General features: G+C 57.6%; 54 protein-coding genes and 1 tRNA gene (2 of these 55 running past the window's edge). 24 read left to right on the top strand and 31 right to left on the bottom strand.

Features of this window, described 5'->3' with window-relative positions; genetic code table 11:
* The 9 genes from J5276_RS07430 to J5276_RS07390 all read left to right on the top strand — a co-directional run.
* A protein-coding gene (locus tag J5276_RS07430) for a 4-oxalomesaconate tautomerase (protein ID WP_112155085.1) crosses the window boundary here: on the top strand, window positions 1–607 show its 3' portion. Its footprint begins 476 nt before the window's first position; the window shows 607 of its 1083 coding nt (coding positions 477–1083); its start codon lies off the left edge, out of view; the stop codon is at window positions 605–607.
* 48 nt (window positions 608–655) lie between these two features.
* Window positions 656–1657, top strand: a complete 1002-nt coding sequence (locus tag J5276_RS07425; RefSeq protein ID WP_025593410.1) for an ABC transporter substrate-binding protein — start codon at window positions 656–658, stop codon at window positions 1655–1657.
* Window positions 1658–1720: 63 nt separating this feature from the next.
* Window positions 1721–2488 carry an ABC transporter ATP-binding protein gene (locus tag J5276_RS07420; protein ID WP_034502326.1) on the top strand — a complete coding sequence of 256 codons (768 nt, stop codon included), beginning with the start codon at window positions 1721–1723 and terminating at the stop codon, window positions 2486–2488.
* Window positions 2475–3251, top strand: coding sequence for an ABC transporter permease (locus J5276_RS07415; protein WP_003515221.1), 777 nt, complete (start codon window positions 2475–2477; stop codon window positions 3249–3251). The genes J5276_RS07420 and J5276_RS07415 overlap by 14 nt, the downstream gene beginning before the upstream one ends.
* Before the next feature lie 232 nt (window positions 3252–3483).
* Window positions 3484–4593 carry a PAS domain-containing protein gene (locus tag J5276_RS07410; protein WP_111783072.1) on the top strand — a complete coding sequence of 370 codons (1110 nt, stop codon included), beginning with the start codon at window positions 3484–3486 and terminating at the stop codon, window positions 4591–4593.
* A gap of 11 nt (window positions 4594–4604) precedes the next feature.
* Window positions 4605–5030: a response regulator gene (locus J5276_RS07405; RefSeq protein WP_003515224.1), complete on the top strand. Its 426-nt coding sequence runs from the start codon at window positions 4605–4607 to the stop codon at window positions 5028–5030.
* A 33-nt stretch (window positions 5031–5063) separates the two neighbouring features.
* Window positions 5064–7376 (top strand): GAF domain-containing protein, encoded by a 2313-nt coding sequence (locus J5276_RS07400; RefSeq protein ID WP_065702556.1) that lies wholly within the window; start codon window positions 5064–5066, stop codon window positions 7374–7376.
* Entirely contained in the window at window positions 7373–7756 is a 384-nt protein-coding gene (locus tag J5276_RS07395; RefSeq protein WP_025593416.1) for a response regulator, read from the top strand. Before J5276_RS07400 ends, J5276_RS07395 begins: the two co-directional genes overlap by 4 nt.
* A gap of 224 nt (window positions 7757–7980) precedes the next feature.
* Window positions 7981–9141: a glucoamylase family protein gene (locus J5276_RS07390; protein WP_112155084.1), complete on the top strand. Its 1161-nt coding sequence runs from the start codon at window positions 7981–7983 to the stop codon at window positions 9139–9141.
* 160 nt (window positions 9142–9301) lie between these two features.
* Here J5276_RS07390 and J5276_RS07385 read toward each other — a convergent pair whose 3' ends face one another.
* The 12 genes from J5276_RS07385 to J5276_RS07330 all read right to left on the bottom strand — a co-directional run bounded on the left by J5276_RS07385 (window position 9302) and on the right by J5276_RS07330 (window position 21758).
* Complete coding sequence (locus J5276_RS07385; protein WP_112155083.1) at window positions 9302–9697, bottom strand: cytochrome c family protein; 396 nt, start codon at window positions 9695–9697, stop codon at window positions 9302–9304.
* Between the two features lie 68 nt (window positions 9698–9765).
* Entirely contained in the window at window positions 9766–10326 is a 561-nt protein-coding gene (locus tag J5276_RS07380) for a gluconate 2-dehydrogenase subunit 3 family protein (RefSeq protein WP_112155082.1), read from the bottom strand.
* A complete protein-coding gene (locus J5276_RS07375; RefSeq protein ID WP_003515231.1) occupies window positions 10326–12011 on the bottom strand; it encodes a GMC oxidoreductase in 1686 nt (561 codons plus the stop codon). Before J5276_RS07375 ends, J5276_RS07380 begins: the two co-directional genes overlap by 1 nt.
* A 153-nt stretch (window positions 12012–12164) precedes the next feature.
* A complete protein-coding gene (locus tag J5276_RS07370) occupies window positions 12165–13019 on the bottom strand; it encodes a sugar phosphate isomerase/epimerase (RefSeq protein ID WP_162632918.1) in 855 nt (284 codons plus the stop codon).
* A gap of 128 nt (window positions 13020–13147) precedes the next feature.
* Complete coding sequence (locus J5276_RS07365) at window positions 13148–14317, bottom strand: Gfo/Idh/MocA family protein (RefSeq protein ID WP_112155080.1); 1170 nt, start codon at window positions 14315–14317, stop codon at window positions 13148–13150.
* A gap of 11 nt (window positions 14318–14328) precedes the next feature.
* The gene (locus J5276_RS07360) at window positions 14329–15378 is read right to left on the bottom strand and encodes a sugar phosphate isomerase/epimerase (RefSeq protein WP_112155079.1); all 1050 of its coding nucleotides are present in this window, start codon (window positions 15376–15378) and stop codon (window positions 14329–14331) included.
* Between the two features lie 33 nt (window positions 15379–15411).
* A complete protein-coding gene (locus J5276_RS07355) occupies window positions 15412–16434 on the bottom strand; it encodes a LacI family DNA-binding transcriptional regulator (RefSeq protein WP_003515235.1) in 1023 nt (340 codons plus the stop codon).
* Window positions 16435–16437: 3 nt separating this feature from the next.
* On the bottom strand, window positions 16438–17406 hold the full coding sequence (locus J5276_RS07350) for an ABC transporter permease (protein WP_013636086.1): 969 nt from the start codon (window positions 17404–17406) through the stop codon (window positions 16438–16440).
* Between the two features lies 1 nt (window position 17407).
* A complete protein-coding gene (locus tag J5276_RS07345) occupies window positions 17408–18352 on the bottom strand; it encodes an ABC transporter permease (protein WP_111783067.1) in 945 nt (314 codons plus the stop codon).
* The gene (locus tag J5276_RS07340) at window positions 18349–19842 is read right to left on the bottom strand and encodes a sugar ABC transporter ATP-binding protein (protein ID WP_111783066.1); all 1494 of its coding nucleotides are present in this window, start codon (window positions 19840–19842) and stop codon (window positions 18349–18351) included. Before J5276_RS07340 ends, J5276_RS07345 begins: the two co-directional genes overlap by 4 nt.
* A gap of 119 nt (window positions 19843–19961) precedes the next feature.
* Entirely contained in the window at window positions 19962–20984 is a 1023-nt protein-coding gene (locus J5276_RS07335; RefSeq protein ID WP_111783065.1) for a substrate-binding domain-containing protein, read from the bottom strand.
* Between the two features lie 300 nt (window positions 20985–21284).
* A complete protein-coding gene (locus tag J5276_RS07330) occupies window positions 21285–21758 on the bottom strand; it encodes a ribonuclease H (protein WP_111783064.1) in 474 nt (157 codons plus the stop codon).
* Window positions 21759–21876: 118 nt separating this feature from the next.
* Here J5276_RS07330 and J5276_RS07325 point away from each other — a divergent pair, with 118 nt between their 5' ends.
* Window positions 21877–22257: an RDD family protein gene (locus tag J5276_RS07325; RefSeq protein ID WP_013636091.1), complete on the top strand. Its 381-nt coding sequence runs from the start codon at window positions 21877–21879 to the stop codon at window positions 22255–22257.
* A gap of 65 nt (window positions 22258–22322) precedes the next feature.
* On the opposite strand, the gene J5276_RS07320 is transcribed toward J5276_RS07325, so the two are convergent.
* The 9 genes from J5276_RS07320 to J5276_RS07280 form a co-directional block, all read right to left on the bottom strand.
* Window positions 22323–23096, bottom strand: coding sequence for a class I SAM-dependent methyltransferase (locus tag J5276_RS07320; RefSeq protein WP_112155078.1), 774 nt, complete (start codon window positions 23094–23096; stop codon window positions 22323–22325).
* Window positions 23097–23273: 177 nt separating this feature from the next.
* Window positions 23274–25055: a chloride channel protein gene (locus tag J5276_RS07315; RefSeq protein WP_013636093.1), complete on the bottom strand. Its 1782-nt coding sequence runs from the start codon at window positions 25053–25055 to the stop codon at window positions 23274–23276.
* Between the two features lie 21 nt (window positions 25056–25076).
* A complete protein-coding gene (locus J5276_RS07310; RefSeq protein ID WP_112155076.1) occupies window positions 25077–25907 on the bottom strand; it encodes an MBL fold metallo-hydrolase in 831 nt (276 codons plus the stop codon).
* A gap of 2 nt (window positions 25908–25909) precedes the next feature.
* Window positions 25910–26692, bottom strand: a complete 783-nt coding sequence (locus tag J5276_RS07305; RefSeq protein WP_112155119.1) for a TatD family hydrolase — start codon at window positions 26690–26692, stop codon at window positions 25910–25912.
* A gap of 11 nt (window positions 26693–26703) precedes the next feature.
* Window positions 26704–28254 carry a methionine--tRNA ligase gene (gene metG, locus J5276_RS07300; protein WP_003515246.1) on the bottom strand — a complete coding sequence of 517 codons (1551 nt, stop codon included), beginning with the start codon at window positions 28252–28254 and terminating at the stop codon, window positions 26704–26706.
* A 104-nt stretch (window positions 28255–28358) separates the two neighbouring features.
* Window positions 28359–29384, bottom strand: a complete 1026-nt coding sequence (locus J5276_RS07295; protein ID WP_038490997.1) for a DNA polymerase III subunit delta' — start codon at window positions 29382–29384, stop codon at window positions 28359–28361.
* Window positions 29377–30051, bottom strand: a complete 675-nt coding sequence (gene tmk, locus J5276_RS07290; protein WP_003515249.1) for a dTMP kinase — start codon at window positions 30049–30051, stop codon at window positions 29377–29379. Before tmk ends, J5276_RS07295 begins: the two co-directional genes overlap by 8 nt.
* A 137-nt stretch (window positions 30052–30188) precedes the next feature.
* Window positions 30189–31361, bottom strand: a complete 1173-nt coding sequence (locus tag J5276_RS07285; RefSeq protein WP_003515250.1) for a D-alanyl-D-alanine carboxypeptidase family protein — start codon at window positions 31359–31361, stop codon at window positions 30189–30191.
* A gap of 76 nt (window positions 31362–31437) precedes the next feature.
* Window positions 31438–32526: a septal ring lytic transglycosylase RlpA family protein gene (locus tag J5276_RS07280; RefSeq protein ID WP_025593441.1), complete on the bottom strand. Its 1089-nt coding sequence runs from the start codon at window positions 32524–32526 to the stop codon at window positions 31438–31440.
* Window positions 32527–32845: 319 nt separating this feature from the next.
* Between J5276_RS07280 and J5276_RS07275 the strand changes: the two genes are divergently transcribed.
* On the top strand, window positions 32846–33184 hold the full coding sequence (locus J5276_RS07275) for a hypothetical protein (RefSeq protein ID WP_003515252.1): 339 nt from the start codon (window positions 32846–32848) through the stop codon (window positions 33182–33184).
* Window positions 33185–33317: 133 nt separating this feature from the next.
* On the opposite strand, the gene J5276_RS07270 is transcribed toward J5276_RS07275, so the two are convergent.
* The 3 genes from J5276_RS07270 to J5276_RS07260 form a co-directional block, all read right to left on the bottom strand.
* Window positions 33318–33407 (bottom strand) — tRNA-Ser (locus J5276_RS07270).
* A 583-nt stretch (window positions 33408–33990) separates the two neighbouring features.
* Complete coding sequence (locus J5276_RS07265) at window positions 33991–34218, bottom strand: hypothetical protein (RefSeq protein ID WP_025593443.1); 228 nt, start codon at window positions 34216–34218, stop codon at window positions 33991–33993.
* 15 nt (window positions 34219–34233) lie between these two features.
* A complete protein-coding gene (locus tag J5276_RS07260) occupies window positions 34234–34497 on the bottom strand; it encodes a hypothetical protein (RefSeq protein ID WP_003515255.1) in 264 nt (87 codons plus the stop codon).
* 137 nt (window positions 34498–34634) lie between these two features.
* Between J5276_RS07260 and J5276_RS07255 the strand changes: the two genes are divergently transcribed.
* The 3 genes from J5276_RS07255 (at window position 34635) to J5276_RS07245 (ending at window position 37353) form a co-directional block, all read left to right on the top strand.
* A complete protein-coding gene (locus tag J5276_RS07255; RefSeq protein WP_065658526.1) occupies window positions 34635–35345 on the top strand; it encodes a hypothetical protein in 711 nt (236 codons plus the stop codon).
* 148 nt (window positions 35346–35493) lie between these two features.
* Window positions 35494–37008 carry a D-alanyl-D-alanine carboxypeptidase family protein gene (locus J5276_RS07250; RefSeq protein ID WP_112155036.1) on the top strand — a complete coding sequence of 505 codons (1515 nt, stop codon included), beginning with the start codon at window positions 35494–35496 and terminating at the stop codon, window positions 37006–37008.
* Window positions 37009–37092: 84 nt separating this feature from the next.
* The gene (locus J5276_RS07245) at window positions 37093–37353 is read left to right on the top strand and encodes a hypothetical protein (RefSeq protein WP_003515258.1); all 261 of its coding nucleotides are present in this window, start codon (window positions 37093–37095) and stop codon (window positions 37351–37353) included.
* Between the two features lie 93 nt (window positions 37354–37446).
* Here the strand turns inward: J5276_RS07245 and gyrA are convergent, their stop codons facing one another.
* On the bottom strand, window positions 37447–40239 hold the full coding sequence (gene gyrA / locus J5276_RS07240; RefSeq protein ID WP_025593447.1) for a DNA gyrase subunit A: 2793 nt from the start codon (window positions 40237–40239) through the stop codon (window positions 37447–37449).
* A 217-nt stretch (window positions 40240–40456) separates the two neighbouring features.
* Between gyrA and J5276_RS07235 the strand changes: the two genes are divergently transcribed.
* Window positions 40457–41086, top strand: a complete 630-nt coding sequence (locus J5276_RS07235; protein WP_003515260.1) for a MarC family protein — start codon at window positions 40457–40459, stop codon at window positions 41084–41086.
* Between the two features lie 123 nt (window positions 41087–41209).
* Window positions 41210–42358, top strand: a complete 1149-nt coding sequence (locus J5276_RS07230) for an HPP family protein (RefSeq protein WP_112155035.1) — start codon at window positions 41210–41212, stop codon at window positions 42356–42358.
* 66 nt (window positions 42359–42424) lie between these two features.
* Here J5276_RS07230 and J5276_RS07225 read toward each other — a convergent pair whose 3' ends face one another.
* Window positions 42425–43000 (bottom strand): single-stranded DNA-binding protein, encoded by a 576-nt coding sequence (locus J5276_RS07225; RefSeq protein ID WP_003515262.1) that lies wholly within the window; start codon window positions 42998–43000, stop codon window positions 42425–42427.
* Window positions 43001–43265: 265 nt separating this feature from the next.
* On the opposite strand from J5276_RS07225, the gene uvrA reads away from it, so the two are divergent.
* A complete protein-coding gene (uvrA, locus tag J5276_RS07220) occupies window positions 43266–46187 on the top strand; it encodes an excinuclease ABC subunit UvrA (RefSeq protein ID WP_111783058.1) in 2922 nt (973 codons plus the stop codon).
* Between the two features lie 56 nt (window positions 46188–46243).
* On the top strand, window positions 46244–47044 hold the full coding sequence (locus J5276_RS07215; protein WP_112155034.1) for a DUF72 domain-containing protein: 801 nt from the start codon (window positions 46244–46246) through the stop codon (window positions 47042–47044).
* Between the two features lie 5 nt (window positions 47045–47049).
* On the opposite strand, the gene dusA is transcribed toward J5276_RS07215, so the two are convergent.
* Window positions 47050–48066 (bottom strand): tRNA dihydrouridine(20/20a) synthase DusA, encoded by a 1017-nt coding sequence (gene dusA, locus J5276_RS07210; RefSeq protein ID WP_112155033.1) that lies wholly within the window; start codon window positions 48064–48066, stop codon window positions 47050–47052.
* A 560-nt stretch (window positions 48067–48626) separates the two neighbouring features.
* On the opposite strand from dusA, the gene J5276_RS07205 reads away from it, so the two are divergent.
* From J5276_RS07205 to J5276_RS07190, 4 genes are all read left to right on the top strand, one after another.
* A complete protein-coding gene (locus J5276_RS07205) occupies window positions 48627–49883 on the top strand; it encodes a TylF/MycF/NovP-related O-methyltransferase (protein ID WP_236761502.1) in 1257 nt (418 codons plus the stop codon).
* A 370-nt stretch (window positions 49884–50253) separates the two neighbouring features.
* Window positions 50254–50748, top strand: coding sequence for a ferritin-like domain-containing protein (locus tag J5276_RS07200; protein WP_003515270.1), 495 nt, complete (start codon window positions 50254–50256; stop codon window positions 50746–50748).
* A 347-nt stretch (window positions 50749–51095) separates the two neighbouring features.
* Window positions 51096–51785 carry a fumarylacetoacetate hydrolase family protein gene (locus tag J5276_RS07195; RefSeq protein WP_003515271.1) on the top strand — a complete coding sequence of 230 codons (690 nt, stop codon included), beginning with the start codon at window positions 51096–51098 and terminating at the stop codon, window positions 51783–51785.
* Window positions 51786–51822: 37 nt separating this feature from the next.
* Window positions 51823–52356, top strand: a complete 534-nt coding sequence (locus J5276_RS07190; RefSeq protein ID WP_112155032.1) for a gamma carbonic anhydrase family protein — start codon at window positions 51823–51825, stop codon at window positions 52354–52356.
* A 40-nt stretch (window positions 52357–52396) separates the two neighbouring features.
* Here the strand turns inward: J5276_RS07190 and zur are convergent, their stop codons facing one another.
* Genes zur through znuC form a run of 3 tightly spaced genes read right to left on the bottom strand, consistent with a single transcriptional unit; the run spans window position 52397 to window position 54526 of the window.
* Window positions 52397–52801 (bottom strand): zinc uptake transcriptional repressor Zur, encoded by a 405-nt coding sequence (gene zur / locus J5276_RS07185; RefSeq protein WP_025593459.1) that lies wholly within the window; start codon window positions 52799–52801, stop codon window positions 52397–52399.
* A complete protein-coding gene (gene znuB, locus J5276_RS07180; protein WP_013636161.1) occupies window positions 52798–53616 on the bottom strand; it encodes a zinc ABC transporter permease subunit ZnuB in 819 nt (272 codons plus the stop codon). Before znuB ends, zur begins: the two co-directional genes overlap by 4 nt.
* Complete coding sequence (gene znuC / locus J5276_RS07175; protein ID WP_174011370.1) at window positions 53609–54526, bottom strand: zinc ABC transporter ATP-binding protein ZnuC; 918 nt, start codon at window positions 54524–54526, stop codon at window positions 53609–53611. Before znuC ends, znuB begins: the two co-directional genes overlap by 8 nt.
* Window positions 54527–54630: 104 nt before the next feature.
* Between znuC and znuA the strand changes: the two genes are divergently transcribed.
* A complete protein-coding gene (gene znuA, locus J5276_RS07170) occupies window positions 54631–55617 on the top strand; it encodes a zinc ABC transporter substrate-binding protein ZnuA (protein WP_112155030.1) in 987 nt (328 codons plus the stop codon).
* Window positions 55618–55638: 21 nt separating this feature from the next.
* Here znuA and J5276_RS07165 read toward each other — a convergent pair whose 3' ends face one another.
* The gene (locus J5276_RS07165; protein ID WP_019566256.1) at window positions 55639–56691 is read right to left on the bottom strand and encodes a LacI family transcriptional regulator; all 1053 of its coding nucleotides are present in this window, start codon (window positions 56689–56691) and stop codon (window positions 55639–55641) included.
* A gap of 499 nt (window positions 56692–57190) precedes the next feature.
* Here J5276_RS07165 and J5276_RS07160 point away from each other — a divergent pair, with 499 nt between their 5' ends.
* Window positions 57191–57671, top strand: the 5' end (the start) of a protein-coding gene (locus J5276_RS07160) for a glycoside hydrolase family 2 protein (protein WP_112155113.1). 1985 nt of this gene lie beyond the right edge of the window; only the first 481 of its 2466 coding nucleotides appear in the window; it begins with the start codon at window positions 57191–57193; the stop codon falls past the right edge of the window.

The raw sequence follows: 57671 nt of genomic DNA, 5'->3' as shown, positions 1-57671 counted from the left end.
TGCACCGATCGCCCTGACTTTCGTGGATGCGGCGGGTGCAAAAACCGGAAAACTGTTGCCGACCGGAAACCCTGTCGACACGGTTGAGGGAATAGATGTGACAGCGATAGACTGCGCAATTCCGATGGTCCTCATGCGTGCGGGAGACCTCGGCGTCACCGGATATGAAGATCCGCAGACGCTGACTTCCAATAGCGATCTCATCGAACGATTGACCCGCATACGCATTCAGGCAGGCAAATTGATGGGGATGGGGGATGTAACGGATATGGTCATACCAAAACCCGTGATCGTAGCGCCGGCACGCAAGGGAGGCACTCTGTCTGTCCGGTACTTCATGCCCAATGAGTGCCACCCTGCCCTGGCAACGACCGGCGCCGTTGGCATAGCAACCGCAGCGATCACGGAAGGCTCCGTGGCATTTGAACAAGCGGGAAATCGATCTGTTCCGACCCAGATCTGCATCGAGCATCCCGCCGGTCGGCTGGACGTGCAACTTGAGATGCGGAACGGAACAATAACAGCCGGGCTTGTGAGAACGGCCCGCAGACTTTTCGAAGGCTTTGCCTTCGCCAAGCCAAACGCTGCGATTGAAGACGCAGCCTAGACAAAGCCATACTGGCTCAAAACATAGCAAAACTGGGAGGAGACCCTCATGCGTAAATACTTGCTTGCAACAGCGGCGCTCTGTGCGCTGGCAGCGTCGGCAAATGCAGAATCCGTCAGAATGAGTGTTGGTTCGTACAACCTCAACAACCTGCCTTTTCCGGTGGCGGCCAGCCTCGGCTTCTACAAGGACGAGGGCCTTGAGGTGACGACCGAGAACTTTGCCCAAGGCGGTTCGAAAGTCCTGCAGGCGCTCGTCGCAGGGTCCACGGATGTAGCCGTCGGTTTCTACGATCACACGATCCAGATGCAGTCCCAGAACAAGCACGTGGTTGGCTTCGTTCAGCTTGCCCGCAATTCCGGGCTGGTTCTCGCAGGAAAGAACGATACAGACTTCGATCCGACAAAACCTGAAACCATCAAGGGCAAAAAGGTCGGGATCACCTCGCCCGGGTCTTCGTCCGATTTCTTCATTCGTTATTACATGAAGCAGCACAATCTGAGCGACAACGACATCGCCATCATCGGCGTTGGCTCTGGCGCCGCTGCTGTTGCCGCTCTGCAGCAGGGCAAGATTGACCTGTTGGTCAATTACGATCCGGCTGCGACGATCGTGGTTGAGCGTGGTCTTGGCAAGATCTTGATCGATGCCCGCAGCGATCAGGGCGCCAAGGACGTCTACGGCGGGATCTACCCCACCTCCGTCTTGTATGCGACGCAAGAATACATCGATGCACATCCCGAGGTGATCCAGAAGGTTACCAATGCCACGGTAAAGGCGCTGCATTGGATGAAGGAGCATTCGGCCGAGGAAATCGTTGCAAAGCTTCCCGATGATTTCGTGTCCGGCGACAAGCAGACCTACATCAAGGCGGTCGAAGCCGCCAAGGCGATCTTCTCCGAAGATGGAACCTTCAACCAGGCCGATCTGGAAACCCCGTTGGCGGTTTTGAAAAGCTTCAACGACGCAGTCGCGAAGGCCACGATCGATCTCAACACGACCTACACCAACAAGTTCGTCGAGGCTGCGGCTTCGAAGGGCGTAAACTGAGGGTCTTCAATGTCTTTGCCAATTAGAAAGTTAGAACCCGTGGCGGAACTCAATCTTCAGCCAATGGTGGCAATCGAGAACGTAACAATGGCCTTTGGCGCTTTCGTTGCGGTCCAGGATGTGAACCTGAAAGTTGGAGATGGTGAGTTTCTCTCGATTGTCGGCCCAACCGGATGCGGCAAGTCCACCATTCTCAATGCCATCGCGGGTTTGCTGAAACCGGCGCAGGGAAAGGTCTCCATCGATGGTTCGGCCGTGCAGGGCGTGCAGAACAACATTGGATATCTCTTCCAGCAGGATGCGCTGCTTCCCTGGAAAACGGCCTATCAGAATGTCGAGCTTGGCCTGCTGTTCCGCGGCGTATCCGAACATGAGCGCCGTACCAAAGTTCTGGCCTGGCTGGAAAAAGTTGGCCTGAAGGGGTTTGAAGAGCGCTTTCCGCATCAACTTTCAGGCGGACAGCGCAAACGTGTCCAGATGGCGCAGGCGCTTATCACCGAGCCGAAGGTCATCCTGATGGACGAGCCCTTCTCCGCACTCGACATTCACACGCGCCACCTCATGCAGAATGAACTCCTGAGATTGTGGCAAGAGGATCGCCGTGCAGTGGTCATGATCACGCACGATCTCGAAGAGGCGATTGCACTCGGGGACCGGGTTGTCGTCCTTGCGGCCGGCCCCAAGAGCCGGGTTATCGAGAGCTTCCCGGTTGATCTGGAACGGCCCCGCAACGTGGCCGAAATCAAGCTCGATCCGAAATTCATGACCCTATATCGCGATATATGGGCGTCTTTGCGCGGCGAAGTGGAGAAAAGCTATGCAAGCCGTTAATGTTCGCATCATCCAGATCGTGCTTCTGGTCGTGCTCCTGGGTGGGTGGCAACTCGGGGTAAGCTCCGGGGCGATCGACCGCTTCTTCTTCCCGGCACCCATCGACATCGTCAAGCAGGTCATCACCTGGGTTGCCGATGCCGGCTTTTACAAACATGTCGGTATCACCTTGAGTGAAACGGTTCTCGGTTACCTCATCGGTACAGGTCTCGGCGTCGGCGCCGGTGTCTGGCTGGGCCTCAGTCCCTTTGTGGCCCGTGTGTTGGACCCGTTCATCAAGGCCGTGAATGCCATCCCGCGTGTGGTCCTCGCGCCAATTTTCGTCCTTTGGCTGGGGCTTGGCCTCTGGTCAAAGGTCGCTCTTGCGGTCACCCTCGTCTTCTTCGTGACGTTCTTCAACGCCATGCAAGGTGTTCGCGAAGTAAACCCCGTCGTGCTTTCCAACACGCGCATTCTCGGTGCAAAGCGCTCTGATCTCTTGCGTCATGTTTATTTTCCGGCGGCAGCCAGCTGGATTCTGTCGTCGCTGCGCACATCCGTCGGATTTGCGGTGGTTGGCGCGATCATCGGCGAATATCTCGGGTCTTCCGCAGGCCTCGGTTACCTGATCGCCCGTTCGGAAGGTAACTTCGACGCGGTCGGCGTTTTCGCCGGTATCATCATTCTCGCCATTTTTGTTCTCGTCATCGATCTCATTCTCGATGTCGCCGAGAGAAAGCTGATCACCTGGAGGCCGAACGCGGGCGAAGAACGGCCTGCTTGAGGTTTCGACCCAGTCTCATATCAAGCGGGGCGGCCAGTTGGTCGCCCCGTTTTTGTTCTACTGACGTCATCAGGCCGATCTCTCGGCTATCGGACGCCGGCAGACCTGCTCACGGACAATATGCAAAAAGATGGTGGATCCCCTACCCTGTAAAACAGGAATAATTCACTTTGTCGTTGGAACCAAATTCCCATTCAAACATTTTAGGGGACCGTTACCTTCAGGACCTTGCATGAAAGATAATGATCTCCTCCGGCAGGATGCTCAAGACGCTGGAGAGCGTCTAGTATCTGGCCACGCTTCTGAAGATCCGTTTGCGGCAGCCTTCAAGGCCACCCGCATGCCCATGATCATCACAAATCCACTCCTCAACGACAATCCAATCATCTTCTGCAATGCTGCTTTCAGCAGATTGACCGGCTATTCCGCCGAAGAGCTGGTTGGTCAAAATTGTCGTCTGCTCCAGGGTCCAGACACAGATCCTGGCTCAGTTACGAAGCTGCGTGAGGCAATCGCAGCCGAGCAGGATTTGGCGATCGACATCCTTAATTATCGCAAAGACGGATCAGAGTTTTGGAATGCTCTCTTCGTTAGTCCTGTTCGCGATGCTGCCGGAACCGTCATCTATTTTTTCGCCTCGCAACTCGACTTCACCGATATCAAGAGCAAGGAAGCCGAACTCGCTCGCGCCCGCCACATCGCGGAGGGAGAGGTGGCGCTGCGAACGGCGGATTTGACTGAGGCATTGCGGGCAAAAACAACCCTCGTCCACGAAGTTGATCATCGCGTAAAAAACAACCTCCTGACAATCGCCTCAATCGTGAAGCTTCAGGCGCGGATGACTGACAATGATGTTGTCGAGCGCACATTGATGTCTGTGCTGAACAGGGTCGAAGCACTCAGCACCGTCCAGCGCAAGCTTCTGAACGATGAAGATGTAGGGCATTTCGATGTCGCAGATTTTGCCAATACATTGATGCTCGACAAGATCGGAGCCTTGAAGCGAACCGACATCATCCTCACCACCGATCTTCATGAGGTGGTGGTTCCGGCGACCAAGGCCTCCCCCCTTGCCTTGATCATCAACGAACTCATCGGCGACGCCATTCGCAGAGGATTGAAGGACCGTGGCGGGCAATTGCACCTGGAGGTCAAGCGCCTCAACGGCCACTTCCTTGTCAGGGTTGCCGATACCGTCACGCCGGGCGAAGTGGACAAGGAAGAAGCAGCCTTTAGCAAAAAGATGCTGGAAGCATGCGTAAAACAATTGCGTGCTACGATAGTTCGGACGGTTGAAGGTAGCCTCTCGGATGTTCGTGTCACGCTTTCTGTAAAAGACTGAAAGGATCTCCTGTGAAAATCTTGATCGTAGAGGACGAAGCTCTGCTGGCGATGGAACTTGAAAGCGAAGTGGAAGATGCCGGACACGAGATTGTGGGGATCGCTGCCGACAGCAAGGAAGCTATCGAGCTTGCCAACAAAGCACTGCCGCAATTCGCATTTGTAGACATTCAATTGCTGGATGGTCCAACGGGCATAGAAGTCGGCCGATATCTTTCTTCGAGCTCCATCCCCTATGTTTTTGTTTCGGGTAACCTGAAGAGAATACCTGAGGACTTTGCAGGCGCACTTGGAGCGATCGAGAAACCCTACACGATGAACGGTTTGCAAAATGCCTTGCAGTTCATTGAAGGCATCGTTATTGGCGCAGAGCGCTCCGCTACCCCTCCTCCCAGCCTTGTTGTTTCGCCCAAACTGCTTGCCGCCTTGTCGGCTTGACCAACGCCGCCCCTGTGCGGATAAGGATTGACCTTGAATTCACCGTCGGAACGCATTGACGCAGTTCGAAACTCTGGGCTGCTTGATGTCCAGAGCCCACCCGAATTCCAGGATATTATCGAGGTCGTCAAAACCGGCCTGAAATGCCCAGTGGCTTTGATCTCCATTCTGGACGAGCACCGGCAGGTTTTCATCGCTCATGTCGGGTTGCCACCCAAATGGGCTGAAGCAGCGGAAACGCCACTCACGCATTCATTCTGTCAGCATGTGGTTCGCGACAGACAGCCTTTGATTATCGGGGATGCGACGGTTCATGATCTCGTTAGAAATAATCTGGCCATAACCGATCTGGGCGTGATCTCCTACATGGGAGTGCCTGTAACACTCCCTGATGGCATGGTGATCGGCGCGCTCGCAGCAATCGATGGCGAACCACGCACATGGACGGAAAGCGAGCTGCAGTTACTGAACCAGATCGGAAGGGTCGCCTCGAACCAGATTGCGACCTTCCTTTCCGAGCGGCGCTGGGGTGCGCTTTTCCAGCAATTGGAGGAAGGCATCGTCGTAGGCTCGGTGATCCGTGACGTCGACGGAACGATTGTCGATTGGCGGTACGAGACGGTCAATCCCGCATGGAGCACTCTTCTTGGATTACCAGGCGATGATGTGCCTGGTCGAACCATGCGCGAACTCTTTCCAGAATTCGAGAATGAGTGGGTTTCCGATGTGGTGGAGGCCGTCGAGACCCAACAAAGCAAGCGTTTCACCCGCAAGATCGGATCGATGGACCGGTGGTTTGACGGCTATGTTCAAGCCACTGGTGAAGACACGTTCGTCATCATGTTCGTTGAAGTCACTGACCGTATGCAAGCCCAGGAGGCTTTGCGTGACAGCGAAACGAAGCTTCGCCTGATCGTCGAAGGCGCTAAAGACTATATTATCATGACGATCGATGAAGACCAGCGCATTACAAGCTGGTTCGGTGGAGCGCAGGAGACATTTGGCTGGTCGGAAGCCGAGATGCTCGGACGGCCGTTTGAGTCGATTTTTACTGAGGAGGACCGGGCAGCCGGCGTTCCTGCGGCTGAAGTGAGCAGAGCCACGTCCGAAGGGGTTGCACCCGACCGCCGATGGCACCTCGCTGCCGATGGCTCCAGCATCTTTCTGGACGGCACGATCCGGCCGATGTCCAACCATTCGTCGCCCAAGGTCCCGGGTTATATCAAGGTCGCACGCAACGCCACCGCTCAAAAACTGTCGGAGGACAGGCAGCTTGCATTCCTGGAACTCGGCGAAAAGATCCGCGAGCTGGATACTGTTGCGGAAGTGGCATTTGCCGCCGCGGAGATTTTGGCACGGAGTCTGAGAGGCGCGACGCGGGCGGGCTACGGCATCGTTGACCCTATCGCCGAGACGGTGCAGATGCTTCCCGACTGGTGTGCGGAGGGAATGTTCACCGTCGCGGGGCTCCATCATTTCAGGAATTACGGATCCTACATCCAGGATTTGAAGCGCGGCGAGACGGTCATCATACCCGATGTGGCGACAGATCCGAGAACCTCCGCTTCAGCCGAGCTTCTACACTCATTAGGCATCTCCGTCCTCGTGAATGTGCCAATCATCGAAAGAGGTGCATTCGCGGGGGTCATGTTCGTACACTACGACAAGCCGCATGAATTCTCGTCCGAGGAGCGTGATTTTGTGCGTGCGATAGCGGACCGGACGCGTGAGGCGATCTCCAGGATTCGGGCCGAGCAGGAACAGCAGGTTCTCAATCACGAGATCAGCCACCGGCTCAAAAACACGATGGCCATGGTTCAGGCGATTGCGACACAGACGCTTCGCCCCGTCACCGACAGAGCCCCTGTCGAAGCCTTCACGAGCAGATTGCGCGCGCTTTCCAATGCGCATGAGGTTCTCCTGAACCAGGACTGGTCGTCGGCGCGCATGGTGGCAGTGATCGATTCCGTGCTTCGCCAACTTTCTCTTCCCGAGCGATACCGCATATCGGGCACCGACATGGAAATCGGGCCCAGGACTGCGCTGTCGCTGGCTCTCCTGATGCACGAGCTTGGCACAAACGCCTTGAAATATGGAGCCTGGTCTTCTGATGCCGGAACCGTCGTTATTTCATGGACGATAGAAGATGCAGGCGGCGAGAACGCGCTCGTTCTGGAATGGAAGGAGCAGGACGGCCCGCCGGTGACCGCTCCATCGGGTAAAGGTTTCGGATCTAAGCTCATACAGCTTGGTCTGATGGGTACAGGCGGTGTCGAGGTCAATTTTGATCCTGACGGCCTGCGGGTAACGATGCAGGGACTGGTTTCCCATTTGAGACAGTCATGATGACCGTGACCTCGAATGCTGCCGATGTGGCAACCATACTCGTCGTCGAGGATGAGCCGCTGCTACGCCTTGCCGCCGTGGATCTGGTTGAAACCGCAGGATACACAGCGCTTGCTGCGGCAGATGCTACGGAGGCGGTCAATATCCTTGAGGCACGCGCAGACATACGAATTGTCTTCACTGATATCGATATGCCACGCGGCGTCGACGGCCTGCAACTGGCAGCCATTGTTCGTGACAGGTGGCCGCCTATCAAAGTTATCCTGGTTTCCGGCCATCTCGAAGATCCCGGTCATATGATCGCGGCAGATACGGCTTTCTTTACGAAACCCTACTGCGAAGAGCAGATCGTGGAGACGATAAGGCAGATGCTGCGGTAGCCGAGAATTTTTGCGGCTACCGGGATTCACCGCTCCGCTTGAAATTTGGAGATGGTGACAGAGTCGGATAAGGCTTGGCAGTCGATCTGCCGACTGATTGCCGCTGGTCCCTGAGGTTGGAATTGACGGATAAATTACCTGCTGAACTTGATGGTTTGCATCGCAATACCTTTGAATATTTCTGGTCCGGGAGCCATCCGGAGAGTGGCCTACCGCGGGATCGTATGCGATCCGATGGTGTTGCGATCCATGAGATCGCATCGGTCTCCGGGATCGGGTTTGGTTTTCTTTCGCTCATCGTTGGTGTACGCCGTTCTTGGATAACCGAACAGGAAGCCATCGCCCGGGCGAGCCGGATGTTGAGATCGCTGGCAAGTGTGAAGCGTTTTCATGGCGCCTTCCCTCACTTCATCGATGCGTCCAGCGGAAGAACGATACCCTTCGCGAAATTCGACGACGGCGGAGATCTCGTTGAAACCGCTCTTCTGGTTCAGGCGCTGATCTGCGTCAGACAGTTTTTTGGCGCGCAGACGTCCTCCGAAATCGATTTACGCCGGTCCATAAATGAAATCGTCGAGACGGTGGAATGGGGCTGGTTTACCAGGGGAAAGCCCGGGCCGCTGTTCTGGCATTGGAGCCGTCGGTATGCCTGGGCGAAAAACTTGCCGATTGTGGGCTGGAACGAGGCCCTCGTCTGTTATGTGCTCGCGGCGGGTTCAACGACGCATGCAATCAGCGCCGAGTCTTATCATTCCGGATGGGCAAGCGATGGCGAAATCCGGAACGGATCGATGTATCTCGGTGTTCGGCTGCCGCTTGGCCAGCCGTATGGAGGACCGCTTTTCCTGTCGCACTATTCCTTCTGCACACTCGATCCGCGCGGTCTCGGCGATGTTTATTGTCACGACTATCTGGAGCAGGTTCACGCGCATTGCATGATCAATTACCGCTACTGCCGCACGCGTTACCCAAGTGAGGCCGGGTGGGGTCTGTCTGCGTGTGATGGGCCAAAGGGTTATGTCGTAAATTCTCCGACCGACGATGACGGCATCATTGCGACAACGGCAGCCCTCTCGAGCATGCCCTTCTTTTCTCATCGGTCACGCGAGGCGGCTTTGCGTTTTCTGCAATGGAACAATGGTGCACTCATCGGCCGCTTTGGCCTCATGGATTCATTCCAGCCCTCAACCGGCTGGGTGTCCGGAACGCATCTTGCGATCAATCAAGGGCCTGTTGTTGCGATGATGGAAAACTATCGCAGCGGCCTGATCTGGGATTTATTCATGAACGCGCCGGAGGTGAAAAAAGGCTTGGCCGAACTGGGCTTCCATCAGGACAGGTCGTTCGAAAAGTCGAGCCTGCAGGAAGGACGGACCGACCCCTGAGAACCGGTGTTTGAGTAGCGCAAATGCATCCTTGAAGACAACGCCGGAAGGCCTTGGCAATTCCTTGGCAAGGCCTTCGGCGCGCAGGATATACTAGGGTAAAGTCGTGGTCATCGTCTCAAAACTGCAGGAGTTTTGATGTTCGATAAACGGCGTGCTGTCATTCGGCTGGTTTCGAAGACGCGCTTTCGATGTAGGCGATAAGATTATCCAGTTCTTCCGGTTTGCTGATGCCCGCCAAGGCCATCTTGTTTCCGGGGATTTTCTTCTTGGGAGCGCTGAGAAAGTCTCGCAGTTCCTCCGGTGTCCACGCCAGCCCTTCCCCGCCTGCTTTTTTCATCGCATTCGAGTAATTATAGTCCGGATCGCCGCCCGCAGTGCGGCCGATGATCCCGTTAAGCTGCGGGCCGACCTTGTTTTTCGCGCCCTCGCCGATGGCGTGACAGGCGGAACAGCGCTTGAAGGCCGCCTCCCCCTTGGCAACATCGCCCTCTGAAAAAGCGGGAACGGCGCTTGCCGCCAGCATTGCCGCCGTGATGATCATTCTCTTGCGCATCGTGTCATCCTTGTTCTGCCGTATGAACGCGCCCGCCTGCGAATGCAGGCGGGCGGCTTGTTCTCAATTCAGGTCGTGCCCCAGGCGGGCGTACCCTTCTTGTAGGGAACGCAGGTCTCAAAGCCGCCGGGGATTTCGTCGTAAACGAGAACCTCGGTGGCGCCGATCTTCGAGGTGAAGAAACCGAGCAGCGTCAGCTGCTTGACGAGTGTGAAGGGATGCGGTGCGGTCGGTGTCTGTTTCGTCCGGGCCTGTTTGTCCAGCGCAGAAATCAGCGTCTGCCGCTCCTGCGACGTCAGCTCCAGAAACGCCTTCTTGTATTCCGTCCGGCTGCGGTTTTCGATGTCAGCCATCGCGGAGAGGAAGAGTTTCCGCTGTTCGCCCGTGTAACAATCGGCCGCATAGACTGCCATGAATGCGCCAACGGCAGCGTCCTTCGCACCCGGGGTGGATGTGCGAGGGATAATCGTTTCAGCCACCTCGTCCAGAAGCCGGATTTCCTCCGGGCTGAACGCGTGGACGTCGCCGGCAGGCTTGGCGGCGTTTTCCGCCGCAGTGACCACGTCAGCGCCGATCAGCGGAAGACCGGAGGCAATGGCTATCAGTTTCAGCAGTTCACGTCTGTTCATCACAGGTTCCCCTTCTTGCGTTCGGAAACGGCAAATTCCGCGGCACGCGCCGTCAGCGCCATGTAGGTGAGCGACGGGTTGACGCAGGAGGCCGAAGTCATGCAAGCACCGTCAGTGACAAAGACGTTCGGCGCATCCCAGACCTGGTTGTTGCCATTAAGCACGGAAGTTTTGGGGTCGCGTCCCATGCGGGCCGTACCCATTTCATGGATGCCCATGCCCGGCGCATAGCTGCCCCTCGACGGTTTGACGTTCTTGATGCCGACCGCTTCGAACATCTCGACTGCGTCATTGACCATGTCTTCGCGCATATCGAGTTCGTTCTGCTTCATCTCGACATTCATCGACAGGACTGGCAGGCCCCATTTGTCCTTCTTGTCGTGGTCAAGCTTCACGCGGTTCTCGTGATAAGGCAGCATTTCACCGAAGGCAGTCATGCCGATAGTCCAGGCGCCCGGCTGGGTCAGCGCTTCCTTGTAGTCGGCTCCGATGTTGAGTTCGGCGATTTCCCGCTCCCAGCGCGAACGGCTGGCGGATCCCTGATAACCGAAACCACGCAGATAGTTCCGCTTGTCGTCGCCGGTGTTACGGAAACGGGGAATATAGAATCCCGCCGGGCGGCGGCCCTTGAAATAAAACTCTTCGAAACCTTCCACCTCGCCGGTGGCGCCCATGCGGAAATGGTGGTCCATCACATTGTGGCCGAGTTCGCCCGAGCTGCTGCCGAGCCCTCCCTCCCACACGTCAGTGGCCGAGTTCATCAGAACCCAGGTCGAGTTGAGCGTCGAAGCGTTGAGGAAGATCACATCGGCGGTGTATTCATAGGTCAGGTTCGTTTCGGCATCGATGATCTCGACACCGCGAGCCTTCTTCTTGTCCTTGTCGTAAAGGATTTCCTTGACGATGGAGAAAGGCCGGAGCGTAAGATTTCCGGTGGCGACTGCCGCCGGCAGGGTCGATGACTGCGTGCTGAAATAGCCCCCGAAAGGACAGCCCAACCGGCACTTGTTGCGGAACTGGCAGCGCGTGCGCTCCTGATCGGGAAGTTCCTGGGTGATGTTGGCGCAGCGCGAATTGATGAGGTGGCGTGTGCCTTTAAAGGCGGTTTTCAACCGGCGTGCCACATCCTCTTCAACGCAATTCAGCGGAATAGGCGGCAGGAATTCACCATCAGGAAGAATGTCCAGCCCCTCGCGGCTGCCGGAAATGCCGGCGAAACGCTCGACATAATCATACCAGGGAGCAATGTCTTGATAACGGATCGGCCAGTCAACGGCGATCCCTTCTTTGGCATTGGCCTCGAAATCGGTCTGCGACCAGCGGTAGGTCTGGCGTCCCCACAGCAGCGAACGGCCGCCGACGTGATAACCACGGAACCAGTCGAAACGCTTTTCTTCGACATAGGGCGTTTCCTGCTCGTCGGCCCACATGCCGAGCGTGGCCTCTTCCAGCAGATAGTCGCGGCTGAGAACCGGATACTTCGCCTTCATCTCCTGCGTGGCGCGGTTGCGATGGGGATAGTCCCAGGCTTCCTTGTCGGCATTCTGATAGTCGGTAATGTGCTCGATGTTTCTGCCGCGCTCCAGCAGCAGAACCTTCAGGCCTTTTTCCGTGAGTTCCTTTGCAGCCCAGCCTCCACTTATGCCTGAACCGACAACAATCGCATCATAATGATTGTCCGCCATGATAACTCCTCCGATTGGTACTTGGGTAAAAAGTCGACGAGACAATGCGCTCCCCGTCGCAACGCGGCGGAAACTTCATCATGCGTCTGTCGAACCTTATGCGCCCCGGCGAAACCGGCCGCCGAGGTGCGGTTCTGGTTTTACTGGCAGTGTTTACTGAATCGTCGGCAAGTGCTCGCTCAGGAACGCGTTGCCCTTGGTCACGACCGCTTCGGCATCGAGCGGAAGGTCGTGTTCAAGGATGAACCATTGTGCGCCGGCATTTTTGGCCGCCGGCAGGATCGTCTTCCAGTCGAGAACGCCGGTGCCAATCGTTGCAAAGCCGCGCTCGTTTTCGGCCGTGCCGGCCGGTGCATTGTCCTTGGCGTGGATTGCGAAAACCCGACCGTTCAGAGTGCCGAGGAACTCAGCCGGATCATTGCCGCTGCGCGCCACCCAGGCGACGTCGAGTTCGCTCTGCAGTTTCGGACCTGCGGCATCGAGCAGCAGTTCAAGCGCCGTCTTGCCGTCGAACTTGACCATTTCAAAATCATGGTTGTGATAGGCCATGGAGAGGCCAGCCGCGGAAAGCTTGTCGGCATATCCGCCAAGTTCCTTGCCGAAGGCTGTCCAGCCTGCGGCGTCCTTAGGGCGGTCTTCGGGCTTGAGGAACGGCACGGTCACGACCGGATTGCCGACAGCCTTCTGCTCGGTGATGACCTCGTCGAGGTTGCCGCGAAGCTTGTCGATCGGCACATGCGAGGAAATGACCTTGATCTTGTGCTTTTCCAGAAGCGCGTTCAGCTCGCTGGAGGTGACCTTCTGCATATCCACCGTTTCCACGGCGGAAACGCCCGCGCGGTTGAGGATGGCAAGCTGCTCCTCAAGCGTTCCGGCGTTGCGCAGTGTGTACATCTGCGCGGCAATCGGCAGCGTCTTGCTGTCATCGGCAAAAACCGGATTTGCGATACCGGCCGCCAGTCCGACGACGAATGCCATCTTCGCGAATTTTGACTTTAACGTTTTCAAACGCGTAACTCCCTTTCCGTTTGATCAATATGACGACACGCCTGTCCATGCTCTTCCGAACAATCAGTAGGATAATGCTGGGCACAACCTCCGATGCCCTGCGTCGTCAGTCCCCGATATCCAGTGATCTAGATGTCGATCTCTACCCAGGACGAGGTCAGGCTGGACCGCACGGCCGCATCGATGAATGCGAGACCCGCAAGGCCGTCCTCTATGCCGGGATAAATCACATCCCCGGCGGCTGCTCTTCCCTCCCTTTTTGCGATGATTGCGTCTGCGGCTTCACGGTAGATCGTCGCAAAACCCTCGAGATATCCCTCCGGATGCCCTGATGGCACACGGCTGACACGGTTCGCGGCAGCGCCTGCACCCGCGCCATTGCGCGTAATCAGCCGCTTGGGCTCGCCGTAAGGTGTGAACCACAGCTCGTCCGGCACGCGGTGGTGCCATTCAAGGCCGCCCTTATCGCCATAGACCCTGAGCGACAGGGCGTTTTCATTGCCGACAGCGATCTGGCTTGCCCAGAGCATGCCCTTCGCGCCGCTTTCGTAACGCAGCAGAATATTGGCGCTGTCATCCAGCTGCCTGCCCGGAACGAAGGAAGTGAGATCTGCGTAGAGGCTCGCGGGAATTTCACCGGTCACGAAGGCGGCGGCGTTGAAAGCGTGGGTGCCTATGTCGCCGATTGCCCCGCCCGCGCCCGAGCGGCTCGGATCGGTGCGCCATTCCGCTCCCTTTGCGCCGGTCTTTTCGACCGCTTCGGTCAGCCAGTCCTGGGCATATTCTGCCTGGACATGGCGCAGCTTGCCGATGGCACCGTTGGCCACCATCTCCCGCATCTGCCGCAACATGGCATAGCCGGTGTAATTATGCGTGAGGATGAACAGCCTGTCGGATGCCCTCACGATATTCGCCAGCTCCTTGGCCTCCTCCAGCGTCGCGGTGACGGGCTTGTCGCAGATGACATGGATGCCAGATTCGAGAAAGACCTTGGACGGGGCGAAATGCAGGTGGTTGGGGGTGACGATGGCGACCGCCTCGATACCGTCTTCACGACCGGCCTCGGCCGACGCCATCTCCTCAAAAGAAGCGTAGGACCGCTCGGGCGCAATGCCGAGTAGGGTTGCCGAAGCGCTGGCGCGTGCCGGGTCGGAGGAAAGCGCACCGGCGACCAATTCGTAACGGTCGTCGAGCCGCGCGGCGATACGATGCACCGCGCCGATAAAGGCACCCTGACCGCCACCCACCATGCCGAGACGAATGCGGCGGCTATTAAATCTTGCTGTTGCGGAGGACATGTCTATCCCTTTCAAAGCCCGAGAAGGCGACGGTTGGCGGCATCATCGACGCCGCTTTTGGCGAAATCGTCGAAAGCCCGCTCAGTCACGCGGATGATGTGATTTTCAATGAAACCGGCACCTTCACGCGCCCCGTCCTCCGGGTGTTTCAGCGCGCATTCCCATTCCAGCACGGCCCATCCTTCGAAGTCGTATTGGGTGAGCTTGGAAAACACCGCGCCGAAATCGACTTGCCCGTCGCCGAGGGAGCGAAAGCGCCCCGGCCGGTCGACCCAGCCTTGATAACCGCCATAGACGCCGGACCGGCCGGTCGGATTGAACTCGGCATCCTTGACGTGAAAGGCCCGGATGCGCTCGTGGTAGATATCGATGAAATCAAGATAGTCCATCGCCTGAAGCACGAAGTGCGAGGGATCATAAAGGATGTTGGCACGCGAATGATTGCCGGTGGCTTCGAGAAAACGCTCGAAGGTAATGCCGTCATGCAGGTCTTCGCCGGGATGCAGCTCGTAGCAGAGATCGACGCCATTCTCCTCGAATGTATCGAGAATCGGCGTCCAGCGCTTGCCGAGTTCAGCAAAGGCCATTTCGACAAGACCTGCGGGGCGCTGCGGCCACGGATAAACGAAAGGCCACGCCAGCGCGCCGGAAAAACTCGCATGGCTCTTGAGGCCCAGATGCTGCGAGGCTTTCGCCGCGCACTTCAGCTGGTTGACCGCCCATTCCTGACGCGCCTGCGGTTTGCCGCGCATTTCGGCGGGCGCGAAACCGTCGAACATCTCGTCATAGGCAGGATGAACAGCGACGAGCTGGCCCTGAATATGGGTTGAAAGCTCGGTGATCTCGACGCCTGTCTCGGCCAGACGTCCTTTAATATCATCGCAATAAGCCTTGGAAGCGGCAGCTTTCTCGAGATCGAAGAGCTTGGGATCGGTCGGCACCTGAATGCCCTTGTACCCAAGGGAAGCCGCCCATTGGCCGAGATTGTCGAGCGTGTCGAAGGGTGCCTTGTCCCCAACAAATTGCGCGAGGAAAATCGCCGGGCCTTTGATCGTCTTCATGTCCTTACACTCCTTGCATTCACAGTCTGGCCGCTACCGGTGCGGCGAACGGCAGGGCGCGACCGAGCCGCGCACCACCAGTTCCGTATCCAGCACGATGGTTTCGGCCGTGCGTTTGCCATTAAGCCGGTCGACCATCAGCGCCATGGCTTTGCGGCCCATTTCCTGCCGGGGCTGGCGCACTGTCGTTAGCGGTGGTTCGAAAGCATTGGCGAAAATTATATCGTCGAAGCCAATGACCGAGACATCGGTCGGCACGGACAGCCCGCGCCCGCGCAGCTCGCTGATCGCGCCAATCGCCATCTGGTCGCTCGAGGCGAAGATGGCGGTGAAGGAAATGCCGTTTTCGAGAAGTCCGGCAATCGCCTGTCTACCGGCTTCGATGCTGTAATCGCCTGTCACGACGAGTTCATCCGCGTAACCGATACCCGCTTCCTCAAGCGCGTCGCGGTAGCCCTCGAAACGCTCCTGTGCCAGACTTTCCGGAAAAGGTCCGGCGAGATGCGCGATCTTCGTGTGCCCTGCTTCGATCAGATGATGCACGGCGTTTTTGGACGCGGCGCGGTTATCGACCTTGACGGTGGGCAGCGCGATGCCTGGCACGGTTTCCGAAGCGATGACGATCGGCGGCAGCGCGTCACCCTGACCGAGAAGCTCTGAAGGAAACTGGCCGGTCATCAGGATGAGGCCGTCAGCATGTTTCTGCCTGACCATGTCGATATGTGTCGCCACGCGGTTTTCGTCGTTACGGGCGTCGCCCATGAGCACCTTGAAGCCCGCCTCCCCCGCCGCTTCCTCCACGCCCTTGTAGATCTCGAGATAAAAGGGGTTGCCGATATCGCGAACGAGAAGAATGACGGTATTGTTGGATTGACGCCTGAAGCTTGCGGCCTGGGCGTTGGGAACGAAGTTCGCCTGCCTGACGGCATCGAAAACCTTCTTCCTCGTTTCCGGGCGGACTTTGTCGGGTTGTTGCAGCGCCCGTGACACGGTCGCGATTGAAACGCCCGCGAGAGCTGCAACTTCCCTGATATTCGAACCTTGGTCTTTGCTCATCTGTCACACACGCAACTGCTTTTGGCGGCCATAAAGCAGCATCAGCGCAAGTAACGTGACACCGAATATGATCTGCCGGGCCCATACATCGAGGTTGAGCGTTATCAGTACGCTTTGCAGAATGGTGAGCGCAACTGCCCCGGCCATGGTTCCGATATATCCGCCCGCACCACCGGCAAGCGAAGTGCCGCCGATGACAACAGCGATGATCGATGGAAGGACATATTGGTCGCCGACAGAAATGAAGGAGGTGCCGGTATAACCGATCACGCAGACTCCGGTCAGACCGGCAAACAGGCCGGACAGGCCGTAAAGCAGCGTGCGGATCAAAGACACGGGCAATCCGACCAACGTCGCCGCCCGCTCATTGGAGCCTATCGCGTAAATGGAGAAGCCGAAGGCCGTGCGGCGCAGCACGAACAGCATGATCGCGGCAATGCCAAGCCAGACGAAGAGGACGCCGGGAATACCGAAAACGAGAGGCCGGTTGATGAAACCCGCCAGAAGCGGCGCCGCCGCACCTGATGGAACGCCCTGCGAATAGACCACCAGCCCGCCCTGGATCACCGCTGTCATGCCGAGTGTCATGACCAGCGGCGGAATGCGCACGAAGGTGATGCCGAGGCCATTGATGAGGCCGATCAGGAAGGGAATACCACCTGCGACCAGTATGGCGAGCGGTATTCCGACATTCTGTCCGTTCATCATGTTGCCGGCAAGGACCGCGCCGAGCGAGATCATCGCGCCGACGGAAAGATCGATGCCTTCGCGTCCGCCGAGGATCACAAGATTTTGGCCCGCCGCGACGATACCGAGAATAGCGGCGATCGTCAGCAGCCGCACGATCTGCGACCCCTGTGCGAAGCCGGGCGACAACAGTTCGCCGACCAGCAGCAGGAAGACTGACGCGCCAATCGCAATGGTCAGCGGATCGGTGATGATGGATTTGATTTTCAAACCGGGATTTGTCATCTCAACGCCTCGTCACCAGAACGCCGCCGGCAAGTGCCGTCAGCACGATCAACCCCTGCACCAATGTCTGGTACTCGAAGGGCAAGCCCGCAAAGAAAATCACGTTGCCGATCATGCCCAGCACCAGCGCGCCGGCGATCGATCCTGTCGAGCTGCCGAACCCGCCGGACAGTGCGGTGCCGCCAAGAACAACCGCCGAAATGGAGGAGAGCGCCAGGCTTGCACCGAGCAAGGGGTCGCCGGAGGCGGTCTCGCCCGTCAGGCACAGCGCTGCGAGCGCCGAAAACAGACCGGAAATCATGTAGGCGCCAATGCGAATGCCGGAGAGGCGCAGGCCCGTCTGGAAAGCGCCCGTGCGATTGCCGCCCACGGCCAACAAATGCACGTGAAACGGAATGCGCGACACAACGAGCGTAAAGGCAATACCAGCCAACAGCATCCACAGCACGAAAGGCAAACCGATGAAGCTGCCGGAATAGGTCTGCCAATAGGCTTCGGGCACGGGAAGACCGGCCTGCGGCAGAACCCAGATCGCCAGACCGGCGAAGATGATGCCCGTCGCGAAGGTGGTGACGATGGGCTGGAAACGCAGGCCGGATATGAACAGGCCGTTGACCAGCCCACAGATCAGTCCAACCGCAACACCCGCTCCCATACCTGCAACGACGGCACTTGCCGTTCCGCCAAGTGCAGCGATGACGCTGACGGTAACGACATTGGCGAGCGCTACGATGCTTCCGACCGACAGATCTATATCCCCCGCCAGAATGACATAGGTCTGACCGATGGCGACCAGGATCAGGGGAAGAAATGTCGTCAGGTTCGACTGCAATACGGCCGGCTGCACGAAAGACGGCTGCAGAAACGTGTTGACGCCGATGAGAACGGCCAGAACCACAAGAGTTATGATCCAGGGTTGCTTGCGCATAAAACCGAGGGAATTCATGCGGCGTCTCCATAGGCGGCGCGGGTCATGTTGACGGATGTCATGTCGGCTCCGGTCAGCTCCGCAGAAATGCGTCCGCCGTTGAATACGAGAATGCGGTCGGCATATTCGAGGATTTCCGCATCTTCCGAGGAATAGAGAAGAATGGTCGCGCCCGCGTCAGCCTGCTGGCGCATAAGCGCGAAGAGATCGGCCTTGGCGCCAAGATCGATACCCTTGGTCGGATCATCGAGCAGCAGCAGTTTCGGCGCGGTGGCAAGCCAGCGGGAAATGAAGATTTTCTGCTGGTTGCCGCCTGAGAGCGTGCCGATAGGCATATCCATGCCGGCAAACTTCGTCTTCATGTCGTGCGCGACCTTCTGCACACGCGGCTTCAGCGTCGCGGGCCGGACCAGTCTCATCTTTTCGCGCACCATCAGAGCTGCAACAAGATTTTCGAAGATCGACCTGCCCTGAAGCGAGGCATCACGCCCGCGGTCGCCTGACACATAGGCAAAACCGTTATGAACCGCCTGCGAAGGCTTGCCGATGGCGACATCACGGCCCTCGAACTGGATTTGCCCGGCGGCAAAGGGGCTTGCGCCAAACAGGCCCTTCAGCAAGGCCGACTGACCCTGCCCCTGCAATCCCGCCAAACCGACGATTTCACCCGGATAGGCTTCAAGACTGACACCGCGAACACCCTCGCCCGCAACGTCCGTCACCTTCAGGCTGGGCGCTGCACCTGCGCGTCCCTGCTGGCGGGCAGGCGCGGCGCGGACATCGCCGACCATGTCATGCACCACGGCCTCGCGGGTGGTAGCGGCGGTGTCGAGTTCCGAAATGGTCGCACCGTTACGCATGACGGTGATGCGGTCGCAGACAGCAAAAACCTCATCGAGCCGGTGGGAAATCATGATGGTGGAGATACCGTCCGCCTTCTTGGATCTGAGTATCTCAAAAAAACGCTCGGACTGGCGGCCATCAAGTGCCGCCGTTGCCTCATCCATGATCATGAGGCTGGCATTCTGGGCGAAAACTTTCAGGATTTCGACGAGCTGGCGCTGATCGGGCGGCAGATTGCCGACGATCGCATCCGGCTCCAGCCCTTCGCCCGCAACTCCGTCAAAAAGCGCAATCAGCTTCTGCGCCCCGGCTTTCAGGGCCTTGCTGTCGACAAAAACACCGCGCTTCGGTTCGCGACCGAGAAAAATATTGTCAGCGACGGAAAGCTGCGGAATGAGGCTTAGCTCCTGATAAAACAGCGCAATGCCGGCATTTTCGGCGTCACGCGGGCTTTTGAAGCGCACGTTTTCGCCGTTGAACCGGATGGTGCCGCTGGTCGGCGCGACCGCACCTGCAACGATCTTGCAGAGCGTGCTCTTGCCGCAACCATTCGCACCGAGCAGCGCGTGAATTTCACCGCGACCAACGGTCAGCCTGCCGTCGGAAAGCGCACGCACGGCGCCAAAATTCTTCTGTATGCCGGCCGCTTCCAGAGCGTTCGCCATCGCATGTCCCCGAATTTTACTTGTCATTGTGCTTCGTCACTGGCGGACGCGCGCAATACGCGGTCCACATTCGAATTTCAGGTTTCGGGCTGGCGTTTGCGGCCAGCCCGAGACTGATCTTACTTGAAGAACTCGCCAGCCTGTTCCGGCGTCACGGTTGCCGTGACGGACCAATAGCCCGGCTTACCTTCGGCGGACTTGATGTTGTCCGCGAGGTTGTCGTTGCTGACGAAGGGGATCGGAATATAGATGGCGTTTCCGTAGGTACCGCCGAAAATGCCGTCCTTGAATTCCTTGCCCTGCAGCTTCAGAACCGCAACGTTGAGCGCGCTGGCCATGACACCCGGAGGATTGACGGAGGCGCCGGAGTTGAACTTTTCCTTCTCCCAGCGCGTCATGAAGTCCTTGCGGATTTCACCTGTCGCGGCGATGTCCTTGGTCTTGCCGGCGGCTTCGATTGCGCGCCATGCGCCGTCGGCCATGCCGTCCTGCACCCACACACCGCTGATATCGGGATAGGTGGCGAGAAGGTTCTGCATCGCCTGCTGCCCCTGCGCCTGATCCCAGCTCGCATTGGCTTCGTTCAGCACCTTGATATCAGGATATTTCGTGAACACTTCGCGGTAACCGGCGACGCGGGCTTCGTTGGCGGGATTGCCGGCGATACCGTTGATCGCGACGACGCTTCCCTTGCCCTTCAGCGAATCCGCAAGCCACTGTGCGGACTGTGCCGCCCAGGCCTTCTGGTCGATGCCGACATAGATCGCGTCCTTAGAAGACACTTCCGCGTCGGTTGCGATGACGAGAATGTTGCGTGCCTTCGCCTGAGCGAAGATCGGATCAAAGGCAGTCGGGCTGCCCGGATTGATGAGGATCGCATCAACGCCCTGGTTCATGAAATTGCGGATATGGCCGATCTGCCCCTGCACATCGACATTACCGCTCTGAACGACGACTTCGACCTTCACGCCCTTTTCGCCCCACGCCTTTGCGGCAGCCTGAGCTTCCTCGATCATCTGCGTGCGCCACTCGCTGCCGACGAAAGAATTGGAAAGACCGATCTTGAAGCTCTGTTCCTGAGCATGCACGGACGTGCCCGCCGCCAGCACCATAGCGGCAGCAGCCATCAAATGTTTAAACATGAAAATTTGCTCCTCCAAGCACGGTTTTTAACCGATGAAACCGTTTACATGAGGGAATGTAACCGGTTTCATAAATGAGTCAACCCAGCTGGGATTTTTTATGCTCTCGTTGCCACAACGAATTGCCGAGCCTTGGCGGAGAGATGGGACGGCAATTTAAGGAGGAACAGCGGCACCATACTGGCGTGGATTGCAGGGCTGATAACGCCCCAATTTTGTTCATGCACGGACAGCTTGAAGCTCCGCTACTTCAACAAGAACAAGCTGCTGGCGGGCGTCTATAGACCGGTTGGCGTGAGACTAATTGCCCCCATCCACCATCTTGGCACGGGCCAAAGCATCCGCGAGATCGTTCCCGGCTATACCGGAATGTCCCTTGCACCACGCTATCTCGACGTTCGGATTACAAAGGAGCAAACGATCCACATTCTGCCACAGACCGCCATCTGGTATCTGTCGTTTGCGTTTTCGCGAATCTGGATTGATGCGCTTCCACCCGTTGCTACGCCAGATTTCGCGCCAGCGATGGCAACCTTCCATCACGTGAGCGGAGTCTGTCCAGAGCTTGGCTATTCGGCCTGGAGCCTGTGCATCGAGCCATAAAAGTGCATTCATGACCGCCATGACTTCAAACGAATTGTTCGTAAGTCCGATTTCCGCTCCTCGCGCAGCATGGATCTGCCGCTCGGTTTCAAACACGATGAATGCCCAGCTTCCCGATAATGCTACAGGGTCGTATGAACCATCCGCGTAGATGACGAGTGGAGCAGTCATGGAGCTCGTTTCCTTGCGTCAGAGGCGCTTGGAAAGAATGACAGCGCTTTCGGGTGTTTTCTGTAGATAGCTTGTACAATCATCTTATTCGAGTCAGATTCACGTCCAGGGATGAAACATGATCTTCAAACGCATCGTCGCAGGAATAGTCGATCTCATCTTGCTCATCAGTGTGGCGTTTGCACCGACATTCATCGCCGCAGAGTGGCTACCGCAATATATGGACGCTCCAGCGGGGCAACCGCCGACACCTCTGATGGGTGTAACGCTTTTATGGCTGGCATCCGTGTTGTTTTGCTATTTCCCGGCCTTCGAAAGCAGCGCCTTCATGGCAACTCCCGGAAAACTGCTAATGCGATTAAAGGTCGTCCGGCGCACCGGCGAAAGACTGACCTTTACGCAAGCGCTCTATCGCATGGTCTTCGGCCCGCTCGCAATATGGTTTCTGCCCTGGTACCGCGACCATTTCTCGGGTGGTGCTATTGTAAAGGACCGCTGAGTTTGTGGTTGTGTGACTTCACATTCGGCCCCTCACCTTTCCCGTTTCCCATTACCATTCCCGTTTCAAGGACGGCGGCAGGTCAGGATGAAACGACGGTAGACGTAAGTTCGCAGCCTGTTGCGCAGGTTGGTGTTTTTCCGCTGCGCTCTCGCAATCGGGGCATGTGAGTGCAGTTCGATGCCGGTAAAGCCGGCGGCGATCAGGAGCGGCGTCAGCATCTGCGGGCGCAACCCCTGCCCGAACGGAAGCGCCTTCATGATTGCGGCATGATGGCTGCTTTGGGCACCATCGTAATTCTTGTCGGCCCCCACCGAAAGATCGATGAGCCGGATCAAAAGGCTGGCGAGACGCCCTGCCGGTTTTGGCGTTGCCCAGTCACCATCGAAAAACAAGAGCCGACCGCCCGGACGAAGCAGCCTGAACCACTCGCGGAAGGTCTCCTCAGGCTGCGTCAGTGTCCAGACCAGATGCCTGCAGATGATCGCATCATAGGACGCATCCGGCTCCATGGTGTTTTCGGCATCCGCCATCACGAAACGTAGCCTTGGTTTTCCCGCATGTTTGGCGCGCGCTACGGATAACATCGCTTCTGAAAAGTCGAGTGCCGTGACCTCGTGGCCGAGATCATGAATAAGCCGCGTCACCTCGCCGGTGCCACAGGCCAGTTCAAGGATATGTTTCGGCTCAGGTCCCATCAGGTCGCGGATCGGCTTCTGCCATGCATTGGCCTCGGCGCCAGCTGCTATCTTGTGTCCAAAGGCCAGATCGAAAGTCTCTGATCTTTTCGACCAATAATCGCGGATTTCCTCCTTGAGATCGAAGTTGCCGCCATCCATGGTCTATTCCTTTGAGTACTCAAATCGCATCCGCTGCGGCGAATGACAGCTTGCTTCACAATGTGATGCCAAGTTAGCCCATGCGACATCACTGGAAAATCACAAGTCTGTTTCCCAAGATGTAAACCGCGATAAAACTATTTATTTCAACATATAACTTCAGTTTCCTGATGTGATTTATAACTCTCCTGATGCCTCCCGGCGCCTTTGCTCGAGCTCTTCGCTATACCGCCTCAGCGTATGGCTTTCCGTCAGCAGGCCAACGGGTCGGTTTTCGATCTTGTCGTTGACGACAACCAGAGCTTCGCTTTCGGTAGCATCGAAGGCTGCCGCCGCCTGACGTGCATTCATCGCCGGCAGCAGCACGTCGTTCTTGTAATTGAGGTAGGTCTCGAGGCTGATCTTGGAGGGATCGCGATCCATCGGGTCGGCGTAGATTTCCGGCACGAGGACCATGCCGGCATAACGCCCGTCGTCATGTGTCATGATAACCCGCTGCGTCGAGCCTAGCGGAAACTTCTCCTTGAACGCGGGAAGACCCATGCTGACATTGGCCTTGCGAATATCGGCGCGCATCATCTTGCCCACCGTCAGGTCGCGGATCCAGCCGATATCGTGGGCGCTGCGAATGCTTTCGCCCCGCAGATGAAAACGCCAGGTGGCGAAGGAGTAACCGAAGGTGGTGCGTACCACGAGCGATGTCGTGATGACGGCCGCGAGCACCAAAGCCGTGATCTGGAAGTCTCCGGTCAGTTCCAGCGCCAGAAACGTCATCGTCAGAGGACCGCCGATAATGGCGGCGGCAAAAGCACTCATGCCGACCACGGCGTAGACCACGGGTGCTGTCGAGCCATAGCCGATATAGGGTGCGCAGAGTGCGAAAATCTTGCCGACCAGCGACCCCATGAACAGCGAGGCAAAAAACAGACCGCCGCGGAAATTCGAGCCGATGGAAATCGCGCTCGCCGCAGCCTTCAGCAGGAAAAGCCCGGCCAGCCCGTATATCGTCAGATCGGCATCGATGTTGAGATGGAGCGCACCGTGGCCGCTCGACAGGACCTGCGGTGAAATCAGCGCAAGTGCGCCCACCGCCACGCCACCGATTGTTGGACGCAGCCAGCCGGGAATGGCGCTTTTGCGGGCCGTTTCCTCGATAAGGGAGACCGTCTGCATCAGCACGATGCCGATAAACGCACATACCACGCCGAGAAAGATGGCCGGTACATAATCCGGCGGCGTCACACGGCTGGCATCATAGATATCGATGGACAGGCCATGTCCGCCGATAAGCCCTGCCACGATGCTGGCCACCAGCGCCGAGACAATGAGCGGCGCGAGTGTCACGACGGTATAGGTGCCGATGATGAGTTCTATGGCATAGAATGCCCCGGTCAGAGGCGCGTTGAAGGCAGCGGCAATGGCACCAGCAGCACCACAGCCGACGAGGATGCGCATGTCTCCTCGTCTCAGCTTCAGCTTGATACCGATCTTGGAGGCCACACCGCTGGCGATCTGCGTATAGCCTGCCTCAAGCCCGACAGATGCGCCGAAACCGTTTGAGACGATGTTCTGCACGCAGACGATGATGCTGTCCGTCAGCGAAAGGCGTCCGCCATGCAGCGCATTCGCCTCGATAGGGTCGACCATCGGCTTTTTGCGGGTTTTCGAAAGAATGAAGAGGATCAGGCCGAGTACGATGCCGCCAATGACCGGCCCGGCAAGCACGATCCAGCCGGAGAGTTCACTGCTGCTCAGCCGCTCGACACCGAAGACCAGCACATGCAGGGCCGTACTCAATCCGCCGATCAGCGCCACCAGAAGGCCGGCCGCAATGCCGATGAGGACGGCGAGAGCCACCAGCCCCAGCTCGCCGCGCCGGAACATCGCCCGCAGGCGACTGGAGCGCAGATTGTCGAAGAAGCTCGCCATACTGGGTGCACGGAAAGGCCGGGTCGACATGCTGTTCCTTTTCAGGCGGTATTAGGGCGCTTCAATCTCGAGTTCGACTTCGAAACGCATCTGGTCGTAAGCCGGTTCAACATGATCAGGCGTTTCGCGCATCACCGTGTCATAATCGAGCGGAATGTGCATATGGGTCAAGATCGCCCTTTTGGGTGCAAATCTATCGATCCAGCCGAGCGCCTGTTCGAGCGAGAGATGGCTGGGGTGATAACGGTGCTGCAGCGCATCGATGACGAGGACGTCGAGACCGGCAAGCTTGGGCACGCTTTCGGTCGGAAAATCGCTGACATCGGTGCAATAGGCGACATCGCCAATGCGAAAGCCTAGCGAATGCACGTCACCATGCTGCTGCATGTGCACGTTGAAAGGTATCGCCCCGCCTGCCCCGTCGATGATCAGGGTCGCGTCGATATCGGCGATGATCCGCGGCTCGACGATCGGCGGATAATTGCTGCCCGGAGGCGTTTCGAGGCAATAGGCAAAACCATCCCAGATGCGCGCCATGGTGACTGGATCGGCATAGATGGGAATGCGGCTCTGCTGAATGGCGAAATAGATGCGCAGATCGTCAATACCGTGCAAATGGTCGGCATGGGCATGAGTGTATAGAACCGCATCGACTGCCTCCACTTTGGCGGCAATCATCTGCTCGCGAAAATCAGGCCCGGTGTCAATGACGACGGTGGTCTTACCGCCATCAGGTCCGATCTGCTCCACCATGAAGGCCGCCCGAGTACGCCGATTCCTGGGGTTTTCAGGATCGCAGGCGCCCCAGTCGCCGTTGATGCGCGGCACGCCGGGAGACGACGCACATCCGAGAACCGTAAAGCGGCGACGGTAGATTGCCACGCCTACACCCTTGTCATCTTCGAAAAGCAGCGAAAAGCATTCTCGGTGGTGATTTCGGCCATGCGCTCGAACGAGATGCCATGTACCTCGGCCAGCACTTCCGCCGTGTTCACCACATAAGAAGGCTCATTGCGCTTGCCGCGCCAACGCTTGGGCGCGAGATAAGGCGCATCCGTTTCCACCAGCAGACGGTTGAGCGGCACGGTGGCTGCAATATCGCGGATATCCTGCGATTTCGGGAACGTCAGAATGCCCGAAAAGGATACGTAACCGCCAAGTTCGACGCCGGTTTTAGCGAGATCGGGACCTGCGGAAAAGCAGTGCAGAATAAAGGGGAAAGCACCCTTGTCGCTTTCTTCACGCAGAATCGCAGCCATGTCCTCATCAGCGCTGCGGCTGTGGATGACGAGCGGAAGCTTGGTTCTCCGCGCCGCCTCGATGTGGCGAACGAGGCCGGTCTTCTGGTCTTCCGGCTCTTGCGTGTCGTAGAAATAATCCAGCCCCGCCTCGCCGATCGCCACGATCTTGTCGTGGCTCTCGGCAAGCCGCACAAGCTCGTCGGCCGAAACGTCGAGTTCTTCGTCGGCATTGTTTGGATGCGTGCCGACCGAGCAAAAAACCGACGGGTATTTTTCCGCAATCTTCAGAAGCTCGGGCAGACGGCGCACCCGGGTCGAGATCGTCACCATCTGGGCAACGCCGGAAGCATGGGCGCGGGCGATGATATCGTCGCGCTCAGCCTCGAAATCGGGAAAATCCAGATGGCAATGCGTATCGATCAGCATGGTCGTCGCCTTCACGCTTCCGGTGCGACGTAACGCGGGAAGACCGGCTTCGGTGCCTCAAGCGGCGTTCCCGGAACCAGACGTCCGGCTTCGCCGAGTGCGGCAAAATCCCGTTTGTCGGCAGGGGCAGCGACGAGATCGAGCAGCTTCTCGCAGGATCCCGGCATGAAGGGCTGCAACAGAATGCCGATCTGGCGGACCACTTCCGCCGTCACGTAAAGAACGGTGCCCATGCGTTCTGGGTCGGTCTTCTTCAGAGCCCACGGCTCCTGCGACGCGAAATAGCGGTCGGTTTCCGAAACGACGGCGATGATGGCCGCAAGCGCGCGATGGATGAGCTGCTTGCCCATCTCCTCACGGCAGAGTGCCAGAAGCCCGTCGGCGGAGGCAAGCATTGCCTTGTCTTCATCGGTCAACGGCCCGGGCGTCGGGATCTGTCCGTCACAATTCTTGACGATCATCGACAGCGAGCGGCTGGCCAGATTGCCGATGCCATTGGCAAGATCTGCGTTGATGCGGGTGGCGATGCCCTCTTCGCTATAGCTGCCGTCCTGGCCGAAGGAGACTTCGCGCATGAAGAAATAGCGGACCTGATCGAGACCGAAATGGTTGACCAGATTGACCGGATCGACGACGTTGCCGAGCGACTTAGACATCTTCTCGCCCTTGTTGAGCAGGAAGCCGTGCGCATAAACCCGCTTGGGCAGCGGCAGCTTGGCGCTCATCAGGAAGGCCGGCCAATAGACCGCGTGGAAGCGAATGATGTCCTTGCCGATGATATGCACGTCGGCCGGCCAATATTTTGCGCGCGGACCGTTCTTGTCTTCGATGTAACCCGTAGCGGTAATGTAGTTGGTCAGCGCATCGACCCAGACATACATGACGTGCTTCGGGTCATCAGGAACCTTGATGCCCCAGTCGAATGTCGTGCGGGAAATCGACAGGTCCTTGAGGCCGGATTTGACGAAGGAGATGATCTCGTTTCGACGCTCAGCGGGACCGATGAAATCCGGGTTCTCCTCGTAGAGCTTCAGCAGCTTGTCCTGATATTCCGAGAGCTTGAAGAAGTAGCTCTCCTCCTCGACCCATTCGACGGGCGTGCCCTGCGGCCCATAGCGAACGCCGTCCGCGCGCACTTCCGTCTCATCCTCGCCGTAGTAGGCCTCGTCGCGCACTGAATACCAGCCGGCATAGCTGTCCTTGTAGATGTCGCCGCTGTCGGCCATCAGGTTCCAGATATTGCGCGAGGTCTCGTGATGACGTTCTTCCGTGGTGCGGATGAAATCGTCGTTCGAGGCGTTGAGCAGCTTGCCCATCTCTCGGAACTGGTCGGAATTGCGCTGCGCCAGCTCTTCCGGCGAAATGCCTTCCGCCCGCGCTGTCTGCTGCATCTTCTGGCCGTGTTCGTCGGTGCCGGTCAGGAAGAAAACATCCATTCCGTCCAGGCGCTGAAAGCGTGCCATGGCATCCGTCGCAATCAACTCGTAGGCATGGCCGATATGCGGCTTGCCGTTAGGATAGGAGATTGCGGTGGTGATGTAGAAGGGTGTCTTGTCTGTCATGACGGTCTATCGACTTTACAGGCTGTTTTTTGGATAGACCGCTCTTAAACGATTGTTCGCAACAGCGAAAGCAAAAGCGTACGTTCCGTACGATCTCTTGGGTCTCACACGCCGCGAACATCTTCCAGAATGGAAAGCACCATCTGCTTCTTGTCGAGATTATAGGCCTGCGCCACGGTAATTCGTTCCGAAAGCGTCGACGAAAGGCGCGCATGTTTCTCTGCCGCTGCGATATCACCGGCCATCGCCGCCGCTCTTGCACGCGCCATCAACTCCTCCGTCACGTGCTCCATGAAGAAGCCGAGAACAATATCGCCGTCCTTCTGTGCCAGAACTTCGGCAAGCTTGTGCATCTGCTTGCGTGCACCGGGCCCTTCGGCCGTCATGACGGAGGCCAGCGCCTCCACAATGTCGGAGCCGCCGTAATTCATCAGTTTTAACGCCTGCGCGACGCTGCCCTTGGAGGCGGAAAGCAGCGCATCCCGCTTTTCGCCAGCCGGGCTGATACCGAGATGATCGAGCGACTGCACCATATCCGCATCCGAAAGCGGCAGCAGCCGGAGCGGCATGCAGCGCGAGCGGATGGTCGGCAGCAATTTGCCCGGCGCATGCGACAAAACGAGGAACATCGCCCGCTTTGGCGGCTCTTCCAGTATTTTCAGAATGGCGTTTGCGGCATTGCGGTTTAGATCGTCAGCCGGATCGATGATGACGATACGCCAATTGCCTGTGCCCGAGGTCTGCGAGAAGAAGTGCCCTGCCCGCCGCACCTCATCCACCGTGATGGCGGATTTCACGCGGCCGGTCTTTTCATCCGCCGGGCGGGTCAGATGCAGCAGATTATGCGACGCACCGGAGGTGATCTGCCGGCTGACAAGCGATTCCGTATCGGGATCGGCCAGGAAATCCGGTGCTGTGGCTGGATCGGGATGGGTAAGTACGTGGTTGGCGAAACGGAAAGCGAGTGTTGCCTTGCCAATGCCTTCAGGGCCTTCGATCAGGATCGCATGGTGGCCCTTGCCGGAGCGATAGGACTGCGCAAGAAACGCTTCCGCTTCGCCATGGCCGAAAAGCTTCGTGTTCTGCTGCGGCGCAATTGCGCCGTCGAGAACGCCCTGAACCTCACTCATGCGCCGTGCCCGCCGCAGTCTCCAGCCGCTCGAGCAAAGGCTCGACAAATGACATGACGTCTTCCGTCACCTTTTCTTCCGGCTGATCGGCATTGACGATCCGACAACGACGCGGCTCGGCAAGCGCAATATCCAGATAGGCTTCACGCCGCTTCTCGTGGGTCTCGATTTCCTCTTTTTCGAAACGGTCCGGTGCGGCACCCTCGTCCGCACGCTTTCTGGCCCGGGCAAGGCCCTTTTCGGCGGCGATATCGAAGATCAACGTCAGTTCCGGTACGACGCCATCAATAGCAACGCGTTGCAGCGTCTCGATGAAATCCGGCTCCAGATTGCCGGTCGTACCCTGATAGACACGTGAGGAATCAAGAAACCGGTCACAAAGCACGATTGCGCCACGTTCCAGTGCCGGGCGAATGACCTCCTCGACATGGTCGTTGCGCGCTGCCGCAAACAGGATTGCCTCCATGCGCACGCCGAAGGATTCGGCAGCACCCGACAGCAGAACATGGCGAACGGCCTCCGCCCCCGGTGAACCGCCCGGCTCACGGGTTACGATCACATCGAAACCACGGTCACGAAGCGCCTCGGCAAGCGTGCGAATCTGCGTCGACTTGCCAGCGCCTTCGCCGCCCTCGAAGCTGATGAACAATCCGGTCTTTTCGGCCAATGTCACGTCCTGTGAGGAATTCTCAGAAATATCGAAATGCCTGTTTACAGCATCGAACCGAAAAGTGTGAAGCGCTTTTCAGAAAATCCGGTGTCTGAACAAAAGCATAGGGAAAGTTGCGGCTTGCGCGATAGGCATCAGAGCCAGAACAGCAGCAATTCCTTGAGCGCCCCGGCTGCATTCTGGGTCAACGTGCCCTTGCCGACTGCTGTTCTCGTGTAAAGCGGCACTTCCCGCAACAGCCTTTCGCCCGAAAAAACCTTGAGTGTTCCGACATTCGCACCAGTGTCGAGCGGTGCATTGAGCGGCCAGCGATAGACGATCCGCCCGGAAATACGCTCGGGATTATTGACCGGTACCAGCACGCTGACATCTTCCCGGGGCGACAGGTCTATATGCGAGACATCGCCACCGTAGACGCTGACTGAACCGACGGCTTCGTCCTTTGCAAAAAGATGGCGTTTTTCGAAGGCCGTCAGCCCCCAGTCAACCACCCGGCGTGCTTCGTCCTGCCGCGTCTTGTCGTCAGCGATGCCGCCAAGCGCCAGATAGACCCGGCGCCCTTCCCGCTCTGCCGAAACGACTGCTGCGAAACCGCTGCCTTCCGCAAAACCAAGCCCGAGACCGTCTATGCCGTTACCCAGCAGTGAGTTCTTGTTACGCTGGAAAATCCGGTTCCATTCGAAATCCGGCTTGGTGAAAAGCCCATAGCGATCGGGATAGGTATCGCGCAGATGCTGGGCGAGAAGCACCATATCCTTCGCGGTCGTCTGGTTGCCCGGATCGGGAAGACCCGTCGAATTGGCAAAGACACTGCGGTTCATGCCGAGTTCGCCGGCTCTCACCGTCATGCGCTTGGCGAAAGCGGAGTCGGACCCTGCCATGCCTTCGGCGACAATGATGCAGCCATCATTGGCGTTCTGCACGATAATTCCCGTCAGAAGATCGTTGACGCTGACGGAAGATTTCAGCGCTGCGAACATGGTCGAGGTCCGCGACGGCGCGCCACCCGTGCGCCAGGCATATTCAGAAACCGGATAAGCTGTCTCGGGCGTTACCTGCCCTTTGGCCAGCGCATCCAGCATCACCTCCACAGTCATCAGCTTGGCAAGCGAAGCGGGCGGAAAGGATTGATTTTCATTCTGGGAAAGCAGCACCGTGCCGGTTTCGGCATCGATCATATAGGCCTGTTCGGCCTTGGCGATGAAAGGTGCTGTTTGCGTTTGCGCTTGCGCCGGACCGTTACCGAAAAACGCAAATGCGAGCGCTGCCGCGACCGGGAGAAAAGAACGATGAATGGCCTTGTGCATGAAACCGCCCAGCTTTCCCTGCCGCAACCCGCCGCTCGCGACGAAAACGCAAGTCAGCCATAAACTCTTCAACCCGTCAGCGCGTCTTCGCCTGCTGACGCTTCACATGGGCAAGTATGGAATCCTCGTTGAGCGCTCCGCGATCGACGAGCACGCTGTCGAACGCACGTGAGGTTCTCGAAACCGCAGAGGATTCCTCGGAATAAGCCGCTGCATATTTGGACGACGGCGTTGGCACGCGCAGATAGTTGCCGCCAGGTGCTGCCGGCTCACGCGTAAAATTGCCTTCCGGGCGTTCCGCCAGGAACGGACCGATTTCCGGCAGGATTGCAAATTGTTCGAAAGCCGGTGCGGGGCCGTTGACCAGCGGCATGGCCTGGAGCGCTGCATTCTTTTTGGTACCAACCAGCGCCGTCTGCGTCGAAGCACCGTAATTCGGGTTTGATGTCGGGGCCGGCACGAAATTCGGCGAAGCCGAAGCCACCATGACACCAGTCGCGATCTGCCCTTCCGGCGCAACACCCGGAGAACGAGAGCCCTTCGGAACATAGGACGCCATCAGATAAGGCATGTCGTGCCCATCAAGCGGCGCACGGCCTGCATATTGCACCCGCACATTCGCCGTTCCAGTGCCCTTCATGTCGAGAAGATCTGCGGTCTTGCTGGAAACGTCGATCAGGCGACCTTCATGGAAGGGGCCGCGATCGTTGACGCGCACCAGAACCGATGCACCGTTTTCCATATTGGTAATGCGCGCATAGCTCGGCAGGGGAAATGTCGGATGCGCAGCGGAAAGATGTTCCTTGTCATAGACCTCGCCATTTGCCGTCAGGCGGCCGTGGAAGGCGGAACCATACCAGGAGGCAAGACCGGTCTTGTTGTAACCCGGCTCTTCCTTCGGAAAATAACGTCGGCCCTTGACGGTATAGGCATTGCCGAGAAGCTCACGCCCGCCGCCCTTGGGAATGTTCTGGCCGTCGGCCACGCGCGGGCTGGCTTTGACGCCATATTCCGATTCGGAGAAATATTCCTTGCTGCGCTTCTGCTTCGGTTTGGTCTCAGAGGTGGTGGAACACGAGGCTGTCGCGGCGCAAAGCACGGAAATTGCAAGCCACTTCACGCCCGATCTGGCGTTGATGCCGAGTTTCTTGACCGTAGATTTCAAATCGTCTGCCCCACGCTGCTTGCAGGCTCGAAGAACCGCACCCTCATTTGCCTCGATGCATGCCCCTGCCATCGAAGCACCTAACAGTCGCTTAATCTTGTGCATAACGTGGCAAAAATGCGAACGACTTCTGCAAATTCGATAAAATTGTAATGAACGTGGTTAACGATTTATGTCTTTTCCGCAGCACGGGAAGCCTGATGCGCCTGTAAACGCGCCGTCTCGAGATGTCTCCTGCTCAAGGAACAAACGAAGCCCGACCGCGTTTTCTCCTCGCAAACACACGAGCTTCCGCCGGTTTTCGGCTGAGTGAGGGAACATGATCAAATCAATAAAAACCGCCGGCCTGGCACTCGGCATCGCGCTGGTGTCCATTGCCGCCCCTATTCACGCAAGTGCGCAGGACATGGAGCTGCGGATCGGCCCCGACGGCGTTCGCCCGGTTATACGTGATCGCGACCGCGACATGGACCGACGAGGACCTCCGCGCATGCGTGGCTGCGGCGAACGCGAAGCCCGCGCCGCCGCCCGCGAGGCAGGCCTGCGCGACCCCGAAATCGTGCGCGTCACACCCGGTCGCGTCGTCGTCCAGGGCTTCACCCGCCGAGGACCGGAGCGCATCACATTCGCGAATGAACGCGGCTGTCCTGAACTCTAATACATTAATCAACGGAACCCGCCGACAGGCGGGTTTCTTCATTTCGGTGATACAAGAAATTTCCAAGCTAAAGTACACCGCGTGGCTAACGCTGCCGGTTCTGTTGATTTCAAACTGTCTGTTTGGAATTTTATGGCAGATGGGGTGGGATTCGAACCCACGGTACGCTCTCACGCACGCCGGTTTTCAAGACCGGTTCCTTAAACCACTCGGACACCCATCCATCGGTGGTGAGGCTTTATAGCGTTTTGAAAAAGGCCGTCAATCCCGATGGCGCACGCGCGCACAGCCTCTTCGCATCCATCAGCACCTCATTGTCCTTGTGTCGTTGCAGGCGGCAGCAGAGACCCCTCGCCCGAAGGAAGTGCCGGACTTTGCTGAGGCGAGTGGAATAGCGCCAGACTTAGCACGATTGCCACAAGCACCAATAAAAGCGCCACGAAGAAGATTCCGGATTTATCCATGCGTCTGCTCATGTCCCGTTATGTTAGGCGCGAATATGTGCAATTCGAGGCAATCGAAGAATAAAACGATCTCCTGTCAAGTTGCCTGACAGATTTGGATGTTTGATATTCCTAAATTCTTCCTGCTTGAGCAAATTTTATGCGTCGGCGTACTGTTTGGGACGGAAGTGGCCTATCGCGTCAGTAATATTGTCATTTATATAGCCGCATCGCTCCCGGGCATTGCCCAACTTTCCCCGAGCGATCAACCTGCCCCGCCCGTTTGCGGGGCTTTTTTCTTTTATACTACCGAAAAACTGCGACCGGCGGATAAAGACTGGGGTGCGTTACCTGCTTTATGGTTTAGACACCGATGCTCGGTCCGCCATCGCCGTGCCGAAAACCGCCCCGGAAAATATCCTCGAAAAGGTTCAGCAGCGCCGGCGGTAACGTGTCGGAAAACTCCATAATGATCTCGTTGGCGCGATTGTAGGAATAGATGGCGCAAAGCGTCAGCACCAGCAGCACGATCCACGGCCAGATTGGCTTGCGCCTAGGCGGCGCCCCATTGGGTTGTTGCGGTACAGTCATCCCGGTACCTTCCGTTCAGGCCTTGACGCGCGGCTCGCCTCCCGGCGCATAGGCGGTTTTTTGCAGGAAACGGAATATGTTACCGCACTGACCGCAGCGGATCATGAATTCCGTTGGATCGACCGAGGCACGCTCGGTGCGGAATCCACGCGGCATTTCATCAACGCGAAAATCAAGGTTACGGCGGTCTTTCTCATCCGATTCCGACACCTCGGCAAAACCCTGATGACCGCATTTGGAACATTCGAGTTTCCGGGAATATCTGTCGCGCGCTGCCATATGCCGTCCTTTGCTTGCACCCTATCAGGTAGCAGCGGCAAAACAGCATTTCAATGGCGATCGCCGCAGGTTAAAGCTTTGCCCGTCTGTTTTCAGTGTGGAAAACGCGTCCAGTGGCAAGAACAAGTTGGAAGCTCATGCACAACGAAGCCCCCCTGCTTTCATCCTCCCTGATACGGCGCGCCGTCATCATTGCCGTCATTATTATATGCTTTGTTGCTGCCCTTAATATCGGCGTTAAATGGTACGGCGAGCGGATCCTTCAGGCGGGCCACACGACAGCAACCGACGCGGTGGAGATCACAATCGGCAATGACCGGCTGAAACTTGCGAAAAACACGCTGCGTGTACCTTCCGACCGCCATGATGGAGAGCGAGAGCGGGCCGATCTTTATCTCACCTGGCCGGATCTCAAGGGATATGAAGACTCCAATCGCGCTGTTTTCGATGATCCGGCGCAGGCAGCAGGGCTTATTTTCATCCAGCTATCGCAAAGCACGATGTCTGAGGACATGTCCGGCCGTTTCGGGCCGATCTATGCCCGGTTGACGGAAGGAGAGCCTGTGCCGCTGAAACACGGCCTCACACTGCACCGCCTGCGTGCCGACGCAGGTTACGGCAAGGAAGTCATATTGACCGGGCAGCGAGAGGGCGAAAGTGACTATGTCGTGCGCTGCCTTCTGCCGCAAACCCAGCAGGCGTCGACGGGCAGCGACTGCCAGAGGGATATCCACGCCGGCCAGGACCTCAGCCTGTTCTACCGATTCTCCGCAACCTTGCTGCCACAATGGAAAGAACTCGACGCAGGTGTGAAACGCTACATCGAGCAGCGCCTCGTAAAAGACTGAAATCCGTGAAAAGGCGTGAGACAGATTGCGCCCGAAAAGTCGCATTTTATGGAGCGTGGATACCTTTCATAAACCACTTGGTAACGCCATCCCGATAAAGTTTCTTCCCGGAGCACTCGGGCGGGGCGCGTCCGAGCGGAACAGAAATATGCGATTGAAGAGTTCAGCAGTGTTGAAAAGTCTATTTGGGGCAGATTCGCGCAAAGCGGGTGCGACGTCTTTGGTAAGGTTCGTTGCGTTGACCCTTGCTGCGGCGTTCATAACCGCAACATCCGTTGGCACCGCACAGGCGGACCCGAAATATGCGGGCATCGTCATTGATGCCAAGACCGGCAAGGTTCTCTATGGCGAAGATCCGGATGGCCTGCGCTATCCTGCCTCGCTGACGAAGATGATGACGCTTTATCTTACGTTCGAGGCGCTTAATTCCGGACGCATTTCGCTCGATTCCAAGGTGCCGGTTTCGGCCAACGCCGCCAAGGAGCCTCCTTCCAAGCTCGGCGTGCGCGCCGGTGGCAGCATCACGGTCGAGCAGGCAATTCTTGCGCTCGTCACCCGTTCCGCTAACGACATGGCCACCGCACTCGGTGAATATATCGGCGGCTCCGAAGACCGTTTTGCCAGAATGATGACCGCCAAGGCCCGTGCGCTCGGCATGACGCGCACGACCTATCGTAACGCCAACGGTTTGCCAAACACGGCGCAGATGACGACGGCGCGTGACCAGGCCCGCCTTGGCATCGCCCTTCGCCAGCATTTCCCGCAATATTACGGCTACTTCTCCACGCGCACCTTCAATTTCGGCAAGCAGGTCATCGGCAACCACAATCGTCTCGTGGGAACCGTGCGCGGCGTAGATGGCATCAAGACCGGTTATACCCGTGCTGCCGGAAGCAATCTTGCAACATCGGCACAGCTAGACGGTCGCTCCATCGTCGCCGTCGTTCTTGGCGGCCGCTCGAGCGCTGCCCGTGACGCCACCATGCGCAAGCTTGTTGCGACCTACCTGCCGCAGGCCTCCCGCAGCGGCAACAGCAACCTGATTGCGCAGACGAGATCGGCACCTGTCGAAGAGCCAGTCGCTGTGGCTGTTGCTGCTCCACCTGTGGCAGTCGCGGCTCCGTCCGCAGCTGTCGCTGCGACAGATTCCGGCCTGCCGCATGCCGGCCCCGTACCGCAGACCCGTTACGAGGACGCGCCGGTTACTGCCTTTGCAGGCTCCTCTTCAAATGCGGCCATAAAGGCCATGGAAGCCGCCACCTGGCAGAAGGGCAAGGATCCTATTTCTCAGGTAGCCGTCGCGCCTGACCGCAAGTTGATTACCAACTCGACCAAGGTGGACAATATCGTCACCGCGTCCACGCCAGCATCTGTACCCTCCACCCCTTCCGTTTCGGCAAAGGCTGAAGCTCCGCAGGGCGGCTGGGTGATCCAGATTGGCGCATCGCCGGATGAAAACTCGGCACGTGGCCTGTTGCAGAATGCGCAGGAAAAAGGCGGCGCCGCCCTTCGGTCCGCAAAACCCTTCACGGTGGCCTTCAGCAGAGAAGGCTCCCAGGTATACCGCGCCCGCTTCGGCGGCTTCGACGGCCAGGCCGCCGCGGTAAATGCATGCAATGCATTGAAAAAGAAAGGCGTCAGCTGCTGGGCGTCACTCCAGTAATCGACGTTCGTGCAGGCGGTGTCTTATTTGTTGAAACATCGCCTGTCTCCTCGAATTGTGTAATGTGTAGCGAGGCTTTCCAAGATGGCAGTTAACGAGAACTATTCGGACATTGCGTCTGGCAACGGGCAAGGCAGTCTGTCGGTTCTGCATCCCATTCACGAGGCGGCAATGCGCATTGCCGATCTCGGTCTTAACCGCTCCAAGGCAAAGACGCGTGATCTCGTCAGCCTGCTTCTGTCGCACGGCGCCCGCGCCTGGCGTGCCAATCAGCCGGAAGCAAATATCCACCTTCATGTCGGCCGCCGCTCCGGGCGTGCACCGGTCCATATCCGGATCCGCTGACAAACCGAACATAACCGGACGAGACAAAGAAAACCCCGCGGAGCCTGTGCACCGCGGGGTTTTTGTTGATTGACAATGAAGAAACGAGGCGACTTACGCCTCGCTCTCCGGTGCCTCTGGCGTATCCGGCAGAGTGTCTGCCACATCTTCGCCATTGCCGTTTTCCGCCTCTTCGTCGCCTTCAGGCTCGTTGATACGTTCCACGGAAACCACCTTCTCATCCTTGGCGGTGGAGAAGATCGTCACGCCCTTGGTGGCGCGGCTTGCGATACGGATGCCGTTTACCGGCACTCGGATCAGCTGGCCGCCATCGGAAACCAGCATGATCTGGTCGCCTTCGTCCACCGGGAAGGCCGCAACGAGTTCGCCGATTTCCGTCGTCTTCGAGGTATCGGTGGCGCGGATGCCCTTGCCGCCACGACCCGACGTGCGGAAGTCGTAAGACGAAGAACGCTTGCCGTAGCCTTTTTCAGAGACGGTCAGCACGAATTCTTCGCGTGCCTTCAGTTCCTGATAACGCTCTTCGCTGAGTTCGCCTTCTTCCGCGACTTCCTCACCAACCAGTGCGATATCTTCCTCATCGACCCCGGCGGCACGCCGCTCGGTGGCCGAACGCTTGAGGTAGGCCGCACGCTCCCACGGTTCAGCTTCCACATGGCCCACAATGGTCATGGAGATAATGCGGTCGCCATCGGCCATGTTGATGCCGCGCACGCCAACCGAGTTGCGGCCGGCGAAGACGCGGACATCGTCGACGGGGAAGCGGATGCACTGGCCGAGTGCCGTCGTCAGCAATACGTCATCCTGGTCGGTACAGGTCTCGACGGAGAGGATTTCATCACCCTCCTCCTCCAGCTTCATGGCTATCTTGCCGTTGCGGTTGACCTGCACGAAATCGCCGAGCTTGTTGCGGCGAACCGTGCCGCGCGTCGTCGAGAACATCACATCGAGCGTTTCCCAGGTCGTTTCGTCCTCGGGCAACGGCATGATGGTGGTGATGCGCTCGCCGGGTTCCAGCGGCAGCATGTTGATGAGGGCCTTGCCCTTCGACTGCGGCGTACCGATCGGAAGGCGCCAGACTTTTTCCTTGTACACGATGCCGCGCGAGGAGAAGAACAGCACCGGCGTATGGGTATTGGCGACAAAGAGACGGTTGACGAAATCTTCGTCGCGCGTCGCCATGCCGGAACGGCCCTTGCCGCCGCGACGCTGTGCCCGGTAGGTGGTCAGCGGCACGCGCTTGATGTAGCCGAGATGCGAAACGGTGACGACCATATCTTCGCGGGAGATGAGGTCTTCATCATCCATGTCAGGACCGCCTTCGACGATCTCGGACCGGCGTGGCGTGCCGAACTCGTCGCGGATGGCAATAAGCTCATCCTTGACGATCTGCATGATGCGCAGCCGTGAAGACAGGATTTCGAGATATTCGCTGATTTCCGCACCGATTTTGTTCAGCTCGTCGCCGATTTCGTCGCGGCCAAGCGCCGTCAGGCGGGCAAGGCGCAATTCGAGAATGGCGCGTGCCTGCTCTTCGGAGAGATTGTAGGTGCCGTCTTCATTGATGCGGTGGCGCGGATCGTCGATGAGACGGATCAGGCTTTCCACATCCTGCGCCGGCCAGCGCCGCGTCATCAGCTCCTCACGGGCCGAAGCCGGATCGGGAGCATGACGAATGACGCGGATGACTTCGTCGATATTGGCAACCGAGATCGCCAGACCGACCAACACATGCGCGCGGTCGCGCGCCTTGCGCAGCAGATACTTCGTGCGGCGGCTGACGACATCCTCACGGAAGGACACGAAGGCGCGCAGCATGTCCAGCAGCGTCATCTGTTCCGGCTTGCCGCCGTTCAGCGCTACCATGTTGCAGCCGAAGGAGGTCTGCAGCGGCGTGTAGCGATAGATCTGGTTCAGGATGACTTCGGCATTGGCGTCGCGCTTCAGCTCGACGACGACGCGATAACCCTGGCGGTCGGACTCGTCGCGCAGATCGGAAATACCCTCGATGCGCTTTTCCTTGACCAGTTCAGCCATCTTCTCGATCATCGTCGCCTTATTCACCTGATAGGGAACCTCGGTGATGATGATCTGCTCGCGGTCGCCGCGCATCGGCTCGATGGTCGCACGGCCACGCATGATGACCGATCCGCGACCCGTCTCATAGGCAGAGCGAATGCCGGAACGGCCCATGATGAGCGCGCCGGTCGGGAAGTCTGGGCCGGGAATGATCTGCATCAGTTCAAGCAGCTCGATCGCCGGATTGTCGATGAGGGCGATACAGCCGTCGATGACTTCGGAAAGATTGTGCGGCGGAATATTTGTCGCCATGCCGACGGCGATGCCGCCTGCCCCGTTGACCAGAAGGTTCGGGAATTTCGCGGGAATGACGACCGGCTCATGCAAGGTGCCGTCATAGTTGTCGCGGAAATCCACCGTTTCCTTGTCGAGATCGTCGAGAAGCGAATGCGCTGCCTTTTCGAGACGGCACTCCGTGTAACGTTCGGCCGCCGGCGGATCGCCGTCGATGGAGCCGAAGTTGCCCTGTCCGTCGATCAGCGGCAGGCGCAGAGACCAGTCCTGCGCCATGCGCGCCAGCGCATCGTAAATCGCCGCATTGCCGTGCGGATGGAATTTACCCATCACGTCACCGGTGACGCGGGCGCATTTGACGTATTTCTTGTTCCAGTCGATGCCGAGTTCGGACATGCCGTAAAGAATACGGCGATGAACCGGCTTCAGACCGTCACGGACATCGGGAAGCGCGCGGGAAACGATAACGCTCATGGCGTAATCGAGATAGGACCGCTGCATTTCCTCAATGATGGAAATCGGTTCAATGCCTGGCGGAAGTTTTCCGCCGCCGGGGGGGCTCTGGTCAGTCAAAACGGATCACATTCTCTGTTAAGAATCGGATGGATTTTTATAGCGGAAACAGCCACGTTAAGCCAATTTCCCGGCGAGTTTTGAACAGTCTTTTGCGTCATTTGCAAGACATACCCCGCTTTTCGCCATTTAGGTTGGCAAAAGCGACGCCGCTCCCTTTCAAAGCGAGTACGACTTGCGTACGCTCCGGCCTAAAAACAGAACAGGCGGGGAAAGAATGGCCAGCAGCGAAACGCTCATCAACGCGCTTACAACACTTTTGGTCACGCTCGATCCACCCGGTCTCGCGCCCGTATTTCTCGCACTCACGGTTGGAATGACGCGCGACCAGCGCGCCCAGGTGGCTCTGCGCGGTTCAATCATCGCCTTCGGCATTCTCGCCATCTTCGCCCTGTTCGGTCTCACCATCCTCAACCTTCTCGGCATTTCGCTGGGTGCCTTCCGCATCGCCGGTGGCCTGCTGCTGTTCTGGATTTCCTTCGAGATGATTTTTGAGAAACGCCAGGAGCGCAAGGAAAAGACCTCGGAGATCGCCATCACCAAGGACCATCTGCACAATCTGGCGGTCTTTCCGCTCGCCTTGCCGTTGATCGCCGGGCCTGGCGCCATTTCCGCGACCGTGCTCCTGGCGGGAACGATGAAGACGACGCTCGAAATGGTCGTGCTTATTCTCATCCTCGCCTTCGCCATGGCCCTCGTCTACGCCACCCTGATCGTCTCGGAACGCATGGACCGTTTTCTCGGCAATACCGGCCGCGCGATCCTGACAAGGCTGCTCGGCGTCCTTCTTGCCGCGCTTTCCGTGCAGTTCGTAGTGGACGGCATAAAATCGGCCTTCGCATTCTGACGACCATCGGTTCACAACAAAATGCCGCAACCGGCCGGATTTGCGAAAAATCCGCCCTTTGAATCCGGCTCCTGCCTCGGTTAAAAGACGCGCATCTTTTTTCCGCATCAGAAAGCTCTCTCCATGCGATCCACGCTGCGCCGCCTCATCCCGGATGCCGCTCCCGTCAGTAACCGGGAAAGGCTGCGCGCTGCGGCGGGCGCCTTCGTCGGCATTTCGCTGACGGGACTTCTGGGCAGCCTTGCTTTCCGCCTAGACCCTACCCTGCCAGCCATGATCGCGCCGATGGGCGCCTCGGCGGTGCTTTTATTCGCCGTGCCATCCAGCCCCCTTGCGCAGCCCTGGTCGATCCTCTGCGGCAACATCGTGTCGGCTTTCGTGGGCGTGACGGTGGCTTTACTCGTTCCGGATATTTTTCTTGCCAGCGCGCTTGCCATAAGCCTTGCCATTGCTGCCATGATGGCGCTGCGCTGCCTGCACCCGCCAAGCGGCGCGGTGGCGCTGACGGCCGTTCTCGGCGGTCCCGCCGTGCATAGTCTCGGCTATGGATTTATTCTCTGGCCGGTCGCCGGAAACTCGCTCATCCTTCTCATCCTCGCGCTCGTTTGTAACAATGCCACCGGCCGCGCCTATCCGCACGGCCTGAGGTTGGGAAAGGCCAGCCACGGCACGGCAGACCCGACGCCGATACAGAAAATCGGCTTTTCCTCAGCCGATCTGGACGAGGTGCTGAAGGAATATGACGAGGTTCTCGATATTGATCGCGATGTGCTGGAGATGATTTTGCGCAAGACGGAATTGCGCTCTTGGCGCCGCCGCGCCCTCCACCTCGATTGCGCCAGCGTCATGTCGCGCGATGTGGTCGGCGTCGCCCCGGATGATAGCCTGCGCCACGCCCATTCACTGATGCGCAACCACCATTTCAAGGCTCTGCCCGTGACCAACGACAGGGCCGAAATCGTCGGCATCGTCACTCAGACGGATTTTCTTGAAAAGGCTAGCTGGAGAAACGGCCGCCCTTCCATCGGTTTCCTGCAGCGCCTGCGCCTTATCCTCTCAGGCGAAAGCGCACCTAACGATACCGTCAAGGATATCATGACATCGCCTGTTAGAACCGTGCAGCCGGAAACGGCGATCGAGGAAGCAATCATCCGCTTTGCGGAGGAAGGCCTGCATTACCTGCCGGTGATCGACGCCAACGGCAAGATGGTGGGTATTCTTTCGCAGTCCGATGTCATGGTTGCGATGCTGGCGGACAAAGCCGCGGCGTAGGTCGTCGCGACCTTGAAGCGGGCAACCGTTTTCGACCGGCCCCCGCCCCGTCAATCAGGGTCCCGATCAGAACGGGATATCGTCGTCCATGTCACTGGAGAAGCCGCCGGAAGGCTGGCTGCCGCCACGAGAGGCACCGCCGCGGGCCGCCGGCTGCTGGTCGTAACCGCCACCGTAGTTACCGCCGCCGCTGCCATAATCTCCACCGCCGATGTCGCCACCGCTGCGGCTGCCGCCGCCACCTTCGCCGCGACCGTCGAGCATCGTCAGCGTGGAGTTGAAGCCCTGCAGTACCACTTCAGTGGAGTAACGGTCGTTACCGGTCTGGTCCTGCCACTTGCGCGTCTGCAGCTGGCCTTCAATATAGAGCTTGGCGCCCTTTTTCACATATTGTTCGACAACCTTGCACAGGCCTTCGTTGAAAACGACGACCGTGTGCCATTCAGTCTTTTCCTTGCGCTCGCCGCTGTTGCGGTCCCGCCACGTCTCCGAGGTGGCGATACGCAGATTGGCGATCGGACGGCCGTCCTGCGTCCGGCGAATTTCGGGATCGGCGCCAACGTTCCCAATCAGAATTACCTTGTTTACGCTACCAGCCATCTCGTCATCCTGTCCGCCAGCCATCGTGACCGGCAATTGCATTTCAAAAAATCCCGCACACAATAACCATCGCCGCCCGCAAAGGGCACCGCAACGGGGAACAATCCACAGCGAATAATCCCGACTTTCTCAGAGAGTATATTCGCACTTGCAATTTGTTCCTTTTTTGTTCTATTAAATCACTAAATTCGAGTCAAGTGAGCCGAAAAGCCATCGATCGATAGGGAATAAACCTCGACACGTCCGGTTGCGTCACTACATAAGGACGCGCCGCCATCAGGCCTGTTAATTTTGTCCGAGCTTTATCATGAGTGAACTGAAGACGATTTCCATCCGTGGTGCCCGTGAGCATAACCTCAAGGGTATCGATCTGGATCTACCGCGCAATAAGCTGATCGTCATGACCGGGCTCTCCGGCTCGGGCAAGTCGTCGCTTGCCTTCGACACAATCTATGCCGAGGGCCAGCGCCGTTATGTCGAGAGCCTCTCGGCCTATGCGCGCCAGTTCCTCGAAATGATGCAGAAGCCGGATGTAGACCGCATCGAGGGTCTTTCTCCAGCGATTTCCATCGAGCAGAAAACCACCTCGAAGAACCCGCGCTCCACGGTCGGCACGGTCACGGAAATCTACGACTATATGCGCCTGCTGTTTGCGCGTGTCGGCGTGCCATACTCGCCGGCGACGGGCCTGCCGATCGAGAGCCAGACGGTCAGCCAGATGGTCGACCGTATCCTTGCCTTCGAGGAAGGCACGCGCCTTTATATTCTCGCGCCGATCGTGCGCGGCCGCAAAGGCGAATATAAAAAGGAACTCGCCGAGCTGATGAAGAAGGGCTTCCAGCGCGTCAAGGTGGATGGCCAGTTTTACGAGATCGCTGACGTTCCCGTCCTCGACAAGAAGTACAAACACGATATCGATGTGGTGGTGGACCGCGCCGTCGTGCGCCCGGATATGGCAGCACGCCTTGCCGACAGTCTCGAGACCTGCCTCAAGCTTGCCGACGGGTTGGCAGTGGCCGAATTTGCCGACAAGCCCCTGCCGCCGGAAGAAACCTCGGCTGGCGGCTCCGCAAACAAATCGCTCAATGAGACCCACGAGCGTATGCTGTTTTCGGAAAAATTCGCCTGCCCGGTCTCCGGCTTCACAATCCCGGAAATCGAGCCCCGGCTTTTCTCCTTCAACAATCCCTTCGGCGCCTGCCCCACCTGTGATGGTCTCGGCTCGCAGCAGAAGGTGGACGAAAACCTGATCGTGCCCGAACCTGCACGCACCCTGCGGGATGGCGCGATCGCCCCCTGGGCCAAATCGTCTTCCCCCTATTACAACCAGACGCTGGAGGCGCTGGGCAAGGCCTTCGGTTTCAAGCTGTCGAGCAAATGGACGGACCTTTCGAAAGAGGCGCAGCACGCCATTCTCCAGGGCACTGACGACAAGATCGAGTTCAACTATCAGGACGGCGCGCGCTCCTACAAGACGGTGAAGAATTTCGAAGGCATCGTTCCCAATCTGGAGCGTCGCTGGAAAGAGACCGACAGCGCCTGGGCGCGCGAGGAAATCGAGCGTTATATGTCGGCGGCCCCCTGCCCGGACTGCGCCGGCTATCGCCTGAAGCCGGAAGCGCTCGCCGTCAAGATCAACAGGATGCACATCGGCGAAGTCACCCAGATGTCGATCCGTATGGCACGCGACTGGTTCGAGACGCTGCCGGAAAATCTGAACGCCAAACAGAACGAGATCGCGGTTCGCATTCTCAAGGAAATCCGCGAACGTCTGCGATTCCTCAACGATGTCGGGCTGGATTATCTCAGCCTGTCACGCAATTCCGGCACGCTTTCCGGCGGAGAAAGCCAGCGCATCCGGCTTGCTTCGCAGATCGGCTCCGGCCTCACCGGCGTTCTCTATGTTCTGGATGAGCCGTCCATCGGCCTGCATCAGCGTGACAATGCCCGCCTGCTCGATACGCTGAAACATCTGCGTGATATCGGCAATACGGTGATTGTGGTCGAACACGACGAGGATGCCATTCTGACGGCGGATTACGTTGTCGATATCGGCCCCGCCGCCGGCATTCACGGCGGTCAGGTGATCGCCGAAGGCACGCCACAGGAGGTCATGGCCAATCCGAAATCGCTGACCGGCAAATATCTATCCGGCGAACTTGGCGTCGCCGTGCCGGCAGAACGCCGCAAGCCGAAAAAGGGCCGCGAAATCAAGGTTTTTGGCGCACGCGGCAACAACCTGAAGAATGTTACTGCGGCCGTTCCCCTTGGCGTTTTCACCGCTGTTACCGGCGTGTCGGGTGGTGGCAAATCCACCTTCCTGATCGAGACGCTCTATAAGTCGGCAGCACGCCGCGTGATGGGCGCGCGCGAAATTCCGGCCGAGCATGACCGCATCGATGGTTTCGAATTCATCGACAAGGTGATCGATATCGACCAGTCGCCAATCGGCCGCACGCCACGATCAAACCCCGCCACCTACACCGGCGCATTTACGCCGATCCGTGACTGGTTCGCCGGTCTGCCGGAGGCGAAGGCGCGCGGTTATGCACCTGGCCGTTTCTCCTTCAACGTCAAGGGCGGACGCTGCGAAGCCTGCCAGGGCGACGGCGTCATCAAGATCGAGATGCACTTCCTGCCGGATGTCTATGTCACCTGCGACGTCTGCCACGGCAAGCGTTATAATCGCGAGACGCTGGACGTGACCTTCAAGGGCAAGTCCATTGCAGACGTGCTTGATATGACGGTGGAAGAAGGCGTTGAATTCTTCGCCGCCGTTCCGGCCGTGCGTGACAAGCTGCAAGCGCTGTTCGATGTCGGCCTTGGTTACATCAAGGTCGGCCAGCAGGCCAATACGCTCTCCGGCGGCGAGGCGCAGCGCGTCAAGCTCGCCAAGGAACTGTCGAAACGCTCCACCGGCCGCACGCTCTACATTCTCGATGAGCCGACGACGGGTCTCCATTTCCACGACGTCAACAAGCTTCTGGAAATGCTGCAGGCGCTCGTGGATCAGGGCAATTCCGTCGTGGTAATCGAGCACAATCTCGAAGTCATCAAGACGGCCGACTGGATCATCGATATTGGCCCAGAAGGCGGCACGGGCGGCGGCGAAGTGGTGGCAACCGGAACGCCGGAAGACATCGTCAAGAACGAGCGCTCCTATACCGGCCATTTCCTGAAGGAACTTCTGGAACGGCGGCCAGCCGGAAAACGCGAGGCTGCGGAGTAATCCGCACCTTTCGCAGCAAGGGTACGTAAGGCCGATAGCCCGAGGAGGAACAGTATATGTCGACATCAGGCACGATCCGCACCGGTATCGGCGGCTGGACTTTCGAGCCGTGGGAAGGCACGTTTTATCCGGAAAAACTGCCGAAGAAACGCCAGCTGGAACATGCCAGCCGGCAATTGACGGCGATCGAGGTGAACGGCACCTATTATAGCAGCCAGAAACCCGAGACCTTCGCCAAATGGGCGGCGGACGTGCCTGAGGATTTCGTTTTCTCCCTGAAGGCAAGCCGCTTCGTCACCAACCGCAAGGTCCTGGCCGAGGCGGGTGAATCCATGACGAAGTTCCTGACACAGGGGCTGACGGAGCTCGGCCACCATCTCGGCCCGATTCTCTGGCAATTCGCGCCGACTAAAAAATTCGACGCCGAGGATTTCGGGGCGTTTCTGGCATTGCTGCCCGAAAAACAGGACGGCATCAGCCTTCACCACGTGGTCGAAGTGCGAAACCCGACATTTCAGGTGCCGGAATTCATCGATCTTCTCGCCAAACACAAGGTCGCGGTCGTCTGCGCCGACCATCACGATTATCCGATGCTGCCTGACGTAACTGCCGATTTCGTCTATTGCCGCCTGCAAAAGGGCGAAGACGATATCGAGACCTGTTATCCGAAGGCCGAGATTGACCATTGGGTAAAACGGGTCAAGACCTATGCGGCGGGCGGTGTTCCGGATGACCTGCCGCTGATCGCTCCCGATAGAAAAGTCGATAAGACCCCTCGCGATGTCTTCGCTTTCTTCATCACCGGCGGCAAGGTCAATGCACCAAACGGCGCACAGGTATTGCAGAAATTGGTCTGACTGGCTCAGCCAGCCATTTCTTTCGCCGGGTTGAAATCGACTGCCGCGAACGCCGCCTCGATCACCTCGGTTCCAGCGCCCGGCCGTGTGGCGTCGCTGGAAAGGATTTGCCGGAAACGGCGCGCGCCGGGCATGCCCTGAAACAGGCCGACCATGTGGCGGGTAACGTGGTTAAGGCGCCCGCCAGCGGCAATGTAGTCGGCGGCGTAGGCCATCATCGCATCACGCAGCCCCATCCAGTCAGCTTGCTGGGCCTCTTCGCCATAAATGCGATGGTCGACATCGGCAAGGATGGACGTATTGTGATAGGCCGCACGGCCAAGCATCACGCCGTCCATATGGTGCAGATGGAGGCTTGCCTGATCGAGATCGGAGATACCGCCGTTGATGCCGATGAAGATGTCAGGATTTTCCCGCTTCATGCGATAGACGAGATCATAATCGAGCGGCGGCACCTCACGGTTTTCCTTCGGCGAAAGCCCTTGCAACCAAGCCTTGCGCGCATGGATCCAGACCGCATCCGCGCCCGCCGCCACAACCCGCGAAAGAAAATCCGGCAGCACGGCTTCCGGCTCCTGATCGTCCACGCCGATGCGGCATTTGACCGTGACTGGCACCTTCGCAACGGCCTTCATCGCCGTCACGCATTGCGCGACAATCTCGGGTTCGCGCATCAGACATGCGCCGAAAGTGCCGGATTGCACCCGGTCCGAAGGACAGCCGACATTGAGGTTGATCTCGTCATAGCCATAATCGCTGGCGATCCGCACCGCCTCCGAAAGCTTTACCGGATCCGACCCACCGAGTTGCAGTGCAACCGGATGTTCCTGAGTATGATAGTTGAGCAACCTGTCGCGCTGGCCATGGATGATGGCGTCGGCAACGATCATTTCCGTATAAAGCAGCGCACGCTTCGACAATTGCCGGTGCAGAAATCTGCACCTCGTGTCCGTCCAATCGATCATCGGGGCCACGGCAAAGATGCGAGACCCTGATGTCACCGCTTTTTTATAGAAATTCAACTATTTACGCTCGCTTACTAGGGTAAAATTCTGTGATAGTTTTTCATTGAGCAGCACCAATGTTCATGACTGTCGGTCACTATCACGGCGAGAAGATAATAGACGTCTCGATTGATTATACCGCGCAGATCCTTTGAAAAAAAGGCGAGCGTGTAGTTTTTAACAAGGCGAAGAAATTCGACCACAACCCTAATGCTGAAGCACACACGGTTTCTCTAGACCGAAATCGATGAGGCTGGTGGGCTTGAACGGTTGAATTCGGATCGCTTATCGCTATCCGATGCGAGCGACCGCTAGGTCAAAAATTGTGGGCGATGCTGCCGCTCGTCACGAGCCTCAGCTCGTTCTGGGAACAATTCCCAAGGTCGCGCATTAGTGGTCGTAGACGGCACTAAACACGTACCAATACGCCAAGCAGCGCGGGCGTCGTCCAATTCTTAATGCAGATTACTTTTCGGGCTCATAGAGTCGGACCGAAGTTCGGTTCCGAAATGAGAAATTATATAATCGCCTGACCAGTATTCTCTGATCGACGTAATATTAATTTTTGTGGGGCGCGGATGAGTTTTGGTTCGAAATTTTTGAAAAGTTTGTTTCAAAGTTCTCGTGAGGGGGAGCTTGAAAAATCATGGCCGACTGATTTTTACTCAACTGTTCCACATCGCTATTCCGTAAATCTTCACAGGTACAAAAAGATAGAGGATCAGCTCGATCCCAAAGAATTGTCGAGCGGCTTTACTCACAATGAAGAGCATCATAAACGTGACATGAACCGCTTCTTCACGTTTTGCCTCATATATGATCAAATAAAAAAAGAAAATATATCGGGTGATATCGCTGAACTTGGAGTATATAAGGGAAACACTTCGTATATATTAGCGAATTTCGCAAGGGCGCTGGGGCGTACTGCATATCTGTTTGATACGTTCGAAGGCTTCGATCCGAAAGATATCCAGGGCATTGATTCATCGATCCCTTTGCAGTTTTCCGATACCAGTCTTGAAACGGTGCGGGAATTTGTAGGCGAGGACAATGTCGTCTACGTAAAAGGGTATTTTCCAGAGTCGGCTACGCAAATTCCGGACAACCTAACGTTTTCCGTCGTTCATCTTGATTGCGACCTTTACAATCCGATGATGAGTGCGCTGAACTATTTCTACCCAAGAATGGTCGAAGGTGGGTTTATCATTGTCCATGATTATTCGAGCTTGCACTGGGACGGCGCCGAGAATGCAGCTGACGAGTTCTTTTCAGACAAGCCTGAATGTTTGATACCATTAGCGGACAGCGGCGGCAGTGCGATAGTGCGAAAGGCACGGGCATCCTCCGATAAATTCAACAATTGGCGAATTAAGCGACTTCATGATTTGTCGGTAGGAGCCTGGGTTCCCCCCCGACTTTTAAAGACTTATTTGAAAGACGGATGGGCGGACGTTGAAGACTGGGGCGTCTGGGGCCTGGGCGAACGCCATACGATGTCCTTGATAATTCCATTCGTACCGGAAACGGCCATTAGACTAATATTTGATGTCGATGCTCTCTTACTTGGCAGACAGATAGAGCAGACTGTTGCCGTTCTGGTCGATGGTACCAATGTTGCCGAGTGGAAATTTACATCCAAAAATAAACGTGGCGATCGGGAATTGATCATTCCTTTACACTTGCTGCAAAGGGACCAGAATGATGAATCTCCCCCGACAATCTTCTTCGAATTTAGACCCGAGTTTTTTACATCTCCACATTCCCTGAAGCCATCTAGTGAGGATACGCGTCCACTTGGACTTGCGATTCACAAATTGAAGATAGAGGTTGAGTAGAGAAACTGGCCATTGCCCCATTTCGAGAAGGTCTCGGGTCTTTTTTGCCGCTGGCTTTTCTGACGGGGTACGCTACCGGCAAGCAATGATCAACGATTGAGTTTTCCGAGCGATCGTCTTGCAAACTCGCACATATATCAGGGCGGAGAACTCGGCCTCTGAACGATCGTCTGGTCGCTGGCGGTACCCACCTGCTCCTGCCGCAAAAGAAGATTAAGTTCGGTCGGCCAGCCGGGAATTCGTCTAACAAGGAGGTCGGGCGCGAATATGTGATTGTCTTTGTGTTTCGGCTACCAGGTAGTGACGGGAAGGGAACTAAGCCCGCAACTGCGCGTTGTCTAAATGGTAATCAACAAACCGGAGGAATCCCATGAAAACACTTGCGGACATTTTCGAGCACACATTGCAGGACGTCTACTACGCGGAGAACGCTATAACGAAAGCGTTGCCCAAAGTCGCGAAGGCAGCCAAAAGTGCCGAACTAAAGAAGGCCGCCGAGGATCACCTTGCAGAGACCAGGGATCAGATCAAGAAGCTTGACCAGGTCTTTAAATCCATTGGCAAGAAAGCCTCCGGGGAAAAGTGCGACGCCATTGAGGGCTTGATCAAGGAGGCCGAAGGTCTCATGGAGGAGGCAGAAGGAACTGCGCTCGACGCTGGCCTCTTGGCGGCCTGCCAGGCAGTCGAGCACTACGAGATCGCCCGCTATGGTTCGCTCCGCGAATGGGCGAAGGATCTCGGCCACGATGAAGCCCACAAAATTCTAAGCGAAATCCTCGACCAGGAGAAAGCAACCAACAACAAGCTGACTAACCTTGCGGTGACGGCCATCAATAAGACGTCCGCGGCCAAGAAAGCTGCGTAACTCGCGTTTGCGAAGGTCTCCCCAATTTGGGAGACCTTACTTTTATGAACACTTAAAACGCGAGCCCTACCCCTCCTTCAAGTCTCATCTTGAGCCCACCTTACTGCATCCTCGACGCGAGCCTACATTTCACAACTTGTTACCCCCGAATCGAGAGACCTGTAAGAGCTGCTATTTTCACTGACCAAATTCGATCATCGGGTGCCAAGGCTAAGATTTTTTCGCCGTTTGCAAGCGCTTGTCTGTACCGGAACTACCTCTTTACGGCTGCGGTCATTTTGAACTGGAAATCGCCCAGGAATCGCGGGACAAGACTTGCAGTTCTAAAAAAGACGACAGGAAATCCCATGGCCGCCACCGTCATTCCAGTTCCAGAACCCGTTCTTCTGCCTGTAGAGGGCACAAACGAGATGTTCCCCGTGCGGCGGGTCTATTGTGTCGGCCGCAATTATGCCGATCACGCCATCGAGATGGGCCACGATCCTTCAAGGGAACCGCCGTTTTATTTCCAGAAAAATCCGGACAACCTTCTGCCTGCGGGTCAGGATTTCCCCTACCCTTCGCTTTCGTCGAACGTGCATTACGAAGTCGAATGCGTCGTGGTGTTGAAAAGCGGCGGTGCGGATATTCTGGCAAGCGATGCGCTGGGCCACGTCTGGGGTTACGCGGTTGGCATCGATATGACACGCCGCGACCTTCAGGATGGTTTGAAGAAGATGGGACGCTCGTGGGAGGGCGCAAAAGCGTTCGAATATTCCGCGCCGGTCTCCGCCATCGTTCCCGCAGACAAGATCGGCCATCCGTCGACCGGTGCGATCTGGCTCGATGTCAACGGTGAGCGCAAGCAGACAGGCGATCTTGCGCAGATGATCTGGAAAGTGCCGGAAGTGATTGCCGAGCTTTCCAAGCTGTTCACGCTTGCCGCTGGCGATGTCATCATGACCGGCACGCCTGCAGGCGTCGGCCCCATTGTGCGCGGCGATCGGATCGAGTGTGGTGTAGACGGTGTCGGCACCCTGTCCGTTACGGTCGCATGATAGCTATCGGCGCATAATCCAAAGGGAGAGAACCGCCATGCCGCTTTATCGCCTCGCAGATCGGGTGCCTCAGACCCCCGCCACGGATCGCTACTGGGTCGCACCCGATGCGAATGTCATTGGCTCGGTGATACTTGCCGAGGATGTCGGCATCTGGTTCGGCGCGACGCTGCGCGGCGATAATGATCCAATCAGCATCGGTCGCGGCACCAATATTCAGGACGGCGTGATGGTGCACAGCGATCTCGGTTTTGCCGCCACGATCGGCGAAATGTGCACCATCGGCCACCACGCGATCATCCACGGCTGCACCATCGGCGACAATTCGCTTGTCGGCATGGGCGCAACGATCCTGAACGGCGCAAATATCGGCCGCAACTGCCTGGTCGGCGCCAATGCGCTGGTGACGGAGGGCAAGGAGTTTCCCGACAATTCCCTGATCGTCGGATCGCCGGCGCGTGCCGTCCGAACGCTGGATGACGAGGCCGTCGCCAGCATCCGCCGCTCGGCGGAAAATTACATCGAAAACTGGAAGCGTTTTTCGAAGGATCTGGAAGTCATCGAAGAATGACGGATGGCGGGCAAAAAACGCCCGCTGTCGCCAAACGGTGTTACCCCGCGCAGGCGGCACACAGACCACGAATTTCGATAGTGGTCTTTTCCGCTTTGAACTTGCTGTCCTTGACCCAGCGCTCGAGGCGATGGTCGATCTCGTGATCATGGAACTCGTTCACCTGGCCGCAGGATTCGCAAATGGCAAAGGCGACGGTGCCATGATGATGCGAGCAGCATTCGGCTTGCGTATGGGTGCAGGCAACAAAGGCGTTGAGACTTTCAAGCCGGTGCACGAGACCATATTCCACCAGCTTTTCCAACGCCCGGTAGACCTGCAGCGGCGCGCGAAAACCATCGTCGCGCAGCTTGTCGAGGATCACATAGGCGCTGAGCGGCGCATGCGCATTCGACAGGGCATTCATGACCAGCGACTGGTTTTTGGTAAGGTTTTGCGCATTCATGACTTGCCTCCTTCATCTGCGGAGCGGGAAAAACCCGGTGCCGGCAACAGGCTTATAACGAACAGGATCACGGCAGCAACCACGATGGACGGTCCTGATGGCGTGTCGTAACTCAGCGATCCGAACAGGCCGCCAACGACGGCAACCGCTCCGATCAGAGACGCGACCACAGCCATCACCTCAGGCGTGGAAGAAAAACGTCTGGCTGTCGCCGCCGGTATGATGAGCAGCGATGTGATCAACATGATGCCGACCACCTTCATGGCGATGGCAATCACTAGCGCCATCAACAGCGTGAAGATGAGCTTGGCGCGTTCCGGGTTCAACCCCTCGGCCTCGGCCAACTCGGTATTGACTGTGGAGGCCAGCAGAGATCGCCACAGGAACACCATGGAAACCAGCACCACCAGCCCGCCGCCCCAGATCAGCGCGATATCGCTGCGGGTAACGGCCAGAATATCCCCGAACAGGAAGGAGACGAGATCAATGCGCACCCAGCTCATGAAGGCAACGATGACGAGACCGATCGCCAGCGCCGAATGAGAGAGTATGCCGAGGAGCGCATCGGCGGAAAGCGCCTGCCGCCGTTGCAGAAAAATCAGCAGGATCGAAACCGCCGAGGCTACAAGAAAGACGCTGACGATGAGGTTGATCTGCAACAGCAGCGACAGCGCAACGCCAAGCAGTGCCGAATGGGCCATCGTATCGCCGAAATATGCCATGCGCCGCCACACAACGAAGCAGCCAAGGGGACCGGCGGTGAGCGCAACACCGATGCCGGCGATCATGGCGCGAACGAAGAAATCGTCAAACATGCCGCTCTCCCTGCTGGTGGCTTGAAGTGGCATGTCCGTCATGCTCGTGGCCGCAGCCGCAGTCCCCGTGGTCATGATTATGGTCGTGATGCTGCTCATGCGCATGATGATGGCCATCATCGGGGTGGCAATGTTCGGTCACCGAACCATCCGCGTGCTGCACCCGGCCATCGGGCAGATGGGTGTGGTCGTGATGGTGGCTGTAAACGGCAAGCGCCTTGGCGGCCGCCCCACCAAAAAGCCGCATATACTCCGGGCTCTGGCTCACCGCCTGCGGCGTTCCCCGGCAGCAGACATGACCGTTCAGGCATATTACGGTATCGGTTTCCGCCATTACCACATGCAAGTCATGCGAGATTAACAGAATTCCGCAATTGTTTGAATTCCTGATATTTTTTATCAAATCATAAAGCGCGATCTCCCCGGAGAAATCAACGCCCTGCACGGGCTCGTCGAGAACCAGCAGATCGGGCTTGCGCGCAATGGCGCGGGCAAGAAGCGCCCGCTGGAACTCTCCGCCAGAAAGATGCTGCACCTCCGCGTTTGCCAGATGCGCGATACCCGTGGCGTTCAGCGCCGCGTCGATTTCGCGCGCAGGAAGCGGCCCGGTCAGCGTCATCAACCGGCGCACAGAAAGCGGCATGGTCCAGTCGACCGAAAGCTTCTGCGGCACATACCCGACCCTCAGACCGGCAATGCGCGATACCGCGCCTTCGCTCGGCTTCAAGACCCCGATCGCCATTTTCGCGCTGGTTGATTTGCCCGAACCGTTCGGCCCGATCAACGTGACGATCTCACCCTTGCTGACGGAAAACTCCACGCCGCGCACGAGCCAGCGACCGTTGCGCTGCACGCCGGCATTGGAAAGTGACACCAGTATCTCTTTGCCCTCATGGGCGGAATGAAGCATGGGATTGTCCGATCGGCGATGTTGCTTACCGCTATCGCATACGTTATAGAGTTACGCAATAAATGTAATAACATAACTATACTTCTTCAAGTGGAGTGCATTTCATGAGATCCTTCGTGATCCCGCTCATGGCATCGGTAGCAATAGCGGCGGCCGCCTCCGGCGCCACCGCCGCCCCAAATGTCGTGGTCTCGATCAAGCCTGTCCATTCCCTCGTCGCGGCAATCATGCGTGGCGTGGGCGAACCGCAACTCATTGTCGACGGCGCCGCCTCACCGCATACCTATAATCTGCGGCCTTCCAATGCCCGCACGCTGGAAAAGGCAGATCTGGTCTTTTGGGTCGGGCCTGGACTGGAGGCATTTCTGCAGAAGCCGCTGGAGGCGTTGACCAGCAAGGCAACAGTGGTCGAACTGGAAGACGCCAAGGGGCTGGAAAAGCTTCCCTTCCGCGAAGGCGGCCCTTTCGAGGCGCATGACGATGGCGAAGAGGCCCATGGAGAACATGCCGGCCATTCGGACAGCGAAGACGCTCATGATCATGATCATGCGCACGATGGCGGCGACCATGAACACGGCGCGTACGACACTCATCTGTGGCTCGATCCGGCCAATGCCAAGGCCATGGCCCAGACGATAGAAACCGCGCTGATTGCCGCCGATGCCGGCAACGCGGAAACCTATCAGGCCAATACGAAAAAACTGATCGACGATCTCGATGCGCTCGACAGCGAAATTGCGGAAACGGTCAAGCCTGTGAAGGACAAGCCCTTCATCGTCTTCCACGATGCCTATCAATATTTCGAGCATCGCTACGGCGTAAAAACGGCGGGATCGATCACCGTCAGCCCCGAAACCCTGCCCGGTGCCGATCGCGTCAGGGAGATGCAGGAAAAGGTTCGCCAACTTGGCGCGACCTGCGTTTTTGCCGAACCGCAATTCGAGCCGAAACTGATCTCCGTCATAACCGAAGGCACGGCGGCAAAGTCTGCGACGCTCGATCCCGAAGCGGCCACGCTTGAACCGGGTCCCGATCTCTACTTCAAGATGATGCGCGGCATCGCCGGCTCGCTGAAGGATTGCCTGTCCTGATCCGGACAGGCGTTCCTTCCATCAAGGCTTCGGCGCCATTGAGGACCAGACCGGGCGGCTGATGCTTTGCAGCGTTTCTGGCGGCGCACCGTTGATGCGTGCCAGCAGAGCCTTGGCAAGCTCCCTGCCTGCAAGCTTGATGTCCTCGTTGACTGTGTGGATTTGCGGCTGGATCCAGTTCAGGAATTCTGCGGACTGTTTCGACACGATATCGATATCCTTGCCGATCCTGACACCGGCTGCCTCAAACCCCGCCACAAGCGCAATCGTGCTGCTGCCGCTGATGGAGACAATGCCGTCAGGGCGATCGTCTGATTGCATCAGGCGCTTGCCGAAATCGCGGATCTTGTCGAGCGGCGTCTCGATGGTGATGGCATCCAACGGGAATTCGGAAACGCCGAAATCCCTGATACCGCGGGTGAACCCCTTGCGGGCGTGGTCGTGGAACGCAAACCGCGATGGCGGCACGATGATGGCGATCCTCTTTCGCCCACATTGCGCCAGCCGCTCCACGGCCTCATAGGCATAAGCCTCGTTATCGAAATCGTGATAGGCGTGCTCAATGCCCATGTCGGACCGCCCATGGGTAACGAAGGGCATTTTGCGCTCCGTCATGAAACGGACGCGCGGATCGTTCGGCTCGATTTTGGAGATAATGACCCCGTCCGCCGAACCGGTTTCGAGAATGTAGCGGATCGGCACCATGGAATCCTTGGCGTGGGTGTGAGGGGTAACGACGAGGTGATATTGCGTCGTCGCAAGAACCTCGGTGATGCCGAATACCATCTGGCTGGTGAAGCCCATCAATTCCTCGTCGACGCTCAGCACCAGCGCGATCACATTGGTCTTGCCGGTGCGAAGGCGCACACCAGCTCGGTTCGGCTGGTAACCGATCTGCTGGGCAATCAGCCGCACGCGCTCCTTGGTTTCCGCGCCGATGTCAGGCGCATCCTTCAGCGCGCGCGACACGGTGGTGATGCCAAGACCCGTCATGTAGGCGATGGTCTTCAAGGTCGGGCGCTCACCTGTCGTCGCCTTCGCTTCGTCCCTGCCGGAATTACCAGTATCGTTCATGTCATTTCGCCACGCTTTGCAGAACAATAATCATAGATAGCTTTTTGTTTCTTGCAAAGGCAAACGTCGCCGGTCGCCGTCACACCCGATCCGGTCTTCGGGCCTTTGGCTATAACGATGTAGGTCGTGAAAAATATCGAACAGACTTATCCCGGATTACCGACCTTACGCGCTCTCGAAAATTCTGCTCGAGAGAGAAACAATGCCAATAAACTAGATTAATTAGTATCAATAATTAATTGATATTTATAAATAAAAGTCAATAGATATCAAGGCATCCGTACCCGTGGTTTTCCAATAGTACCAACGGGCATTTTTCGCGCATGAAGTTTCACTCCGAAGACATGACGGAACGATTGTTTTACGGTAACGTTGCCGGAGGGAGGAGATTGCCGAGCTGAGCGAGCTGGATAACGGCTGGCTGGCGGGCATGCATCTTCCCCAGATTCCGACACAAGCCTGCGTCATAATGGCCAGCTTATCCTATTTGAATTCGTCCATGCAGGGTCCCATCATGATTTCTTCCTCCACGCCCGAAACCGTCATCGATCTGGCCGGGCTCTGGCGCCTGACCTCGCTGGAAGGAGACCATACGACCGACCTTACCGTGCCGGGAGACGTTCACAGCGCACTCAAAAACGCGGGCATCATTCCAGACCCCTATCACGGTGCCAATGAAAATGCGGTGCAATGGGTCGCGCATCGGGACTGGATCATAGAGCGGACCTTCATCCTCGATGACGCCGATGCCAGCTGGTATCTCGATATAGATTATCTCGACACCGTCGCGATCGTCTTCGTCAACGATGTCCCGGTCTTGAGTTCGGACAATTGCTTCCGACGTTACCGTCCCGATGTGTCTCGCGCCGTGCGGCCCGGTGAAAACACCATTCGTATCCATTTCCACTCCAACATCGCAGCCGGGGCGGAACGGCAGGCGCGACAACCTTTTTACATTCCCTATCATGAGGGCAACTCGC

This window comes from Agrobacterium sp. S7/73 (genome assembly GCF_019355535.1).
Lineage (GTDB): Bacteria > Pseudomonadota > Alphaproteobacteria > Rhizobiales > Rhizobiaceae > Agrobacterium > Agrobacterium tumefaciens.
The sequence above is the reverse complement of the archived record's forward strand: the minus strand, read 5'-3'. Positions and strand labels throughout refer to the sequence as shown.

Excerpts from the sequence above, each read along its gene's own strand:
- J5276_RS07425 (WP_025593410.1), top strand. The coding sequence starts at position 656 with ATGCGTAAATACTTGCTTGCAACAGCGGCGCTCTGTGCGCTGGCAGCG.
- J5276_RS07420 (WP_034502326.1), top strand. The coding sequence starts at position 1,721 with ATGGTGGCAATCGAGAACGTAACAATGGCCTTTGGCGCTTTCGTTGCG.
- J5276_RS07415 (WP_003515221.1), top strand. The coding sequence starts at position 2,475 with ATGCAAGCCGTTAATGTTCGCATCATCCAGATCGTGCTTCTGGTCGTG.
- J5276_RS07410 (WP_111783072.1), top strand. The coding sequence starts at position 3,484 with ATGAAAGATAATGATCTCCTCCGGCAGGATGCTCAAGACGCTGGAGAG.
- J5276_RS07395 (WP_025593416.1), top strand. The coding sequence starts at position 7,373 with ATGATGACCGTGACCTCGAATGCTGCCGATGTGGCAACCATACTCGTC.
- J5276_RS07390 (WP_112155084.1), top strand. The coding sequence starts at position 7,981 with ATGCGATCCGATGGTGTTGCGATCCATGAGATCGCATCGGTCTCCGGG.
- J5276_RS07385 (WP_112155083.1), bottom strand. The coding sequence starts at position 9,697 with ATGCGCAAGAGAATGATCATCACGGCGGCAATGCTGGCGGCAAGCGCC.
- J5276_RS07380 (WP_112155082.1), bottom strand. The coding sequence starts at position 10,326 with ATGAACAGACGTGAACTGCTGAAACTGATAGCCATTGCCTCCGGTCTT.
- J5276_RS07375 (WP_003515231.1), bottom strand. The coding sequence starts at position 12,011 with ATGGCGGACAATCATTATGATGCGATTGTTGTCGGTTCAGGCATAAGT.
- J5276_RS07365 (WP_112155080.1), bottom strand. The coding sequence starts at position 14,317 with ATGTCCTCCGCAACAGCAAGATTTAATAGCCGCCGCATTCGTCTCGGC.
- J5276_RS07360 (WP_112155079.1), bottom strand. The coding sequence starts at position 15,378 with ATGAAGACGATCAAAGGCCCGGCGATTTTCCTCGCGCAATTTGTTGGG.
- J5276_RS07355 (WP_003515235.1), bottom strand. The coding sequence starts at position 16,434 with ATGAGCAAAGACCAAGGTTCGAATATCAGGGAAGTTGCAGCTCTCGCG.
- J5276_RS07350 (WP_013636086.1), bottom strand. The coding sequence starts at position 17,406 with ATGACAAATCCCGGTTTGAAAATCAAATCCATCATCACCGATCCGCTG.
- J5276_RS07345 (WP_111783067.1), bottom strand. The coding sequence starts at position 18,352 with ATGAATTCCCTCGGTTTTATGCGCAAGCAACCCTGGATCATAACTCTT.
- J5276_RS07340 (WP_111783066.1), bottom strand. The coding sequence starts at position 19,842 with ATGGCGAACGCTCTGGAAGCGGCCGGCATACAGAAGAATTTTGGCGCC.
- J5276_RS07335 (WP_111783065.1), bottom strand. The coding sequence starts at position 20,984 with ATGTTTAAACATTTGATGGCTGCTGCCGCTATGGTGCTGGCGGCGGGC.
- J5276_RS07330 (WP_111783064.1), bottom strand. The coding sequence starts at position 21,758 with ATGACTGCTCCACTCGTCATCTACGCGGATGGTTCATACGACCCTGTA.
- J5276_RS07325 (WP_013636091.1), top strand. The coding sequence starts at position 21,877 with ATGATCTTCAAACGCATCGTCGCAGGAATAGTCGATCTCATCTTGCTC.
- J5276_RS07320 (WP_112155078.1), bottom strand. The coding sequence starts at position 23,096 with ATGGATGGCGGCAACTTCGATCTCAAGGAGGAAATCCGCGATTATTGG.
- J5276_RS07315 (WP_013636093.1), bottom strand. The coding sequence starts at position 25,055 with ATGTCGACCCGGCCTTTCCGTGCACCCAGTATGGCGAGCTTCTTCGAC.
- J5276_RS07305 (WP_112155119.1), bottom strand. The coding sequence starts at position 26,692 with ATGCTGATCGATACGCATTGCCATCTGGATTTTCCCGATTTCGAGGCT.
- metG (WP_003515246.1), bottom strand. The coding sequence starts at position 28,254 with ATGACAGACAAGACACCCTTCTACATCACCACCGCAATCTCCTATCCT.
- J5276_RS07295 (WP_038490997.1), bottom strand. The coding sequence starts at position 29,384 with ATGAGTGAGGTTCAGGGCGTTCTCGACGGCGCAATTGCGCCGCAGCAG.
- J5276_RS07285 (WP_003515250.1), bottom strand. The coding sequence starts at position 31,361 with ATGCACAAGGCCATTCATCGTTCTTTTCTCCCGGTCGCGGCAGCGCTC.
- J5276_RS07275 (WP_003515252.1), top strand. The coding sequence starts at position 32,846 with ATGATCAAATCAATAAAAACCGCCGGCCTGGCACTCGGCATCGCGCTG.
- J5276_RS07265 (WP_025593443.1), bottom strand. The coding sequence starts at position 34,218 with ATGACTGTACCGCAACAACCCAATGGGGCGCCGCCTAGGCGCAAGCCA.
- J5276_RS07260 (WP_003515255.1), bottom strand. The coding sequence starts at position 34,497 with ATGGCAGCGCGCGACAGATATTCCCGGAAACTCGAATGTTCCAAATGC.
- J5276_RS07255 (WP_065658526.1), top strand. The coding sequence starts at position 34,635 with ATGCACAACGAAGCCCCCCTGCTTTCATCCTCCCTGATACGGCGCGCC.
- J5276_RS07250 (WP_112155036.1), top strand. The coding sequence starts at position 35,494 with ATGCGATTGAAGAGTTCAGCAGTGTTGAAAAGTCTATTTGGGGCAGAT.
- J5276_RS07245 (WP_003515258.1), top strand. The coding sequence starts at position 37,093 with ATGGCAGTTAACGAGAACTATTCGGACATTGCGTCTGGCAACGGGCAA.
- J5276_RS07235 (WP_003515260.1), top strand. The coding sequence starts at position 40,457 with ATGGCCAGCAGCGAAACGCTCATCAACGCGCTTACAACACTTTTGGTC.
- J5276_RS07230 (WP_112155035.1), top strand. The coding sequence starts at position 41,210 with ATGCGATCCACGCTGCGCCGCCTCATCCCGGATGCCGCTCCCGTCAGT.
- J5276_RS07225 (WP_003515262.1), bottom strand. The coding sequence starts at position 43,000 with ATGCAATTGCCGGTCACGATGGCTGGCGGACAGGATGACGAGATGGCT.
- uvrA (WP_111783058.1), top strand. The coding sequence starts at position 43,266 with ATGAGTGAACTGAAGACGATTTCCATCCGTGGTGCCCGTGAGCATAAC.
- J5276_RS07215 (WP_112155034.1), top strand. The coding sequence starts at position 46,244 with ATGTCGACATCAGGCACGATCCGCACCGGTATCGGCGGCTGGACTTTC.
- J5276_RS07205 (WP_236761502.1), top strand. The coding sequence starts at position 48,627 with ATGAGTTTTGGTTCGAAATTTTTGAAAAGTTTGTTTCAAAGTTCTCGT.
- J5276_RS07200 (WP_003515270.1), top strand. The coding sequence starts at position 50,254 with ATGAAAACACTTGCGGACATTTTCGAGCACACATTGCAGGACGTCTAC.
- J5276_RS07195 (WP_003515271.1), top strand. The coding sequence starts at position 51,096 with ATGGCCGCCACCGTCATTCCAGTTCCAGAACCCGTTCTTCTGCCTGTA.
- J5276_RS07190 (WP_112155032.1), top strand. The coding sequence starts at position 51,823 with ATGCCGCTTTATCGCCTCGCAGATCGGGTGCCTCAGACCCCCGCCACG.
- zur (WP_025593459.1), bottom strand. The coding sequence starts at position 52,801 with ATGAATGCGCAAAACCTTACCAAAAACCAGTCGCTGGTCATGAATGCC.
- znuB (WP_013636161.1), bottom strand. The coding sequence starts at position 53,616 with ATGTTTGACGATTTCTTCGTTCGCGCCATGATCGCCGGCATCGGTGTT.
- znuC (WP_174011370.1), bottom strand. The coding sequence starts at position 54,526 with ATGCTTCATTCCGCCCATGAGGGCAAAGAGATACTGGTGTCACTTTCC.
- znuA (WP_112155030.1), top strand. The coding sequence starts at position 54,631 with ATGAGATCCTTCGTGATCCCGCTCATGGCATCGGTAGCAATAGCGGCG.
- J5276_RS07165 (WP_019566256.1), bottom strand. The coding sequence starts at position 56,691 with ATGAACGATACTGGTAATTCCGGCAGGGACGAAGCGAAGGCGACGACA.